The 57,671-nt window shown below is 69.3% G+C and carries 49 protein-coding genes (1 of these 49 running past the window's edge); 24 read left to right on the top strand and 25 right to left on the bottom strand.

Translation table 11 applies throughout. The annotated features are described in order from the left end of the window. Window positions 1-550, bottom strand: partial view of a helix-turn-helix transcriptional regulator gene (locus JWP54_RS03480; RefSeq protein WP_297367290.1) — the 5' portion only. It extends 56 nt beyond the left edge of the window; the window shows 550 of its 606 coding nt (coding positions 1-550); the start codon lies at window positions 548-550; its stop codon lies off the left edge, out of view. A 67-nt stretch (window positions 551-617) separates the two neighbouring features. Between JWP54_RS03480 and JWP54_RS03475 the strand changes: the two genes are divergently transcribed. Then, the gene (locus JWP54_RS03475) at window positions 618-812 is read left to right on the top strand and encodes a helix-turn-helix domain-containing protein (protein WP_297367287.1); all 195 of its coding nucleotides are present in this window, start codon (window positions 618-620) and stop codon (window positions 810-812) included. Window positions 813-918: 106 nt separating this feature from the next. Further along, window positions 919-2,229: a Fic family protein gene (locus JWP54_RS03470; protein ID WP_297367285.1), complete on the top strand. Its 1,311-nt coding sequence runs from the start codon at window positions 919-921 to the stop codon at window positions 2,227-2,229. Window positions 2,230-2,231: 2 nt separating this feature from the next. On the opposite strand, the gene mobF is transcribed toward JWP54_RS03470, so the two are convergent. Next, the gene (gene mobF / locus JWP54_RS03465) at window positions 2,232-5,675 is read right to left on the bottom strand and encodes a MobF family relaxase (protein WP_297367282.1); all 3,444 of its coding nucleotides are present in this window, start codon (window positions 5,673-5,675) and stop codon (window positions 2,232-2,234) included. A gap of 364 nt (window positions 5,676-6,039) precedes the next feature. On the opposite strand from mobF, the gene JWP54_RS03460 reads away from it, so the two are divergent. From JWP54_RS03460 to JWP54_RS03410, 11 genes are all read left to right on the top strand, one after another. Then, on the top strand, window positions 6,040-6,834 hold the full coding sequence (locus tag JWP54_RS03460; protein WP_297367279.1) for a hypothetical protein: 795 nt from the start codon (window positions 6,040-6,042) through the stop codon (window positions 6,832-6,834). Then, entirely contained in the window at window positions 6,803-7,201 is a 399-nt protein-coding gene (locus JWP54_RS03455) for a hypothetical protein (protein WP_297367276.1), read from the top strand. Before JWP54_RS03460 ends, JWP54_RS03455 begins: the two co-directional genes overlap by 32 nt. After that, complete coding sequence (locus JWP54_RS03450; protein ID WP_297367274.1) at window positions 7,198-8,427, top strand: PfkB family carbohydrate kinase; 1,230 nt, start codon at window positions 7,198-7,200, stop codon at window positions 8,425-8,427. Before JWP54_RS03455 ends, JWP54_RS03450 begins: the two co-directional genes overlap by 4 nt. Further along, window positions 8,420-9,067 (top strand): 7-cyano-7-deazaguanine synthase, encoded by a 648-nt coding sequence (locus JWP54_RS03445; RefSeq protein ID WP_297367272.1) that lies wholly within the window; start codon window positions 8,420-8,422, stop codon window positions 9,065-9,067. The genes JWP54_RS03450 and JWP54_RS03445 overlap by 8 nt, the downstream gene beginning before the upstream one ends. Then, entirely contained in the window at window positions 9,064-9,426 is a 363-nt protein-coding gene (locus JWP54_RS03440) for a 6-pyruvoyl tetrahydropterin synthase family protein (protein ID WP_367274176.1), read from the top strand. Before JWP54_RS03445 ends, JWP54_RS03440 begins: the two co-directional genes overlap by 4 nt. Further along, window positions 9,387-10,133 carry a 7-carboxy-7-deazaguanine synthase QueE gene (locus tag JWP54_RS03435; protein ID WP_297367266.1) on the top strand — a complete coding sequence of 249 codons (747 nt, stop codon included), beginning with the start codon at window positions 9,387-9,389 and terminating at the stop codon, window positions 10,131-10,133. Before JWP54_RS03440 ends, JWP54_RS03435 begins: the two co-directional genes overlap by 40 nt. 183 nt (window positions 10,134-10,316) lie before the next feature. Further along, entirely contained in the window at window positions 10,317-12,113 is a 1,797-nt protein-coding gene (locus JWP54_RS03430) for a TOPRIM nucleotidyl transferase/hydrolase domain-containing protein (RefSeq protein WP_297367263.1), read from the top strand. A gap of 869 nt (window positions 12,114-12,982) precedes the next feature. Beyond that, a complete protein-coding gene (locus tag JWP54_RS03425) occupies window positions 12,983-14,401 on the top strand; it encodes an MFS transporter (protein WP_297367260.1) in 1,419 nt (472 codons plus the stop codon). A gap of 188 nt (window positions 14,402-14,589) precedes the next feature. Next, window positions 14,590-14,970: a YciI family protein gene (locus JWP54_RS03420; RefSeq protein ID WP_297367257.1), complete on the top strand. Its 381-nt coding sequence runs from the start codon at window positions 14,590-14,592 to the stop codon at window positions 14,968-14,970. Next, the gene (locus JWP54_RS03415; protein ID WP_297367254.1) at window positions 14,949-16,529 is read left to right on the top strand and encodes a DUF6596 domain-containing protein; all 1,581 of its coding nucleotides are present in this window, start codon (window positions 14,949-14,951) and stop codon (window positions 16,527-16,529) included. Before JWP54_RS03420 ends, JWP54_RS03415 begins: the two co-directional genes overlap by 22 nt. A 288-nt stretch (window positions 16,530-16,817) precedes the next feature. Continuing rightward, window positions 16,818-17,351 carry a hypothetical protein gene (locus JWP54_RS03410; protein WP_297367251.1) on the top strand — a complete coding sequence of 178 codons (534 nt, stop codon included), beginning with the start codon at window positions 16,818-16,820 and terminating at the stop codon, window positions 17,349-17,351. A gap of 56 nt (window positions 17,352-17,407) precedes the next feature. Here the strand turns inward: JWP54_RS03410 and JWP54_RS03405 are convergent, their stop codons facing one another. The 11 genes from JWP54_RS03405 to JWP54_RS03355 form a co-directional block, all read right to left on the bottom strand. Next, entirely contained in the window at window positions 17,408-18,196 is a 789-nt protein-coding gene (locus tag JWP54_RS03405) for a GNAT family N-acetyltransferase (protein ID WP_297367248.1), read from the bottom strand. Window positions 18,197-18,342: 146 nt separating this feature from the next. Then, window positions 18,343-19,590, bottom strand: coding sequence for an FAD-dependent oxidoreductase (locus JWP54_RS03400; RefSeq protein WP_297367245.1), 1,248 nt, complete (start codon window positions 19,588-19,590; stop codon window positions 18,343-18,345). 81 nt (window positions 19,591-19,671) lie between these two features. Beyond that, window positions 19,672-19,815, bottom strand: a complete 144-nt coding sequence (locus JWP54_RS03395; RefSeq protein WP_297367242.1) for a hypothetical protein — start codon at window positions 19,813-19,815, stop codon at window positions 19,672-19,674. 136 nt (window positions 19,816-19,951) lie between these two features. Next, window positions 19,952-20,860 (bottom strand): hypothetical protein, encoded by a 909-nt coding sequence (locus tag JWP54_RS03390; protein WP_297367240.1) that lies wholly within the window; start codon window positions 20,858-20,860, stop codon window positions 19,952-19,954. Window positions 20,861-20,974: 114 nt separating this feature from the next. Continuing rightward, entirely contained in the window at window positions 20,975-22,072 is a 1,098-nt protein-coding gene (locus tag JWP54_RS03385) for a hypothetical protein (protein ID WP_297367237.1), read from the bottom strand. Window positions 22,073-22,104: 32 nt separating this feature from the next. After that, the gene (locus JWP54_RS03380) at window positions 22,105-24,678 is read right to left on the bottom strand and encodes a hypothetical protein (RefSeq protein WP_297367234.1); all 2,574 of its coding nucleotides are present in this window, start codon (window positions 24,676-24,678) and stop codon (window positions 22,105-22,107) included. Further along, entirely contained in the window at window positions 24,675-25,037 is a 363-nt protein-coding gene (locus tag JWP54_RS03375) for a DUF6507 family protein (RefSeq protein WP_297367232.1), read from the bottom strand. The genes JWP54_RS03380 and JWP54_RS03375 overlap by 4 nt, the downstream gene beginning before the upstream one ends. Continuing rightward, complete coding sequence (locus tag JWP54_RS03370; protein ID WP_297367229.1) at window positions 25,030-25,383, bottom strand: hypothetical protein; 354 nt, start codon at window positions 25,381-25,383, stop codon at window positions 25,030-25,032. Before JWP54_RS03370 ends, JWP54_RS03375 begins: the two co-directional genes overlap by 8 nt. Beyond that, window positions 25,373-26,446 carry a DUF6177 family protein gene (locus tag JWP54_RS03365; RefSeq protein WP_297367226.1) on the bottom strand — a complete coding sequence of 358 codons (1,074 nt, stop codon included), beginning with the start codon at window positions 26,444-26,446 and terminating at the stop codon, window positions 25,373-25,375. Before JWP54_RS03365 ends, JWP54_RS03370 begins: the two co-directional genes overlap by 11 nt. Window positions 26,447-26,450: 4 nt before the next feature. Further along, window positions 26,451-26,771 carry a pore-forming ESAT-6 family protein gene (locus JWP54_RS03360; RefSeq protein ID WP_297367224.1) on the bottom strand — a complete coding sequence of 107 codons (321 nt, stop codon included), beginning with the start codon at window positions 26,769-26,771 and terminating at the stop codon, window positions 26,451-26,453. A gap of 91 nt (window positions 26,772-26,862) precedes the next feature. Then, window positions 26,863-27,198, bottom strand: coding sequence for a hypothetical protein (locus JWP54_RS03355; RefSeq protein WP_297367300.1), 336 nt, complete (start codon window positions 27,196-27,198; stop codon window positions 26,863-26,865). Window positions 27,199-27,369: 171 nt separating this feature from the next. On the opposite strand from JWP54_RS03355, the gene JWP54_RS03350 reads away from it, so the two are divergent. From JWP54_RS03350 to JWP54_RS03320, 7 genes are all read left to right on the top strand, one after another. After that, the gene (locus JWP54_RS03350; RefSeq protein WP_297367220.1) at window positions 27,370-28,365 is read left to right on the top strand and encodes an RDD family protein; all 996 of its coding nucleotides are present in this window, start codon (window positions 27,370-27,372) and stop codon (window positions 28,363-28,365) included. After that, window positions 28,355-28,624: a hypothetical protein gene (locus tag JWP54_RS03345; protein WP_297367217.1), complete on the top strand. Its 270-nt coding sequence runs from the start codon at window positions 28,355-28,357 to the stop codon at window positions 28,622-28,624. Before JWP54_RS03350 ends, JWP54_RS03345 begins: the two co-directional genes overlap by 11 nt. Further along, window positions 28,621-29,937: an EsaB/YukD family protein gene (locus JWP54_RS03340; protein ID WP_297367214.1), complete on the top strand. Its 1,317-nt coding sequence runs from the start codon at window positions 28,621-28,623 to the stop codon at window positions 29,935-29,937. The genes JWP54_RS03345 and JWP54_RS03340 overlap by 4 nt, the downstream gene beginning before the upstream one ends. 1 nt (window position 29,938) lies before the next feature. After that, window positions 29,939-30,811: a hypothetical protein gene (locus tag JWP54_RS03335; RefSeq protein WP_297367211.1), complete on the top strand. Its 873-nt coding sequence runs from the start codon at window positions 29,939-29,941 to the stop codon at window positions 30,809-30,811. Further along, a complete protein-coding gene (gene eccCa / locus JWP54_RS03330) occupies window positions 30,808-34,773 on the top strand; it encodes a type VII secretion protein EccCa (protein ID WP_297367208.1) in 3,966 nt (1,321 codons plus the stop codon). Before JWP54_RS03335 ends, eccCa begins: the two co-directional genes overlap by 4 nt. Continuing rightward, window positions 34,770-35,357 (top strand): hypothetical protein, encoded by a 588-nt coding sequence (locus JWP54_RS03325; RefSeq protein ID WP_297367205.1) that lies wholly within the window; start codon window positions 34,770-34,772, stop codon window positions 35,355-35,357. The genes eccCa and JWP54_RS03325 overlap by 4 nt, the downstream gene beginning before the upstream one ends. Window positions 35,358-35,440: 83 nt before the next feature. After that, window positions 35,441-37,081 carry a DUF222 domain-containing protein gene (locus JWP54_RS03320; RefSeq protein WP_297367202.1) on the top strand — a complete coding sequence of 547 codons (1,641 nt, stop codon included), beginning with the start codon at window positions 35,441-35,443 and terminating at the stop codon, window positions 37,079-37,081. 212 nt (window positions 37,082-37,293) lie between these two features. Here JWP54_RS03320 and JWP54_RS03315 read toward each other — a convergent pair whose 3' ends face one another. The 6 genes from JWP54_RS03315 to JWP54_RS03290 all read right to left on the bottom strand — a co-directional run bounded on the left by JWP54_RS03315 (window position 37,294) and on the right by JWP54_RS03290 (window position 43,776). Next, window positions 37,294-38,571, bottom strand: a complete 1,278-nt coding sequence (locus JWP54_RS03315) for a saccharopine dehydrogenase C-terminal domain-containing protein (protein ID WP_297367199.1) — start codon at window positions 38,569-38,571, stop codon at window positions 37,294-37,296. 118 nt (window positions 38,572-38,689) lie between these two features. After that, window positions 38,690-39,460 carry a phosphatase PAP2 family protein gene (locus JWP54_RS03310; RefSeq protein WP_297367196.1) on the bottom strand — a complete coding sequence of 257 codons (771 nt, stop codon included), beginning with the start codon at window positions 39,458-39,460 and terminating at the stop codon, window positions 38,690-38,692. A gap of 93 nt (window positions 39,461-39,553) precedes the next feature. Beyond that, window positions 39,554-40,954 carry a sensor domain-containing diguanylate cyclase gene (locus JWP54_RS03305; RefSeq protein ID WP_297367193.1) on the bottom strand — a complete coding sequence of 467 codons (1,401 nt, stop codon included), beginning with the start codon at window positions 40,952-40,954 and terminating at the stop codon, window positions 39,554-39,556. Continuing rightward, on the bottom strand, window positions 40,951-41,790 hold the full coding sequence (locus JWP54_RS03300; RefSeq protein WP_297367190.1) for an alpha/beta hydrolase: 840 nt from the start codon (window positions 41,788-41,790) through the stop codon (window positions 40,951-40,953). The genes JWP54_RS03305 and JWP54_RS03300 overlap by 4 nt, the downstream gene beginning before the upstream one ends. A 53-nt stretch (window positions 41,791-41,843) precedes the next feature. Continuing rightward, the gene (locus JWP54_RS03295; RefSeq protein WP_297367187.1) at window positions 41,844-43,109 is read right to left on the bottom strand and encodes a multidrug effflux MFS transporter; all 1,266 of its coding nucleotides are present in this window, start codon (window positions 43,107-43,109) and stop codon (window positions 41,844-41,846) included. A gap of 160 nt (window positions 43,110-43,269) precedes the next feature. Further along, the gene (locus JWP54_RS03290; RefSeq protein WP_297367184.1) at window positions 43,270-43,776 is read right to left on the bottom strand and encodes a GNAT family N-acetyltransferase; all 507 of its coding nucleotides are present in this window, start codon (window positions 43,774-43,776) and stop codon (window positions 43,270-43,272) included. Between the two features lie 101 nt (window positions 43,777-43,877). Between JWP54_RS03290 and JWP54_RS03285 the strand changes: the two genes are divergently transcribed. Further along, window positions 43,878-44,804 (top strand): LysR substrate-binding domain-containing protein, encoded by a 927-nt coding sequence (locus JWP54_RS03285; protein WP_297367181.1) that lies wholly within the window; start codon window positions 43,878-43,880, stop codon window positions 44,802-44,804. On the opposite strand, the gene JWP54_RS03280 is transcribed toward JWP54_RS03285, so the two are convergent. Continuing rightward, window positions 44,796-46,019, bottom strand: coding sequence for an ROK family transcriptional regulator (locus JWP54_RS03280; protein WP_297367178.1), 1,224 nt, complete (start codon window positions 46,017-46,019; stop codon window positions 44,796-44,798). The genes JWP54_RS03285 and JWP54_RS03280 overlap by 9 nt on opposite strands. Before the next feature lie 197 nt (window positions 46,020-46,216). On the opposite strand from JWP54_RS03280, the gene JWP54_RS03275 reads away from it, so the two are divergent. Beyond that, complete coding sequence (locus tag JWP54_RS03275) at window positions 46,217-47,062, top strand: NAD(P)-dependent oxidoreductase (RefSeq protein ID WP_297367297.1); 846 nt, start codon at window positions 46,217-46,219, stop codon at window positions 47,060-47,062. A gap of 16 nt (window positions 47,063-47,078) precedes the next feature. Here JWP54_RS03275 and JWP54_RS03270 read toward each other — a convergent pair whose 3' ends face one another. The 4 genes from JWP54_RS03270 to JWP54_RS03255 all read right to left on the bottom strand — a co-directional run bounded on the left by JWP54_RS03270 (window position 47,079) and on the right by JWP54_RS03255 (window position 51,775). Then, a complete protein-coding gene (locus tag JWP54_RS03270) occupies window positions 47,079-48,095 on the bottom strand; it encodes a LacI family DNA-binding transcriptional regulator (protein WP_297367175.1) in 1,017 nt (338 codons plus the stop codon). 93 nt (window positions 48,096-48,188) lie between these two features. After that, a complete protein-coding gene (locus JWP54_RS03265) occupies window positions 48,189-49,121 on the bottom strand; it encodes a carbohydrate ABC transporter permease (protein ID WP_297367172.1) in 933 nt (310 codons plus the stop codon). Beyond that, on the bottom strand, window positions 49,118-50,113 hold the full coding sequence (locus JWP54_RS03260; protein WP_297367168.1) for a sugar ABC transporter permease: 996 nt from the start codon (window positions 50,111-50,113) through the stop codon (window positions 49,118-49,120). Before JWP54_RS03260 ends, JWP54_RS03265 begins: the two co-directional genes overlap by 4 nt. 9 nt (window positions 50,114-50,122) lie before the next feature. After that, complete coding sequence (locus tag JWP54_RS03255) at window positions 50,123-51,775, bottom strand: extracellular solute-binding protein (RefSeq protein ID WP_297367165.1); 1,653 nt, start codon at window positions 51,773-51,775, stop codon at window positions 50,123-50,125. 228 nt (window positions 51,776-52,003) lie between these two features. On the opposite strand from JWP54_RS03255, the gene JWP54_RS03250 reads away from it, so the two are divergent. Beyond that, window positions 52,004-54,901, top strand: coding sequence for a glycoside hydrolase family 3 protein (locus JWP54_RS03250; protein ID WP_297367162.1), 2,898 nt, complete (start codon window positions 52,004-52,006; stop codon window positions 54,899-54,901). A 56-nt stretch (window positions 54,902-54,957) separates the two neighbouring features. Further along, a complete protein-coding gene (locus JWP54_RS03245; RefSeq protein WP_297367159.1) occupies window positions 54,958-55,245 on the top strand; it encodes a twin-arginine translocase TatA/TatE family subunit in 288 nt (95 codons plus the stop codon). A gap of 112 nt (window positions 55,246-55,357) precedes the next feature. Here JWP54_RS03245 and JWP54_RS03240 read toward each other — a convergent pair. Beyond that, the coding region (locus JWP54_RS03240) for a glycoside hydrolase family 95-like protein (RefSeq protein WP_297367157.1) at window positions 55,358-57,671 on the bottom strand (2,314 nt) is incomplete at its 5' end.

The raw sequence follows: 57,671 nt of genomic DNA, 5'->3' as shown, positions 1-57,671 counted from the left end.
ACGCGAGACGCTGCCGCTGTGTGGCGAGCCGTTCCTCATACACTTTCCGCGGAGTGACACCGACATCGCCGCGGTCGTACTGCGCCAACAGATCATCGAAGCGCTTGATATAGGACTGGCAATCGAGCGCCCGCTCATTCCAGTACCGCAGCAGATCTTCTACCGTGAGCTTGAGGCTGCCCTGGAACCATGCCTGGAGTTCCTCGGGCGTGTACTGGCCCTCCGGCACTCCGGACGGGGCTGGGCCGTCTTCGGGTGGGGTGAGCAGGGCGGCCGGGGTGGTCCCCAGAGCGTAGGCGAAGACAGTGAGGTCATCCACGTCCACGCGGCGGTCACCGTTCTCGATCTTGCTCAGCGCCGAAGGCGAGATGACTCGGCCCGTCGCCTTGATCCGTGCCGCTAGCTCCCGCAGGTCGACGCCAGTACTTTGGCGCAACTTGCGGAGGTTCGCCGCGACATGTTCATTTGTGTGTCCCGCGGGATTCCCGCGCTTTCGCTCCTCCATGTAAGAAACATACACCGTCATTCTTGACACATCAAGCGCGATCATGTAAATTCACCTATTATCATTTCTCGCCTGTCCAAGGAACGAGGTGCGCGATATGAGAACCGCAACGGTGACGATCGAGAAGCTGCGCGAGTCACGGAGCGTGGTCATCACGCGAACCGAGGCGGCGCAGGCGCTCGGTGTCGATCCCCGCACCGTCACGGCAGGCGTCGAGAACCATACGATCCCCTCGGTCAGGCTCGGCCGCCGCGTGCTGATTCCGCGCGAGAAGTTCCTGCGCCTGTTCGACCCCGACCCCGAGTGACCCGCAGAGCGCGTCTCGTCGAGTCACGCTAACCGGGAGCGCCGTCCGGCTATTTCTCGGTTAGTTGCTCTAAAGTAGAAGATCGAGACGATATTGGGAGGGTGTGATGGCCGAGTACGTCGAGCGCCTGTGGCACCCTGAGGATGCGGGCGGCCTGAGCCGAAAGGACCGCGCGCCCGGCCGCTACCTGGCGTATGTGCCGGACGAGCTAGGCCGCCGACTCCCAACCCTGGGCGCGGGCGCACAGGCTGCTGCGGAAGACGCGTTGGCGGTGCTCGCACGGGCGGACGAGCGGATCGGGACGCGGGGTCGCTACCTGAACCATCTGCTCATCCGGTCGGAGTCGATCTCGTCGTCGTGGATCGAGGGCAATCGCATCACCCCGAAGAAGCTGGCGATCGCGGAGCTGCTTCACCACGGCCCCCGTACCGCACTGGACGTGGTGGCGAACGTGCGGGCGACCGAGGCGGCGATCGCCGACCTCGCCGATCACGGCCGGCCGATCACGACCTCGGACATCGTGGATCTCCAGCACGTCATCGAGCCGCGCCTTCAGCGCGGGCTGCGAGAGGAGCAGAACTGGGTCGGCGGTGCCGGCTGGAGTCCGCTGCGGTCGGCGTTCGTGCCGCCGCCGGAGGGCGAGGTGCCCCGCCTGATGGTCGACCTCGCCCGGTTCGTCACCGATACGAGCGGGAACCCGGTGGTGCGGGCGGCGATTGTCCACGCGCAATTCGAGACGATTCACCCGTTTATCGACGGCAACGGTCGCACCGGGCGCGCCCTCATCCACACCGTCCTGCGCCGCGCCGACGCATTGCGCAACACGCTTATCCCGATCAGCACCGTCTTCGCCGGCGACACGGACTCATACCTTGCCGGGCTGACCAGCTACCGCGCGGACCCGCCGAGGCTGGACGAATGGGTGATCGGCTTCGCCCAGGCCGCCGAACTCGCCGCCGGCAACGCCGTGCGACTCTCCGAGGACATCGCCGCACTGGACGACCAGGTGCGGGACGAGCTGGTGCGCTTCCGCCGCGACCGTGGCCTGAGCCCGGCGGTTCCGCGCCGGGACGCGGTGGTGCTGCGTATCCTCGATACCCTCGCCTCCGATCCGGTGCTGACGGCAGAGTCCGTTACCACGCGCATGGGTGCATCGCCCGCGGCGGCGCATCGCGCCCTGACCGAGCTGGCGGAGGCTGGCATCCTGGGACGCACGAAGGATGAAAAGGGTCGGCTGATCTGCTGGACCGCCGACCGGCACCTGGCCCTGGTCGCCCTCACGGAGCGCAGCAACCGCGTCGGCGGCGGCGACACCCCGGGACGCAAGTCGAGGCTCGGCCCTGCCCTTCCCGAACCCAGCCGCTTCGGTGCCGCGCGGTCGGGCCCTACTGCACACGGGGACGGGCGCGGCCTGTAGCGCTACAGGCCCCGCCGGCGCTCGGACGGGACCGTTCCGTGGTCGGGCGGGAGGCGCGTGAAGTCGTGGAGGCCGGCGGCGCGGGCCTGATGCTCGGCCACGGCACGCTCGGCGGCTTCGTGCTGCGCGGCCTCCTTCTCGGCGCGAGCGCGGACCAGCTGCGCGGCCTCAGTAATGGGCAGGTCTTCGATCGCCGCGAGGTCATGCCGGGCTGCCTCAGCGTGGTTGCGCCAGCGCCCGGCCTGCGCCGGGGCGTTACTCGGGGCACGGCCGCCGAACACCCGGCGCTGGAGGCGGGCGCGCTCGTGCAGTTGCCGGGTTCTGAGGCGCTGCCGCTCCTCGCGCACCTCGTACGCCTCCGCGCGCGCCTCGACCACGCGCGGGTCCGCGTCGGCCTCCCGGTGCGCCACCGTCGTGGCCCACGGGACGATGCCCTCGGGCGCCTGCGGGAGGGTGCCCCAGCGCCGCCGCGCGGCCGTCTCAACCGTGCGATGCTCGTCCACGGCCGTCGTCAGGGCGCGGGCGGCGGTGCGCCTGTGGAAACCCGTCGCTGTGCGGAGGGCGTCCTCGGCTTCGCCCATTCGGTTCCGGGCGGCGAGGTACACGGCACCGTCGTGGGCGGCGTGGTCGATGAGCGGGGCGGCGACCTTGGCGCGCACCCGCTCGGCGACCGCCTCGGCCGACTCGAGGATCGCCTGCTGCTCCTCGGCCTCGGCTTGGTGCTCCTGCTGCTGCCGGTCCAACGCGATCGCGGCGCGCTCCCATTCTGCGGCCTGCCGGTCGGCACGCTCAATCTGCTGGGCGAGCCGGGCGCGCTCGGCGTTGACGAGCCGCACCGGGCCGTCAGGGACGAGTCCAGCCACGCCCTCTTGTGCGGCGCGGGTCGCCTCGGTCAGTCCCCGGTCGGCGCGGTCGCGCTCGAGCGCGGCGGTGAACTGCTCGCGGGCGTCGTCCAGGTCCGCGGCGACCACGTGCAGCCGGTTGGCCTCCCGCCCGCGCCTCATCCCGACGTACATCCCGGCCGAGTCGAGCGAGTCGGACAGGATCGTGTGCGACTCCGGCATGGTCGCACCCTGCACACCGTAGGCGGTGGTGGCGTAGGCCAGGTGCGTGTGCTCCGCGACGTACTCCGCCGGGAGCCGCACGGTGCGCTCGTGCTTCCGGCTGGTCCCGACTTCCTTCACCGACACCGTGCCGTCCCCTCCGACGCTCTGCACGCTCCAGGTCTGCCGGTTCGCCACCTGCACGTCACTGTCGTTCTGCCGCGTCTGGATCACGTCACCCGTGCCGATGGCGAGCCCGTCGCTGCCGGTCACGGTGCGCTGGTCGTCGACCATACCGTCGCGCACACGCTCCTCACGGATGCGCGCGTTCAGCTCCCGCGCCTCGTCATTCGTCGCCACCGTGATCGCATCCCCGTGGCAGGCGCTACACGCGATCGCCTCCTGTACAACGCCGGTACTCCCGTGCAGCACCACGAGGCCGAGATGGTGCAGGCGGTCGAACAACAGCGCCGCGTGATCGCCCTTCCGGATCTGTACCGTGAGCTCCGCGTACTCCGGGTCGGTAAAGCGGTGCACGGTTGTCATCTCGTAGCTGCGCTCGGAGAGTCGCGCGGCCATGTCGAGCACGCCCCCGCGGCCGACCGCGGGGAGCTGCGCGCGGTCGCCGATGAGCGCGACCGTCGCACCGTGCTCATCCAGGACAGTCAGCAGGGCAAAGGCGGTGTCCTGCTCGAGCATCCCAGCCTCGTCCACCACGATCCGCTCCCCGCGGACCAGGCCCGCCGCTGCGGACGGGCCGCTGTACGTCGCACCCGTTTCCGGGTCGGTGTCACCGGGGGCGAGGCGGGTCCATACGCCGTCGCGGTCCCACCGCCAGCCATGCTCGTGGACGAGCTTCGCCACGGAATCGGTCGGCACGCCGAGTTCGCGAGCGGCAACATCGGCGGCCTTCTTCGTCGGCGTCACGATCCGCGTGGGGCGCCCTTGGTGGGCGGCCGCTTCGATCGCGGCCCCGAGCATTGTGGTCTTGCCCGCGCCGGCCGCGCCCTCGACCACCACGAGCGGATCGGTCGAGGCGACCGCTGCCGCCGCTTGCGCCTGCTCCGGGTAAAGGCCGCGCTCGCGGGCCAGGCGGGTCAGGTTCGGCACATGACGCGCGCCGCCAATCGCACGCGCGGCGAGCATGTCGCGCAGGCGCGTCTCCACGGCGACCACGTGCAGTGTGGTCAGGTGTGCAACATGGTCGGGTTGCACACCGCCGGGTGGCAGCACCGACAGGCAATCCTCTGCGGCGAGTCCGGTCGTGAGCGCAACGAGGTCGTGCAGCTCGGCGGGGGCCGCGTGCACGCCGGCCTCGGTGATGATGCGCGTGACGTGCTCCTGGATCGTGTGCACGGTCCAGGTCGATGCAGCGGCCGCGCAACGGTTCAGAGCGCGCGACGCGACCTGTTGCACGCTCAGGTCATCGAGCGACACTGCCGCACGCACTGGCACGCGCTTCGGGTCCGGCCGGTAGCCGGCTTTCTCCAGCTCGGCGCGCCAGGCGGCCTCGTGTCCGAGCGTCGACGGCATCTTGTGCGGGCGCTCGTGATCCCACGCCATCGCGGTCAACCTGGACGTGACGACCGGACCGGGGTCCTGCCCAGGATGCGTCGCCCGCCACTCGGTCTCGAACCGCGCCAGATTGCGCGCCACCTGCTCACCCCGCTTGCTCATCACCGCGTTGTATGGCACCAGCTCCGCGACCTCCCCGGTGACGGGATCGAGCGTGAGACCGTGCCGGTCGAGGACCGCGGCGAGCTGCGGGTGCGCGGCGATGACTGCCGTCCCCAGTGCTCGGATAGCGCCCTGCTGCCGGAACAGCGCTGCCGTGTCCAACCCACGCCAGGCAGCGGCCGCCCACACCCTCGTCCCGATCTGGAAATGAATGTGCCGGTGTGGGTCGCCGGCCCGGGAGGTTTTGTGCACGACGGAGACGCTCTCGAGCTGTTGGACCGGCACGACCTCCTGCTTCCCGCGCGGGCCGACCCGCGTCACCGAATGCTGGCCGAGCCAGCGCCGGATCTCGCCCACCGCATCCTTCTGCGCGGCATCAAGCGCCTCCGACACATCCGGGTGCAGGGCCGCCGCGATGGACAGGGACTTCGGCGCGTTCACGACCATCTCCGCGAAGCGGGGCGACCCCTGCCGACCCTCGCCCGCTCGTCGGGGTGCTCCCATCGGCTCCCCGGTAAGCGGGTTGATCCAGTCGACCCATTGGGCGTACTCGTCCGGGGTCAACGCGCCCTCGCCGATCACCACGCCTCGGCCGTCAACCACGGAGTACTCGGCCAGGGAGACCCCGCCCTCCAGGTAATACTCGTCGGCGCGCGAGCGGTCGGATTCCAGGTAGCGGCGGGCGGCCGTGCCGGAGCCCCGGAAAAGGATCACACCACCCTTCATGGCTTCTCCATGTTTCTTATAGCGCTCTTGCCGTATCTACCACGGTAGCATACGTGCATTCCAAAGAGAACTGGGTGCATAGCATTCGCGCATTCAAAAGAGAACTGGGTGCATAGCATTCGCGCCGGCGCCGACAATTATCAGTGCCGCGCACACTTGACCGTCTCGTTAATACTGCCCCTCGCGAGGGGGACGCCTGGCTGCACTTGATTGACTTTCGTGACCTGTAAGAGTGCGGCGCAGCTGTCGAACAAGCAGCAGCTGTCGGGTTCAGGCCCCATGTGGCGCCATCTGTCGCTCACGGACGTAGCTATGCTGGCGGCATGCGGAACCGAGAAGTGCAGTGCTTTAAGTGACGCTCGTAATGAGCGCGCCTGCCGAAGATTTCAACGCCTACCGCGTCCCGAATCAGGCCGGACTCCGATCGTCGCTGACCACCGGCTCTCGGCGTGTAGTCATGAGCGTGCTGGATGGGCAGAGCCGAGAGGTTGCTTGGGGCCAACCGTGGCAATTCATGTCGGCCGCCTATTGGATCGGTGTCACCGAGGAGTGGCGTTCCGTGAACCCGGTCAGGGAGCGGCCGCACCGTCTAGGCACGACGTTCGCGGAAGAAGTGGTCGCGTGCATGCTCGGTGGACACGGTGTGACCTTCGAGATGAATGTCGGCGCCTTTCACTCGCTTCGGCAGGCAGGTCTGATAGACGATGCAAATGCATCGACGGAAGAACTTTCTGCTGTTCTTCATCAGCCGCTCATCATCGGCGAACGTCTGATCTCCTACCGGTACCCCAATCAGAAGGCTTCCCGCATCGCCGAGGCGCTGGGACGGCTACGAAATGAGCCTGTGCCGGCCGAGGCTCTTGACGCCCGCGACTGGTTGATGACCTTCCGGGGAATCGGGCCGAAGACGGCTAGCTGGATCGTGCGCAATCACTATGACACCGACGATGTAGCCATAATCGACATCCACATACAACGCGCCGGCGTCCAGGCCGGCGTCTTCGACCCGAGCTGGTCGCCGTTGCGTCACTACTGGACGATGGAGAGAGCCTTCTTGGAATGGGCTCGAATCGGCGACGTGCCGGCCGGGGACCTCGACGCTGTCATCTGGATAAAGCAGGCCGCAAATGCTCGTCTCCGCCGTGGCATATCGGGTTAGCTGGCCAACACTCCACTATGATTTCGGCAACGATGAGGTGGAAATGAGCGGTAGTGAAGGGCCCGACTACACGGGATTCGGCGGTATTGGCGGACTCGGAGATTGTTCCGGACTGCGATCGGTCAAGCCCCTCCAAGCGCCGGATGCCGACGTGGTCAGCGGGCTGTCAGTCGACGACGACTTGAACCTCGTATTGCATGACGGTGACCAGCCGGTCATCGCGGTCATGACGAAAGCGGGCGAAGAAGCTGGCGCCATCATTCCCGAGCTGAAGCTCATAGAGTGCCTGCGACTCGGCGTTGCCTTCCACGCCACGGTGAATTCGATCCACGGCGGCCACGTGCTGCTGTCGGTACACGCCGCGTGATAGTCGCCGGTGGCACATACCGAGAACATGTCGCTACCGGCGAGCACTCTGAAGACCTGGGCGGAAGTGGATTTCGGGCCGCGGCGACCCTGCCGACCCCCGACACCATTCTCGTAACCGCCGTCGAGCCCGAGCTCTCCGGGCTGCTCAGCAGTGCGGCGACAACCCTTCAATTTGAAGTCGTAAATGCGGGACGCGACAAAGGCGTCGGCTTCACCTACTTCGCACCATTCGTCGAGCCGGTAGTCCACGGGTCGAACGCGCGGCTGTCCGCAGCGCAGATGGTCGCGGGTGCCGACATTCTCAGCTTCGGGATCATCGAGGGCGGTGAGCGATCATTCGACGCAGAGTCCTTCGTCTACGATCCGCAGACCACCAACGACCCTCGACTCGGATCGGTGATCGACCTCGCGCCCCGCCGGCTGGCCCTCTGCGCCAACGTTCTAGAGACCATGGCTATCGGCGGAGGCACCAGCATCGAGCAGGCCGCGCTGAGTGCTGCTGACGTGCTCGGTGCCGCTTTCGCCGTGACGAAAGCCGGCGCGAGAGGCTGCCTCGTCACCGACGCTTCGACCCGCGAACAACATTGGGTAGGCGCTGTCCCCACGGACACGGTCCGGAAGCTCGGAAGCGGAGACGTTTTCTCCGCAGCATTCGCACATGCGTGGTTCAACGGGGCTACTGCAATGGAAGCGGCCAGGGTCGCGAGTCACGGCACGGCTTGGTGGTGCGGAAGCCCCGCAGACCGCATCCCCGCAGCGATCCTCGCGGGTACCAGTTTTGAAGTTCCGGGCGGGGCGACAGAGCTCGGAAACAACGGTCACCGGCCACGGGTGTATCTCGCAGGGCCGTTTTTCACGTCCGCGGAACGCTGGCTCATCGACCAGTGCCTGTCGTTCCTCAGCCAGGCAGGTGCGGACGTATTCAGCCCGGTCCATGCCGTGGGGTTCGGCGGCCCCGAAGTGGCTTCCAAAGATCTAGAAGGTCTCCGCGCGTCCGACGTCGTGTTCGCGATCCTCGACGGTTGGGACCCGGGGACCCTCTTCGAGACCGGGTGGGCGGTGAACGCCGGCATTCCCATCGTCGCAGTGGGCGCGAACCTCAACCACGTCGGAACGACAATGCTGGCCGGGACCGGCGCAGAACTTCACTCCGACATCACCACGGCGCTCTACCGGGCCATCTGGGTAGGGCTCGGCGCTCCGATTCGATCCTGGAATGGATGACATGCCCGACCCCTCACAGATGTTGCTCCTCTTCTCAGGTGGCCTCGACAGCACCGCCTTGGCTGCTCTGCTCAGGCCGAAGGTGCTGCTGTACGTCGACTACGGCCAGCGGCCCGCCGAAGCCGAACGGACAGCAGCGACGAACATAGCGGCGGCCCTCGACCTTCCGTTGACCACCGTTGCGCTCGGCATCGGAGAATTCGGCTCCGGACTGCTCCACGATGAAGAGTCAGCAGCGTTGGCGACGGCTCCTAGTCCTGAATGGTGGCCGTACAGGAACCAGTTCCTCGGCACGGCCGGAGCGGCCATCGCCCTCCAGCATGAGTGTTCGACGGTTGCACTCGGCACAGTCAAATCGGACGGGACACGGCACCTGGACGGCACACTCGACTTCTACGAGAAGCTCAACGCGCTCGTCAGCGCACAGGAGGGCGGCATAAACGTCGTAGCGCCCGGCATCGACAAAACCACCGAGGAATTGCTCGTGTCGGCGGGGCTCGATGAATCCGTCCTCGGGTGGACGACCTCGTGCCACCGCTCCAACCTTCCGTGCGGCAACTGTCCCGGCTGCTGGAAGCGACAACGAGTGCTCGCCTCCTTGTCCATACCGGGCTACACCTGGAATGCGGTCGGGGAATGACAATGAAGGCATACAGGGTCTCGGTGACACTGGCGTTCACCTTTCACGCTGCGCACGTGCTTCCTTGGCATCTAGGAAAGTGTTCACGCCTCCACGGCCACAGTTACAGAGTCGAAGTCCAGGTAGAAGGACCATTGAACGACAACGGGATCGTCGTCGATTTCGACCAACTCGAAAGCGTGCTGCAAACCGCCGTGTTCGAACCGCTCGACCACACGCTGTTGAACGACACCCTGCCCAACCCGACTGCCGAGCTGATCGGCATACATCTCATGGACGAGGCGGAGCGGCACGGCGTCGTCTTGAAATCCGTTCAGGTGTGGGAAACGCCGAACGCTTCGGCTCTTGTGACTCGCTGATCCTGTTGCCGTCGCTCATCATCACCGAGGTTTTCACTTCTGTTCAAGGCGAAGGGCCCAGCGTCGGCCAGCCGGCCGTCTTCCTCCGTCTCGCCATGTGCAATCTCGCCTGCTCGTGGTGCGACACCCCGTATTCGTGGGATTGGAAGCGTTACGACCGCGATGCCGAGACAAAGCTGATCGACGTCGAGGGACTCGCCGACCGCCTCACCCTCGATCTCCAGGCGACTCGGCTCCTGATCATCACCGGTGGTGAGCCGCTGATCCAGCAACGAGACCTCGCTGCGCTCCTTGAGATCATCCGCGCACGCGTCCCGGATGTGCGGTTCGAAGTCGAGACGAACGGGACGCTTGCGCCAGCGCCGTCGCTCGCCGCGCTGGTCCAGCTGTTCGTCGTGAGTCCGAAGCTGGGGAACTCCGGCCTGAACAGGCGTGTCCGCGTCAAGAACGAGGCGCTCGTCGAGTTCGAGCAGCGGGGATCAGTTCTGAAATTCGTCATCGCGGCGCCCGAAGATGTGACCGAAGCCTCGGCCATCGCCACGGAGGCAGGATTCAGCCCCGAGCGCGTGTGGCTGATGCCCGAAGGGACCGACACCGCGACGATCCTCGCGGGAATGAACCAACTCGCCCCGGTCTGCATCGATCTCGGCTTCAACCTCTCGACCCGGCTTCATGTCCTCCTTTGGGGCGACACCCGCGGTACGTAGTCCTGCTCGCTCAGGCTCCCCGGCGTTCACCGACTCTCCGGAATTCCGTCCCGTTCGTACAGACTCGGAGTTGTTCGGGTCGTCGCATCCGAGGTGACGTTCCACGGCACGGAAACATCCTTGCCTTGGTTCCGCTACCGAGAAATAGCAAGCTGTAGGGTGACCTTAGACACCGGGGGACGCATGAAACTAAACACCATTTCGATCGCTGGATTTAGATTTATTGCTGATCTAAAAGACCTCATCACTGGCTCGCCAACCCTCCTTACCGGGCACAACGACGCGGGAAAGACCGCGATTCTAGACGCGGTGAGTTTTCTGTTGAATGACTACTCACTCACCGAGCGTGACCCCACATACGCATCCGTCGGGGGGCCCGTACCAGCGGTCGGGACACAAGCTCCGCGAGTGAAATGCACCTCGGTCGAGGGTCTCTTCGAGCTGTCGTACGAGGAGCAAGCGCTTCTTGGTCTTCCGGGGACATTGCGGCTGCGGCGAATTGCCGCAAATGGCTCACCAGCGGCCTACGAGTACTTCAGCATGGCGGCAGATAACGAGAAGCTTCAGGGCTACGCGGGGTTGACGAACCCTCAGCTGGAAGAGCTTATTTCTGACCTCGGGTTGGTCAAGAGCGGCGGGGGCAAACCCGCGCTCCTCGCTGTTCTCGACGCGGCGGCCGCGGCCGCGCCCCAGATTGAGCTGTGGATACCCGCACCGGTTGCAGCAATCAAGTCGCTTCCACGGGTTCAACGGTTCAACCCCAGTGGAACTACCGATGCCCAGGACGCAATCCGGTCTGCTCTCCAAGTCGCCTATAAGAAATTCGCGGAAGCTGACAAGTTCAGCGGAAGCATCGCCACGCTGGAAGCTGAGCTTCAAGTCCTACTTGTTGCCGAAGCAGAGTCAATACGATCCCACATCATGTCGCGGTGTGCCGATATTGGCAGTGTCCAGATTCTCCCGTCCGTAAGTATCGCCTCGGGCACAGGTCTAAAGGCAACGCAGATCAGTGTCACAGGCACAGCGGGCGAGGATGTACATCTTGGAGAGGCCGGTGCTGGGCGAGCGCGCCGCGTTTCTCTCGCCGTTTGGGAGTTCACGACAGGCCTGCTGGAAGATGCCGGTGATGTCGTAATCCTCTACGACGAGCCTGATACGCATCTCGACTACGCGCACCAGCGCGAGTTCATGCATCTGGTCCGAAGTCAGTGCGCATTACCCAACGTCAAAATGATGATCGCCACTCATTCGATGAACCTAATCGACGGCATCGACATCTCTGATGTCGTGCACATCAGACACAACGCGGAAAGCCGCACAGTGGCGGAATATCTTGGCGACCATTCGCAGGTAGGACAACATCTCGGCGCCGTCGCCGCGGCGCTTGGGCTTCGCAACACGGTCTTGCTCAACGAGCGCCTATTTGTCGGCGTCGAAGGCGCCACCGAGATCGCGGCGCTCCCGGTGCTGTTCCGTCTTGCGACGGGCCAGCAACTAGAAGCGTGCGGCATCGCGATATGGGCCTGCAACAACAACGAAGGCGCAGTCTCATTCGCGGAATTCTTGGTGTCTCATGGCCGCAACGTGGCCTTCCTCGTCGACAGAGATTCTAAAACGCTGGCGAAGCACGTTTTCTCTGACGCCAAGCTTCTTAACCGTCAACTCGACCCGAACGTCCACGGCCTCTACATTGGCGACCCCAGCGAGATTGAGGATCTTTTCGGGAATGACCTTTGGGTCGATGTTGCCAATAGCGCCTGGTGTCGGACGGACCGGCCCTGGGTCGAGAGCGACATCGAGGCCCACCGCAGCGGTAAATTCAGCCGCGACATCCTGGAGATGTTTCGGACGAAAAGCGAGACCGGCCCAAGCGGTAAGCCTGACATGGTCGGCACTCTCGCTCTTCACCTCAGTCAAGAAGATCAGGTTCCACCCGATCTTCGCGCGATCTTTGCGGAATTGATTGCACGGGCCACTTAGCTCAGGCGGCGCGGCGGGATCGCATCCGCGCGAGGCGCTGGGCGTTCGTCGGTTGAGACCAATGATGCAGCTTCACCGCACGCGAGTACACCATGCCGTGCGCGCGCTCTAGTGCACCGCACCAGCGACACCCGCTCGGTTCTGGCGCAACCTCGTGGCGAACACGTACCAGCAGGATGCGCTCGCTACCGTCGATCCTTGCCGTGGCCGTCCCGTATCTCTCCATGCCCACATAGAACCATGAGCTACTGACATGTGCCCATTGGCCGTAAGCAACGCGGCGAATGTGCCCGTATGCCGGTCCTTCTGCGGACGCTCCCCCGCGAACACGCGGCTCCGCTGATGTTCGACGCCGAGGGGTGTCGCGTATAGGCCGCCCGACAATAAGCCCGGTGACCGCACGTAAAATGCACAAGGTGGCTGTTTCAGAAAGACACACTGCGTCCGCAAAGGCAACCGACGACCCGACCGGCCGTCAAGATGAGTTTGCAGCAACAAAAACGCGCTAAGCGCTGCCCGTTTCATGTGCTAACTCATGTGCTACCGGCCCTGTAGGTCCGTGAATTTGGATGCTGTTATCAACAGGCCAACCACTCGAGATCGTTGATCTTACGCGCTAGAACGAGCCTCCCGGATCCTGGGCGCCCCCGCGCATTGGACAGTTCGAATCCCCCATTCTCCGCCAGATACTGATAAACCCCGGAAAACCCAGGTTTTCCGGGGTTTTTGGGTTGACCGGTGCACGTAAAGGCGGATTTTCTGGCGACACGCCGGCCGATCCGGCGGCGGAGGCGGCGTGCCCCGACATTCTCCGCCTTTAGGTGTGGACCCGGCCCCGGGGTCGACCGTGAGGTTCTACGATCGCTCTCGTGCCTCCTTCGACTACTCCCACCGCGGCGCCGCGGCGACCGGACTCGATTTTCGGCCGGGACTACGTCTGGGTCACCGTCGGGCTGCTCTCCCTCATCGTGCTCTACGCGTTCGAGACGCTCGCGGTGACCACCGTGATGCCCACCATCAGCGCCGCGCTCGACGGGGAATCCCTCTACGCGGTCGCGTTCTCCGGTCCGCTCGCGGTGGGCGTGGCGGGCATGGTGGCCGCGGGCAACTGGTCGGACCGCTCCGGCCCGTTACCGGTGATGCTCACCGCCGTGGTGCTCTTCGTGGTGGGCCTGGTCATCGCCGGCACCGCCGCATCCATGCCCATCCTCATCACGGGCCGCACCGTGCACGGCCTCGGCGGGGCGGCGCTGATCGTGGCGTTGTACGTGGTCGTCGCGCGGGTGTATCCGCAGCGGATGCATGCGGTCATGTTCGGCGCCTTCGCCGCCGCCTGGGTGGTGCCGTCGATGGTGGGGCCGTTCATCGCCGGCCTGGTCGCCGAGTTCACCAGCTGGCGGTGGGTGTTCCTCGGCGTGGTGGTGCTGGTGCTCGCGGCGATGGGGATTCTCAAGCCGGGGCTGAGCTCCATCGCGGCCGCCGAACGCACCCGGCCCGCGGTGGCCCGCGAACCCTGGCGGATCGCGCGGCTGCTCTGGTCGCTCGGCGCGGCCGCGGCGGTGCTGTGCGCCTCCCTCGCACCGCGGTTGCCGGGGGCGTGGCTCTGGGCCGGCACCATCGCCGCGTTCATCCTGGCCGGGGTCACGCTCCGGCCGCTGTTGCCGGCCGGTACCCTGCGCGCGCGGCGGGGGCTGCCCGTGGTGCTCCTGATTCGCGGGCTGGTGTCGGGCGCGTTCCTGTCGACCGAGGTGTACCTGCCGGCTCTGCTGACCGGAGAGTACCGGCTCTCCCCTCCCCTGGCCGGACTCGCGCTGACCTGCGCCGGCATCACCTGGGCGCTGGCGTCCTGGCTGCAGGGCCGGTACTCGAGCGCGCTCAGCGACCAGGGCAGCATGCGGCTGGGCAGTGCGCTGCTGGTCGTCGCGATCGCCGCATCTGCCGCGACCAGCGGTTTCGCGCTGTCGCCCCTGGTCGCGATCGCCGGCTGGGCCGTCGCCGGCGCCGGGATGGGCACGCTGGTGCCCCGGCAGAGCGGCCGGGTGCTGCGCCTGTCGACGCCGAGCCAGCAGGGCTTCAACTCCTCAGCGCTGCTCATCTCCGATTCGATCGGCGCCGCCCTGGCCCTGGCGGCCACGGCCGTGGTGTTCGTGGCCGTCGCCCCGCTGGGCAACGCGGCCATCTACACGGCGTCGTTCCTCTTCTCCGCGGTGCTCGCGGTCGGCGGGTTGCTGCTGGCGGGCCGGGTCGGCCGCGACGTCCCGGCGAGCGCCGCGACGCATCCGGCCTGAGCCGGCTCGCCGCTGGCCCCCGCCCGCTCAGCGGCTCGGCGGCCCAACTGTTGCCTATGCGGACAAGTGGTCCCGGTGTGCCAGACGCAATTGTCCGCACGGGGAACAGTTCGGGTGCGGGTGTCGATTTGGGGCTGGTTCGCTCGTCATGGAAGTACCAGTATCCGTTAAGCGTGAAAGGACAGATCATGCAATATTCGCTTCTCGTCATCAGCCAGGAGTCCGGCGACGCCGGCATCAGCAAAGAGGACATGGAGTGGGGCCGGAAGGCGTTCGACGCCTACGGCAAGGCCCTCGACGCGGCCGGCGTGCTCGTGTCTGCCGACATCCTGCAGCCGGTGTCCGCGTCGACCACCGTGTCCATGCGCGACGGTGCCCTGCAGGTTCAGGACGGCCCGTTCGCGGACACCAAGGAGCGTCTGAACGGCACCTTCGTGATCGAGGTGCCCGACCTCGATGCCGCGCTGGACTGGGCCGGTAAATGTCCCGCCGCGCAGTACGGCGCGATCGAGGTGCGCCCGTCGGCGATCATCTTCAGCCACGGGGCATGGCGCGAGCCGGCGGCCTGACCGCCCAGGCGCGGGCGGAACAGGCTGCCCGCGCCTCCTATGGGCGCCCGCTCGCCGTGCTGGCCGCGCCCACCGGCGACATCCTGGCGGCCGAGGACGCCCTCGCCGACGCATTCGAGCGGGCGCTCACCACCTGGCCGCGCAGCGGCGTGCCCGACAATCCGGAAGGGTGGTTGCTCACCGTGGCCCGCAACCGGCTCAAGGACCTGTGGAAGTCAGCGGCCGTGCGGCTGCGGGCTCCGTTGGACGACGCCGGCAAGCCGCCCGGGCTCTCCGCCGGCCCGGGCGGGTTGGTCGGCGGCACCGGCCTCGACGCACTCGAGGCCGTCGACGAGCAGGCAATCCCCGACAAACGGATCGAGCTGCTCTGCGTGTGCGCGCACCCGGCCATCGACCCCGCGGTGCGCACCCCGCTGATGCTGCACACCGTGCTCGGGCTGACCGCGGCGGAGATCGCGGCCGCGTACGCCGTGCCGGAGCAGACCATGGCGCAGCGGCTGGTACGGGCCAAGCGGCGCATCCGCACCACCCGCATCCCGTTCGTGGTGCCGTCGCTCGCCGAGCTGCCCCGCCGGCTGCCGGCGGTGCTCGAGGCCGTGTACGGGGCGTACGCCATCGACTGGGCGAGCGCGACGCCGGATGCCCGGGCCGAGCCGGACTCGCTGGCCGGCGAGGCGCTGTACCTGGCCGAGACGCTCGCCGCCCTCCTGCCCGACGAGCCGGAGGTGCTCGGGCTGGCGTCGCTGCTCACCCTCTCGATCGCCCGGTTGCCGGCCCGCACGAGCAGCACCGGCGAGCTGATCGCCCTGGATGACCAGGATCCGGCACTGTGGGACACGGCGCTCATCGCCCGCGGTGAGTACTACCTGCGCCGGGCACGGTCGCTGGGGCGCATCGGCCGGTTCCAGCTCGAGGCGGCCATCCAATCGGTGCACTGCGACCGGGCCCGCTCGGGGACCACCGACTGGGCGGCGCTGAAGGCGCTGCACGGCGCGCTGCTGCGGTTCTCCCCCACCGTGGGCGTACGGGGGCGCTGGCCGCGGTCACCGGCGAGGTGGACGGGCCCGCCGCCGGTCTGCGCGCGCTCGATGACCTCGCCCGCGACCAGCCGGCCGTGTCCGGGTTCCAGCCGTACTGGGCCACACGGGCGCACCTGCTGGTGCGGGCCGGCCTGCGCCCAGAGGCCCGCGTCGCGTTCGAGCGCGCCATCGGGCTGGCCGGCGACGAGCGGCTCCGCGCGGCGCTGCGGCGCCAGGTCGCGGCTCTCGACGACGGCCACGGTTCGGGCTCCGGCTCCGGCTCCGGCTCCGGCTCCGGCTCCGGCTGAGCGGACCTCGGCCGCCCAACTGTTCCCGAATCGGACAATTGTGACCGGCACACTGGGACCACTTGTCCGGACGGGGAACAGTTGGGCGGGTCAGTCGTCGACGCGGCGGCGGGGGCGGGGCGCCGGGGCCGGGGGAACCTCTTTGGCGGCGACAACCTCGGCGAGCAGCAGCGACACCGTGCCCCGCTTGGTTTCCACCGAGCAGTGGGTGTCGTCACAGGAGCGCAAATAGCCGAGGGCATCCGTGTAACCACCGGGGATGCGGGTACGCACCACGACACGGATGCCCAGTTCGGCACCGGTGAGGAATTCGATCGGGGTCACGCTGCCACTCTACGACCCTGCTCCCGACGGCCCGGCGCCGCTTGACGGCCGGGCCGCCGCCGTACCCCCCCGAACGGTGACTACGAGGTAACCCGGACATGGGGCATACTCGTAGTACACCGGCGAGGGGGACACGAGGGTGGGGAAAAAGACGGGCGCTCGTTTTCGTGCGCAGGTGCTGAGGCCGCACGGCCATTTGCTTCGTCAGACGACTCTGTCCATTTTCGCCTTCTTCGCACCGGTCTTCGCGGTGCTGTATTGGCTGACCATTCCGCTCGGCGAGTGGCAATACGTCGCCCACGGCCAGGCGGTGGTGATGATCGGCGCGGCAATCAGCGTCATCGGTTTCCTGCGCACCTGCATCTGGGTCGACGAGACCGGCATCACCGAGCGCGGTTTCTTCGGCCGGGTGACCACCTTCGACCGCGACCAGGTGGCCAGCGTCGTGGCGCTCGAGTTGTACCAGAGCGGTGCGATCGACACGCATCCGCAGCTGTTCGTGACCGGCCATGACGGCCAACTGCTCGTGCGGATGCGCGGCCAGTTCTACTCCCAGGGCGCGATGGACACCGTCGCCGACGAGCTGGGGGTGCCCGTCGTGCGGGTGCCGGACCCGATGACCCTCACCGAGCTCAACCGGCTGCGCCCCGAACTGCTCTACTGGTTCGAACGCCGCGTCACCGGTCGGGTGGCCCGCGACCCCGAAGCGGGCGCGGACCTCGGCGTCTGACCGCTCCCACCCGCGGGCATCCCCCGCCGAAGTACACCGGAGCCGCCGGACAGGAGTCATGCACCCCGGGCGGCGTCTACCGGGTCGGGGGTGAAGACGTAGTCGTTGGCGGCGGTCACCTCGGGCCGCAGACTGTGCTTAAGCGCGGCGGCGAAGACCACCCGGGATTCCTCGCGCCGGCGGGCCGCAGCGGCGGGGTCCTCCGCCCGGAACTGCTCGAAATCGACGTCGAGCGGCCAGCCGGACTCGGCGGTCCATACCGGTGGCGGCCCACCGGAGAGCGCCCGCAGCACCCGCTCGGAGTCCAACCGCCAGCGCACCTCGAATCTGTCGCTCCGGTCGTTGCCCGAGACCACGTCATCGAGCCGGCCGTAGAAGTCGGGCAGGAACGCCGTGACCTCGGCGCCGAGCTTGACCAGGTTGAAGTGGGCGTTGCGGCGGATCAGCGGATCGAACGTCCAGCGCATCTCATCGATGCCGTGCTCGAGGCAGAGCGCCCGCTGGAACAGCTTGAGGGCGAACCCGACGCCGCCGCCGCGGTGCCACGGCACCACCGCGGCCATGTGCGAGTGCAGGTGCAGCCCGTTGTTCCAGCCGATGAAACCGAGGGTGGCGCCGACCGGCTTGCCTCGTTCGGTGGCAAGCAACACGGTGTTGCCGGCGTAGTCGAGGGCGAGCAGCATCGACCGGTCGGGGCTGCGGCCGAGACCCCAGGTGCGTTCGAACAGGCCGATGATGCCGGCCAGGTCGCGCGGTTCGGCCGTCCGAACGCTCACCCCGGCCGCCTCTGCCGCCGCGGTGTAGCGCCGGTACGCCTCCGCCACGGCCTCCGCCTCAACGTTCATGCCCCGAGTACATCACACCGCGGGCAGGATGTCTCGGGTGCGGACCCCGTCGTGTTCGCATAGGCGGAGAATCGGCCGACACGCCGCGTGGCGGGACCGGGATTCCGGCGTGTCCCGAGATTCTCCGCCGATGGCTTCCGGCGGTGTCAGTGGCCGCGACCGGAGACCCGGTCGGCGAGGGTGGCCAGGGGGGAGGTGCCGGTGCGGCGGGTGAGCTCGGCCCGGTCGGCGCGGGTGTACGCCTGGTAGAGGGCGGTGACGGCCAGCCACCGCAACGGTTCCGGTTCCCAGTTGCGCACGCGGTGGTTCACCCACGGCAGCGCCGTCAGCGCGGTCTCCCGCCCCAGGATCAGGTCGGTGAGGGTGCGGCCGGCCAGGTTCGTCGTGGCCACCCCGGTGCCCACGTAGCCGCCGGCCCACGCCAGCCCGGTGCCCCGGTCCAGCCCCACGGTGGCGGCCCAGTCCCGCGGCACGCCCAGCACGCCGCTCCAGGCGTGCGCGATCGGCGCATCCGCCGTGCCCGGAAAGAAGCGGTGCAGGATGCCGCGCAGCGCCTCGATGGTGGCCGCCGGAGTGCGCCCGTCGGTGTCGGTGCGGGAGCCGAACCGGTACGGCACCCCGCGGCCGCCGATGGCGATGCGGTCATCCGCCGTGCGCTGGGCGTACATGTAGGCGTGCGCCATGTCGCCCAGGGTGTCGCGGCCCGCCCAGCCGATGCCGGCCCACACGTGCTCACCCAGGGGTTCGGTGACGATCAGGGACGAGTTCATCGGCAGCCACGCCCGGTGCAGGCCGGCCAGGCCAGCGGTGAATCCCTCCGTGGCGCGCACGATCACGCCAGCCGCCACGGTGCCGTGCGCGGTAAGGGCGGCGTGCGGGGTGATCTCGCTCACCCGGGTGTCCTCGTAGATCTCCACCCCGAGCGCGAGGACCACGCCGGTGAGGCCGGCCACGAGCTTGGCCGGCTGGATGCGCGCACAGTGCGGGTGCCACATCGCTCCGGTGCTGCCGGCGACGTTGATGCGGTCGGTGGCGTCCGCGGCCGAGAGGAGCCGGACATCCGTGTGCGACCAGGCCTGCTCTGCGCGCACCGCGGCCTCGAGCCGCTGCTGCTGCGGCCGGTCGTAGGCGACGGTGAACTCGCCGCCCTTGACGATGTCAGCGTCGATGCCCTCGGCCGCGGCGACCCGGATCACCTCGTCGACGGTGTCGTTCATCGCAGCCTGGAAGTCGGCGGCCGCCTGCCGGCCGTGGCTGGAGACGTACTGCTGCCGGCCGCCGGTGACCGGGGCGAGCGCGCCGAGGCCAGGGATCAGGCCCAGGAAAGCGAACCAGCCGGAGAAGTTCGCGTCGTGGAGCCGACGCACCAGCACGGCGACGGCGGGCAGGGCCACGCCAAGGGGTCGCCGTACATGTTCGTTGGCACGTGCAACCGGCGCGGGCGCCGACGGAGACCTGGCGCCCCCTCGATCAGGCTACTGGAAGAGGACCAGCAGCGACGTGGCGCCGATGGTGATGGCGACCAGCGACAGGATCAGCACCCAGGTGAGACCCTTGATGCCGCCGCGCATCTTGCCCATGAAACCGACCGGGCGGCTGTCGTAGTCGTCGTCATCCATCCGTCAACCCTACCCAAGCCGGTCGAACGGGGGCTGTGTGAGGAGGCCGGGTGAGGGCGGCCGGATTCGACGTGCCGCACGTTGCCCCTTCGGATGCCCCGATGGGGCATTTCGGCGCAACTCGCGGACGCCGGCGTCAGTCCGGCCAGGACGCCTGCGACAGCTGGGTGGTGCGGAAGCCCTCGAGGTCGGCCGTGGGAACGGTGATCTCGTACACCCCGGCATCCACCTTGACCAGCCGGAGTCCCTCGGCGAGATCGGCGTTGTGGCCGACGTAGGATCCGCTGGAGAGTTTCGTGCCATCGGCGTCTACCGACTCGTCGACGATCCGCAACTCCAGGCCGTTCCAGACCGCCTCAATGTCCAGCTCGATCACCTCGGTAGCTTCCTCGAACGGGATCTCGTACTTCCACATGCCCCGGCCGGTTCGCACGAACCGCTGGTCGGTGGGCTGCGAGTGCGTGGCCAGCACGATGCGCCGACCCTGGTCGATCACATCGGCCGTGAGGTACAGGTCGTTCCACTTCGCCAGAGTGCCCACGTGCCGGGAGAACGGCGTCAACCGGCCCGCAGACTCGCCATCCACCATCCAGCCGTCCGCGATGTTCGGGAACACGGCCAGGAGCTTCTCGGTGCCGTCGGCGAAGACCCGCACAAGCTGAGTGTTCGGAACCACCCGGGTGTGCCGCATCCACCAGACCGGCACGATGTGGCCGGCGACCGGCGCGAAACCGGTGCCGGTGAACGGCGGCCGGTCCACGAACGGGCCCCCGGTGAGCGCCCGGCTGGCCTGGTCGACGCCGCCGACCGCGTTCTCCAGGCGCATGGTCGACCGGGCCGGGAACCGGATCACGTCGATGAACGGGTCCTCCGCGGAGAACGGCGAGCCGGGGAAACCCAGCGCATGAACGTCGAAAAGCTGCGCCGGGGTGCTCGCGAACGCAACGGTGGCCGCTTCGACGACGAATCCGGACACCCGGTCCCACCCTGTGGTGAGGTAGGCGTTGCTCAGCTGCGGGGTAATGGCCTTCTGAATGATGCTCATAGGAATCCTTGACTTAGGTACTGGAAACAAAAAACGTCGGATCGGCGGCGCGGGCCGGCCGGGGCCTGATGGCGACCGGCCACAGCCAGTCTGCCCGCCCACCGCACGGCGCGATCACCAGAGGATGTCGACGGTGGGCAGTTCCCCCGGTTCCACCGCGGTCGCTGCATGGACCAGGGGCGAAACCTCTCGCAGGTCAACCGTTTCGCGCTCGAGATAGATCAGGTCTTCACTCTCCTGAATGGCCGCTACCGTGCGGGTTTCGCCCTTCCATTCGGTGGTCGTTTCGATGTGCCGGATGTCGGCGAGGTCGGCGACATCGACGTCCACTCGCCACTCCCAGCCGGAGTCGGCCCGCCCCGTCCACAGGTCGACGCTGAATTCCCCGGTGACGGTCTCGCCCCGGCGTTTCTGCGCGACGACGCCGGTCTCACCCGCCTTCGCGGTGTCGGCGCGCGCCACCAGTACCGTGCGTCCGCGCACCAGTCCGACATTCCCGCCGACACAGCCCGCACCGAGCGGCCGCTCCGTCGACGTCCAGGACCTGAGGCTCAGCTGCTCGACCGGAACCACCGCCGACCAGCCGCCGTGCACATTACTACCGTGCGTGATCTCCGGAATGTAGTCCGGGACTCCGCCGCGCTCGGCGAAAACCAGGGCCTGCTCGCCACTGATGTCAGCGACGAGGACCGTCAGGTCACGCCAGACGGCCGTCCACTCCACCTGGCGAACACTCGTGACGCGATCCCGCGCCACAAACCGGGTCCACTGCCCATAGCCGTCCCGTACCCAATCGGCGCCTTCCGGGGCGCCCTCAGCCAACGAGATGACCTGGAGCTCTGGTATCCCGGCGGCGCTGACCGTGCCACACGTGTCCGTCACACCGTATTCGTCCCCGTCGACGACCGCCAGCACACCCGGTCGCGGCGTGTACTCATCCACCGCGTCGTACGTGGACGTACGGGTCAGCCAAAACCGTTGCAACGAGGAGAAAGCGACATCGCCCGAGGTGAAACCCGACTGGACGTCATCCTGGCGCCACAGGAGGTCCGGCAACGTGATCGGCCCGTAAATCTCCACACTGGGGTTCCTGGGGCTCACCCCTTTGATCCCCACGCGAACGCCCCGGTACGTGGCCCGACCGGTGACGGTGACGCGACCGCCCGTGATGAACCGTTCCTGGAGATCGTCCAGGCCGGTGGGCTGCGTCAATCGATGCGACCCGGCGTCCGTCGGCGGTGTCATCAGTCGGCCACCTCGTCCTGAAGCACCGATCCCACCCCGGCCGTGGGCCGCAGACCCACTCCCTGCGCCTGCGGGACGGCCGAGTCGGACAGGAGCCAGGACGCGGGCGTCGTGCCGGGCTGCTGCTGCAGTACGCCCACGAATTCCCGCTCCCCGCCCGGGAGCGTGCGCCACAGCTCCGCGCCGGGCGGAAGCTTCGAGCCAGGGTAGCCGAGGGAGAATTCAGGCGAATACGCCGGTCCCGTGCCGGAGAACCCCGATCCCCGGAACGGGTTGTCGAAGTCGAGTGCCTTGGGCAAGTCGAATTTCATGGACGGGTACAGTGCCTCCATCTTGGCCCGTTCAGGGCCGACGTAGCCGTTCCACTGGGCCTGGATCGCATCCACTCGGGCAGCCCGGTCGGTGATATCCAACGTGCTGTCGGGGACCTTGTCGTTGATCCAGTTGATCACGGAATCAGGCGCCGCCGGCGTCATCCCGGTCGCGTCGAATCGGATGTCGTAGATGGGCTGGCCGGTGCGCAGGCCGGTCGTGAAGGTGCTCGACGGATAGTTCAGGCCCAGGGTGTCGTGAATCCCACGCGTGTCCAGGCCCAACATGTCCAGTGGCCGTGCCACGAAGCCGGCCACATCCTTCATTGCGTCTTTCGCTCCCTGCAGGATCGAGGTCGCCTGCTCGAACGTGATGACCTTCTGGAGGGCGCCGGTTACGGGAGGCACGTCCGCGCGAACGTCGATCAACACCTGCATCTCGGCCTTGTTGAGATCGAAGACGGGCGTGTCGACCAAACGCTCGAAGTCCGCTCGGGTGACCCCATGATCGTCGAGGATCGTCGGGAGAGCTTCCTGGAAAGTTGGAGACCCACTCGACGCCACGTCAGCGTCCGAGAAGATCGCCGGGTGCGACGAACCGTCCACCATCGTCGCCGGGCTCACGAGCGGGGTCGCTGGGGCAGTTGACGGGTCGGCGGCTGTCGGAGCAGCGCCAGTCGGAGGCGCACCGGAAGCATCAGGCGAACCTGACGTGGCAGGCGTGCTGGAGGTAGCGGGCGTGCCCGAGGTAGCCGGCGTACCCGAGGTGCCGGGCGTGCCAGAGGTGGCCGGCGTGGTGCCGGCATCCACGCGCTCGGCGAGGCGGTGCAACATGCCGCCGCCGCTGCCGGGCTCGCGGATGACGATGCGACCGGGGCCGGGCAGGACGCTGCCGCCGCCGGGCAGGGCGGCGCTGTAGCCCGGCTCGACCCGCACCGACGGCATGTTGTCGCCGAGGGAGTTGAGGGTCTGCGCGAGCGCGCCACGACCGGCGGAGACGCCGGTGGTGAGGCTGCCCTTGAGCGCGGTAGTGAGCGCGGTCAGGCCGCTGCCGGCGTGGATCGCCGTTCCGGTGACGACGCGTGAGGCCACGGCCGCACCGGGGAGGACGAAGTCGACGGCGTGGCCGGCGATGGAGGCGGCGCGCGCGGCAACCGTGCCGGCCTTGAGCCCACCCACCACGGCGCCGCCGGGAATGAAGAAGGTGCCGACGTTCACCAGCGTGGTGCCGAAGGCTTCGGCCGGGTTCTCCGACCACATATCGACGGCGACCAGCGCCTTACCGGCGTTGGCCACGTGATCCATCGCCTCTTCGGCGAAGTCATCGGCGCCCTTGAGCCAGGACGGGATGTGTTCGTCGGGGATCAGCGTGGCGGCCATGCCCAGGTTGCCGAGCAGGGCGACCCCGGCAACGGTCATGCCCATGCCGCGCCAGGCTGCGGCGGCGGTCTCGCCGTCACCCCAGTCGCCGGTCGTGGCGTTGTAGCCGAACAGGGCGCCGCCGCCCTCGACCATGCCGACGAGGGCGGTTTCCATGCCGTCGTTCGTGGACTGGTAGCAGCCCTTGTCGCCTTCCGTCGCCGCACCGTACGGCAGCACGGCGCCGTCGGCGTTGAGATCGTCCTCGGTGAGCGCGACGACGACCTCGGTGGGCCGGTCTTCGTCGGTACGCAACGCGTTGATCGCGTTGATGGCCTCGACCTGGGCGGCGTCGAGCGCCGCCACCTCGGTGTTGATCCGCTCGATGATGTCCTTGTTCTCTGCAACCGTGTCGCGGTGCTGATCCCAGGGGATGGTGGCCGGGGCCATGTCGGCGAAGTCGGTGACCACGAAGCTGAAGATGCCGGCATCCCAGGCCGGGTGGTCCTTGTCGTACCATTCCACGGTGACGCCGTTGATGACGCGGGTCGCGAAGGCGTTCGCCTCGACCTTGAGCGCCATCAGGCGGGTCTTGATGGGGGCGATGGCGTCGGCGAAGTTGGCGATGATGGTCGACAGGCTCGCGAGGGTCGTGCCGATGGCGGCGGTGTCCAGCGTCACGGGGTCCATGATCGCCAGCAGCTCGGCCGATTCCGGCGCCGTGTAGACGCCGCTGAGGCCCTGCCACTGGGTGAGGACGGCGGTGCCCTTTTCGGGGATGGCGGTGCCTGCGGCCGAGTACGCGGTGGCCGCGGTCGCCACGGACTCCGGATAGATGTCGTCGCCGGGGATGTTCTCGAAGTTGACGAGGTCGCCGTAGGCGATGCGGTCGCTGACGCTCACAGCGCGGCCGCCCGCTCGGCGCCGATGGCGGACATGTCGCCGTTGAGGGCGGAGGTGGAGGCGGCCGCCTGCGCGCTCGCCGCCATTTCCTCGTCGCCGTGCACGTAGGCGATCGCGGCGGTGCTCGCGCCCAGGGTGCCCGCGTTGATGCGGCGTCCCACGTTGGTGAGCCGGGTTTTTTCGCTCTCGATGAGCGCCGCAACGGCTGCGGGCACTCCGCCGAGTGAGCCGGCGCCGTAGACCAGGTCGTCCTGGGCGGTCAGAATGCCGTCCAGGGCGGTGGAAAGTTCGGTGGCGGCGGTCTCGACGCTCGTCAAGACCGTCGACACCCCCTGTGGATCAATGCTCCAGCTAGTCATCGTTGCCCTCCCGCACGAATAAGTCGCCCTCGGTCGCTTGGGCGAGTGCCCTGGCGACCTCGAACCCGAGGAGCGCCCCGGGGTCCAGCGGTGAATACAGTTCTGTCCAAAATGCCTGGTTCGCCGACGGCGCGGTGCCGGTGAGGCGCTCGACGTCGTCGGGCACGTCGAAACCCTTGCTGCGCAGTACGGTCAGCAGGACCGTGCCCTCCGGCGACAGCACCTGCGTGGCGCCGCCGTTCCAGATGTGTCGCACCAGCAGGTCCAGGTTCACCGCAACCGCCGCGACCAGGTGGTCGCCCATGTCGACCGGTCGGGCCGACACCACGATCAGTTCATGAGGCACGAGCCACCTCCCGCTTGCTGCCGTTGACGAACGCCCGCGCCACGTCGGCCGGGTCGAACGAGCCGGCCACGTCGAGATACTGCTGCCAGCTGCCCGAACCCTCCCGGGTGAACGGCAGCACGATCGAGGGGATGCGGGGACGCCCGGCCCGGATGGCGCCGAATCGTTCCTCGGCCTCGGCCGGCTCCAGCCCCAGGTCGCGCACGGCCCGTGGGCCAAGCACCATCGCCACGGGCAGCGGCGGCGCACCGAGGCGCGACGACACGGCCAGGTCGGCCGCGCCGCGCAACACGAAGGCGCTGCCGAGCAGCACCGATTCGGTGGCCGCCAGGTCGGCGAAGACGCCGGGCACCGCGCTGATGCTCCGCTGGGCGGCCGCGTCATCGTCGGCGAGGGCCACCAGCAGCTTCGTCTCCTCGACGAGGCCCCGAGCGCTTCGCGTCACCCGCATCAGCGCCGAGGTGGCCAGGCCGCCGTGGCCGGCGACGTGCACCCGACTCTCGCGGGGCATCCGCGCCCGCACGTACCGGTTGAGGTTGTCCCGGTCCCAGACGAGTCCGGCCGGTTCATGAACACCCCAGCCGGTCGGGGCCGCGTTGGCGACCCGGTCGGCGAGGAACGCCAGGGCGCCGCCGACGCGGGTTTCCTCGCGAGCCTGCAGGTGTACCGACACCGTCAGGTGCAGCCAGGAGCGCTGAGCGGCATCCGGCGCGTCAGCGCTCGTCACAGCGTTCGCCTCGGCGGGCGCGGTGTCGCGAGCCACGGCCGGATTCAGGACGTCCTGCACCTCGGCGAGCGGGCGGCCGGCGAGGCCGTCGGTCAGGGCCCCGGAAGCGTCCCTCGCCACCCACTTGCTGCGGGTGGCACCGAGCAGCTGCATCATGCCGAAGGTGAGCCGGGACGACGACGGGGTGAGGAACACCACGCGAAGCCCCGCCCTGGCACTCTCGGCGATCAGGCTGGTCCGGCCCTCACTGGCCTGCACGACGGAGGCAGCGCTGTAGCTGACGACATACCCGTCGCCTACCGAGTCGACGAGCGGATGTTCGACGCTCTCGACCAACGGGTCAGCCGATGGCTTGGACGGCGGAGCGGCCGCGGGCCAGGGTGGCCTGGGCGGTCTCGTCGTTCGAGGACAGCGAGCTGCGCAGGGTGTTGATGATCTGCTTGACCTCACCGGCGACGGTGTTCCAGCGCAGTTCCTTGGCCGCGTAGTCCTCCGACACGCCATCGGCCTGGTAGTCGGCCATCATGGCCTTCACATCGGCGTCACGCTGGTCGATGAGGGATTCGAGCTGGGCTGCCAGCGCGTTGAAGTTGTCCTGGACGTTCTGTGATGCCGCGACGTCGTAGTCGCGACGGTCTGCTGAGTTACCGCCTGAAGCCATGATGTTGCCCTTCGGTTGGGTCGAGTCTGAGAGTGCTGCGGCGCCCGGTCACGAGGTTCGCAGGGTGCCGGCGAGTTCGCCGGCGGAGTGGTCAGGCGCGCGAGCCGAAGCGTGCGGCGTCGAAGCTCGAGCCGGACTGAGCGGTGCTCGTCTGGTCGGCAAGTTCCTGGTCACCCTGCGCGAAGGCGAGGTCCTGACCCTGGATGCCGGTGAGCACGGCGTTCAGCGCGCTGTTGAGTTCGGTGGCGATGCCATCCGTCTCGGTCTTGAACCGGTCGAACGCGGCGCGGCCGGCGCCGTTGAACTTACCCTCGAGCGGCGCGGCCGCTTCGAAAAGCTGCTTGACGAGCGAGCCGAGGTCGTCCGACGAGGTGCTCGTCTTCTTCGTGAGGTGCGACAGAACGTCGGCGCCCATTGCGAATTTCATTCCAGCCATAGTGTCCCCCTAATGCTTTGAAGAGACTTCAGGTTAGGGTATGTCAACACGGTGCGGGGGAAATTCGGCACATTTTCAGATTTGCGGTCTCGCCTGGGGGTTCGGTTCTCGTTGGTCAATGCACTCATCGGCGCCATCAGTTGTGGACGGTGCGGAGCCCCGTTGATTCCAGCCACCGCCTACTGCACCCGCTGCGGCGTGCTGTCGGTCGTGGCGGCTCCGGGAGCGGCGCTCGGACCGTACTCGGGCATGCTCGGTGACGTTGTCACCGCATCCGCGACACGCCGGTACTGGTCGCTCGCGATCGACCTGCTTCCCGTCGCGATCCTCGCCGGCGGCGGCGTGGCCGTCACCGTCTCATCGGGCGAGACGGTGTCGCCGGGGCTCATCGCGGCGGTGCTCGGCACCCTGCTCCTCGTCATCGCGGTGCAGCTCGCGCTGCTGCTGGGCACCGGGCGCACCCTCGGCCGGTGGTTGCTCGGCCTGCGCACAGTGGACGACCTCTCCGGCAGCCCGGTCGGCGCCCGGCGCCTGGCCGGCGCCCTGGTGAATCTGGTCGGCTCCCGCACCACGGTCACCGCCGACCTCCGCCGCGGCCGCGACCCGTACACCCCTGCCCGCTCCCCGCTCGGCACGGCCCAGCTGGCGCAGGCGTCCCCGCACTCCGCGCCGACCCGGCGCGAGGGCCGGCGCCGCATGCTGGCCACGGATGCCGACGACGGCTACGCCCCGCAGGCGAGGATCGCGCCGTTCGTGACCCTGGTGCTCGACGACGACCAGGCCCAGCAGGTGGACACGTCGCTGCTGATCGGCCGCAGGCCCGACAACCGCACGGGGGAAGAGGTGCATCCGCTGTTCGCCTGGACCGACCTCTCCCGCACCCTGTCGAAGTCGCACGCCCTGGTCACCTGGTCGGGCACCCTGCTCTGGGTCACCGACCTGGGCTCGGCCAACGGCACCACCCTGGTCACCGCCACCGGCGAGCGCCGGCCGCTGCTGCCCGGCCAGCCGACCGCCGCTGCCCCCGGCTGGCGGGTGGAACTCGGCGACCGCCACTTCGACATCCTCGCCACCGAAGCCGCCACCGTGACAGGTGACCCTGCCACCTCGACCACCCCGGTGGTCCCCACAGAAAGCCTGCCCGTCGATGTCATCTGATTACGATGTGGTGCTCCTTGAGACCGTCAAGACGCACCGCGCGCGCCTCCAGGCCGCCTTCCTGTTCGGCGAGTTGTCTGAGCGCCGCGCGACGACCGACAACATGCGCCGGTTCCTGGCCGGCGTGATCCTGGCCGCGGTGGCGTGCGCGGCATGCGTGGGCACCTCCTTCGTGATCGACCTGCTGGCGCAGAAGGCCGCGGCGGATGCCGAGAAGACCTCGATGTCGGCCCCGCTCGTACCGGGAAGCGCGCTGTGAGCGGCTTCACCCGGCTGACCATCGTGGGCCGCAGCCGCAAGGCCGAGATCGTGGTGCCGGGCGACGAGACCATCGCCGCGCTGATTCCGCAGTTGATGGACCTGCTCGAGGAGCGCACCGGGTCGGTCGCCCGCCCGCTCACCCTGGTGCGCGCGACCGGGCAGCAGCTGGACACCGCCCTCTCGCTGGCCGAACAGAACGTGTCCGCCGGCGAACTGCTGCGCCTGCTGCGGGTGGACGAGGCCCCCGCCCCGCCCGAGGTCGCCGACGTCACCGACGTCGTCGCCGAGGCCAGGGACGACAAGCGCGGCCTGTGGGCCGCCCGGCACCGCGAGGGCGTCGGCGCCGTCGCGATCGGCACCATGATGGGCGTCGCTGCCCTGTTGTTCACCGGCGGTTTCACCGACACCGGTGGTCTGCTCGCGGCGGTGTTCGCCGGCAGCCTGCTGGTGTCGGTGCTGCTCGGCCGCCTGAACCAGAGGTGGCCGGCCGCCGCGTTCGCCGCCGCCGCCCTCGGCCTGGTACCCGCCACCGCCTTCAGCCTCGCCGACGCCGCCACCGGTGTGCGCGGCGAGCCGCTGGCCGCGAGCGTGGTGTTCGCCCTCGGCCTGGGCTGGCTCGCCATCGGCGTCGCGCTGGGCCTCGGCCTCGGCATCCGCCCGGCGCTGCGGGCCAGCCTCGTCGGCCTCGCGCTGAGCGTGCTGCCGGTGCTGCTGCACCTGCTCGGCCTTGCTCCGCTCGAGGTGGCCGCCATCGTCGGCGTCGCCGCCGCGGTGATCTGCGGCATGCTGCCCTGGTACGCCATGAACAGCTCCGGGCTCACCGGCATCGACGACCTCGTGATCGCCGGCAAACTCACCAACCGGGAGACCGTGCTGGCCACCGTGAACGACGCCTACCGGTCGCTGACCTGGTCGACCGTGGCCGTGGCCCTGCCCCTGCTGGCCACCGCCAGCCTGCTCGCCGCGTCGACGGAGGGCTGGGCCATCGGCCTCGGCGCCGCGCTGATCCTGGTCACCGCGCTGCGCACACGAGCGTTCCCGCTCGCCGGCCAGGCCGTCGTGCTGTGGGGTGCGTCGATCGCCGCCGCCACCGCCGTGGCCGTGGCGCACAGCTCCGAGGTGTACGTGCTCGTGGCCCTCGTGGTCGTGTCGGTGATCGCTCTGCTCGTGGTTGCGATGCACCCGCCGGCGCACACCCGCGCGCGTCTCCGCCGGGCCGGCAACACGCTCGAGATGTTCGCGGTCGTCGCCCTGCTGCCGGTCACCCTCGGCGTGTTCGGCGTCTACCCCGACCTGCTCGGGACGTTCTAGCGTGTCGACCCTCGCGGCCGGGCTGCGTTCGCTCCCCCTTGCCCTGGTGGGCAGCGCCAGCGCGCGGCTGCACGACCTGACCAATGCGGATGCCGCCATCCGGATGCCGTTGACCCTCAACCGCCGGGTCGGCTTCGTGCAGGCCTGCGGCGGCGCAGGCTCCTCGACCGTGGCGGCCGGGGTCGCGAGCATCTTCGCGAACCGTCGCGCGGGCCTGGTGCTCGGCGTGAACGCCTCCGGCGGCGACCGGAACCTGCTCTGGCATGCCGGGGTTCCCGCCCTCGAGGGCGCCCTGCCGCCGGCACGCACCCGGCCGCTCTCGGCCGCGGAGGCCTCGGCCGGGCTGCCCGTTGCCCGTTCCGGGCTGATCGGGCTGGACCTGCGCGACCCCGCGCATCCGACCACTCCGGTGCCCAGCCGCACCTGGTTCGACCGGATCAACCCGGTGTCGCGGTTCTTCGACCTCGCGATCACCGACTGGGGCGTGCGCGGCTGGCAGATCGACCTGGCCCAGGTGGCCATGGCCAGTCACGTGCTCTGCGTGGTCACGCCGTCCCGCCGCCACGAACTCGAAGACGCGGTCGCGGTCATTCCCGCGTTGACCGGTGTGGCCGACGGCCCACAGGTGGTGCTCGTCATCGTCGACGTCAGCGGTTCCAGCCGCGGGCAGACCCCGCAGGGGGTGGGCCCCGACCTGGGGGTGCCGGTTCTCCGGATCCCCCACGACCCGAGCGCCGGCTCCGCCAAGCCCGTGCCCAGCGCGTCCATGAGCGCCCGTACCCGCATCGCCTACGCCCAGCTGGCCGGCACCATCATGACCGAGGCGCAGCTCTCGCTGGGCGCCGAACTCCGACACAGTGAGGCAACCGCATGACCCTGCGACTGGTGCACCGGCCCACCCGGGTCACCCGGCCGCTGCAGCGCACCGACGCCGAAATCATCTCGCCGCCGCCCGCGATGCAGGACGGCGCCCAGGGTGGCGTCCCCATCCAGGCGCTACTGCCGGTGCTCGGCGCCGGCACCAGCGTGATCATGATGGTCACCCTTCGCGGCAACGCCCTGTTCATGGTGATCGGGGCGCTGATCCTCACCGTGGCCATCGTCAGCGGCCTCGCCATGGCGCTCACCCAGCGCGGCGCAGCCGCCCGCACCCGGCGGGTGCAACGCGAACGCTACCTCGACTACCTCGAGGGGTTGCGCACCCGGATGCGCCAGCGCGGCAAGTCGGTGCGTTCCACCGCCGAGCTGCTCAACCCCGACCCGGCCGCATTGATCGAACTGGTGCGCGACCCGGGCCGGCTGTGGGAACGCCGCCGCCACGACGCCGACTTTCTCAGCCCCCGCCTCGGCCTGGGCGACGTGGCCTGGTTCGACCTGGCCATCCCCGCCGAGCAGAACCCCGTGCAGCCGTACGACCCGATCCTGGCCGGCGAGGCCCGGCAGGTCACGGAGCACTACTCCACCGTGCGAGGCATGCCCGTGGACCTCAAGCTCGACGGCGCCGGCGCCGTGGCCATCATCGGCGACCGGAAGAACGCCCTGCAGGTGGCGCGCGCGCTGATCCTGCAGATCGCGGCCCTGCACGCCCCCGACGACGTGCACATGGCCATCGCCTACCCGGATTCCGCCGCCGAGGACTGGCGCGGCGTGGACCTGCTGCCGCACTTCGTCGACGAAGACACCTACGACGGGCCGGTCCCGGCCCGGCGGGTGGCCCGGGACACCCAGGCCCTCCGCCGGGTGCTCGGCCAGGAGCTCGGCGACCGTGCCCAGCTCGCGGCCACCGCCAAACGCAGCGGCGGCAACGCCGGCCCGGCCGAGAACGCCCGGCTGATCGTGTTCGTGGACGACTACGGCCACGTCGCATCCGTCCTGCCGGTGCCCGACGCCGACCTCTCCCCCATCGACCTGCAGATCACCATGGTGCACCTGCTCAGCGACCGGATGCACGAACCGTCGGATGTGACCATCCGCGTCACCGTCGGCGACGACCGGGCCGAGATCTCCGACGCCCGCGACAGCGGCGACGGCCAGGTCGCGGTGCAGGCCGCCACGCTCGACCAGATCTCCGCCGCCCTGTTCGAAACCGTCGCGCGGATGCTCTCGCCGCTGCGGCTGAGCATGACCCGGCAGGACGAGGTGGAATCGGCCAAGGCCGTGGACATCGTGGAACTGCTCGGCATCGGCGACGTCACCGCGTTCGACGCCGCCACCGCCTGGGAGCCGCGCTCTCCCCGGGATTTCCTGCGGGTGCCGGTGGGCCTGGACGACTTCGGCGAACCGGTGCTGCTGGACCTCAAGGAATCCGCCCAGCTGGGCATGGGCCCGCACGGCCTGGCCATCGGCGCCACCGGGTCGGGCAAGAGCGAGATGCTGCGCACCCTGATCCTCGCCCTGGCGCTGTCGCACGGCCCGGACGACGTGAGCATGGTGCTGGTGGACTACAAGGGTGGTGCCGCGTTCGCCCCGTTCGCCGGGCTGCCCCACGTGGCCGGCATCATCGACAACCTCGCCGACGACCCGCAGCTCACCCAGCGGGCCCGCGTCAGCATCGCCGGGGAGGTCGTGCGCCGGCAGCAACTGCTCAAGGACGCCGGCAACTCCCCCTCCATCACGCATTACCGCGAGCTCGCGGCCACCCGCCCCGACCTGCCGGCGCTGCCGCACCTGCTCATCGTCATCGACGAATTCGGCGAGCTGCTCACCGCCGAGCCCGACTTCGTGGACCTGCTGCTCACCATCGGCCGGATCGGCCGGTCCATCGGCGTGCACCTGCTGCTCTCCAGCCAGCGCATCGAGGCCGGCAAGCTGCGCGGCCTGGAGACGTACCTCTCCTACCGGGTGGGCTTGCGCACCTTCTCCGCCTCGGAGAGTGCCATCGTGCTCGACACCCCCGACGCCTTCCACCTGCCGGCCATCCCCGGATACGGATACCTCAAGGTCGACACGTCGATCTACCGCCGGTTCCGGTCCGGGTTCGTGTCCGGTCCCGCGGTGCAGGCGGATGCCGCGCCCGACCGGTCCGCCGACCTCGAGGCGCTCACGGCGTTGCCGCTGCCGCTCTACAACGGGCTGCAGCAGCGCAATGAGAACGAGACCGCCGAGGACGCGCTCGCCAGCCCGTCGACGGGGCGGGCCCTGATCGACGAGGCCGTCGACGGCCTGCGCGGCTCGGCCACGACGGTGCCGCCGATCTGGTTGCTGCCGTTGCCGGAGCGGTTCGCGCTGTCACGCATCCTGACCGACGAGGCGACCCCGGAGCTCAAGGTGCCGATGGGCCTGCTCGACGAGCCGGAGAAGCAACGCCAGGACCCGTGGCTGATCGACCTGACCCGCAGCGGCGGCCATGTCGCCATCTTCGGCGCCCCGCAGACCGGTCGCAGCACGTTCCTGCGCACCATGGCCGCGTCGATCGCGCTCACGCACACGCCCCGCCAGGTGAGCATCTACGGGATGGATTTCACCGGCTCGGGCATGAACCGCATCGAGGGCTTCCCGCATGTGGGTGGCGTCGCCACCCGCGCCAACCGGGACCGGCTGCGCCGGCTCCTCGAGGAACTCGCCGCGATGCTCGCCACTCGGGAGCGCCTGTTCACCGAACGCGGCATCGACTCGCTGCCGACGCTGCGCCGGATGCACGCCGATGGCGGCGTGCCCGAACTCGTCGCGGCCGACATCGTGCTGCTCGTGGACGGCATCGGCGCCCTCCGCAGCGAATTCGAGGAGTTCGAGCAGGCCCTGTTCGACATCCTCGCCCGCGGGTCCAGCTTCGGCATCCACGTGGTGCTCGCGATGACCCGCTGGAACGAGCTGCGGATGGCGCAGCAGCCGCTGATCGGCACCCGGATCGAGCTGCGCCTGAACGACCCGATGGACTCGCAGGTGGGCCGCAAGCTCTCCGGTGCCCTCCGCGCCGACCAGCCCGGCCGGGCGATCACCGACGAGGGCCTGTTCGCGCACATCGCCCTGCCGGTTCTCGACGACACCGCGGACGACCTGATCGGCGACGAGATCGAAGCCCTCGCCTCCCGGTCGGCGCAGAGCTGGCAGGGACCGTCGGCGGCGCCCATCCGGTTGCTGCCCGACAGTTTCTCGCCCGACGAGCTGCCCGATGCCATCGACTCGCCCGACGCGGTGCCGTTCGGCCTGCGGCAGGACACCATGGAGCCGGCCTACCTGGACCTGGCGTCGCGGGACCAGCACGTGCTGGTCTTCGGCGACCACGCCTCCGGCAAGTCCACGTTCGTGCGCGGCATCGTGCAGGGCCTGATCGGCCGGTACACCGCCGACGAACTGGTCATCGCGATCATGGACGTGCGCGGCGAGATCGCGTCGTCCTGCCCGGACGACTACCTGGGCGGGCTCGCTGAATCCAGCGGGCAGGCGCGGGTGCTCACGACCGCGATCGCCAGCGAGCTGGCGCAGCGGCAGAACTCCCCGGACCGCTCCGCCGGGCCGCGGATCGTGGTGATCGCGGACGACTACGACGTGCTCGCCTCCGGCGGCACCGACCCGCTGGCCCCGCTGCTGCCGTTCCTGCCGAGCGCACGCGAGCTGCGGCTCAACGTGATCGTGACGCGGCCGGTGGCCGGCGCATCCCGTGCGTTGTACGACGTGGTGCTGCAATCGCTGCGCGACACCGGCGCGACGACCCTGGTGATGTCCGGTGAACGCACCGAGGGGCAGATCCTGCCCGGGGTGTACGCCGAGCAGATGCCGCCCGGCCGCGGACGCGTCGTGCGGCGCGGCGACCGGCCGCGGATCGTGCAGATCGCGCACACCCCGAACCCGGCCGACGAAACGGCCGACGCCCTGGCGAAGGAGTTGGCACTGTGACCCACGGCAACCTGCGCATCGTCGTCTGCGGCACCGCCGGCGGGGTGGGCACCACCACGCTTACCGCCATCCTGTTCGACCAACTGTCCAAGCTGTCGCCGAGCGTGCCCTCGCTCGCCGACCACTCGTCCGGGTCGGTGGGCGCCCGCCTGCCGCGCGGTGACGACGCGGCGACCATCGACAGCGGCCTGGTGCTGCACGACCTCGGCCCGCACGCCCTCGGTGAGGGCCTTGACCTGCTGGAATCGCCGTCGATCATCGCGGTGATCGCCACGGCGAACACGCCGCTCGGCTTCGCGGCGGCCGACGAACTGCTCAGCGCGGTGCGGGAGCGGTACGGCCAGTCCGGCCTCGCCCGGGTGACCGTCGTCGCGATGGGCACCCGGGGCCGGTTCCGCACCAAGCGGCTCACGGAGGCGCTGCATCTCACCTACGGGCGTGGCATCGCCTCGGTGATCCGGCACGACGTGTCCCTGGCCGGCGGCGGGCGCATCCCCGTGCACCGCCTGGCGAAGCGCACGGTCACGGCCTGCGATCTGCTGGGCCGCCGGGTGCTGGCGTCGGCGGCGCATCACCGCCGCTGACCGGGTCCTGACCGGGCGCAAAAAGTTCTCCACAGCCTGAGTTTTGATACCACAGAACTTCGATACTGAGCTATCCTCATTACATGGCAATCATCGCAGACATGTTCGCACCCGGCACGGCGCTAGCCATCGTGCCGGGGGCGATCGTGCCCGCCGATTCACTGGTCGCCGCGGTCGACGCGGTCGAGCAGCTCGGGGCCTGCAGCACCGACTACGACGCCCTCTCCGATGCGGAGTTGCTCGCCGGGCAGAAGGACCTGGCCCGACTGCGGCGGCTGGTCGAGACCCGGCAGGCCTGGATGGCGAAAACCCTCCAGCACCGGTCCCGGCCCGAGCTCGGCCAGCAGGGTCTGGCCCAGCAGCAGGGCTTCCTCAACCCGGCCGATCTGATTCAGGACTTCACCGGCTCCACCCGCCAGGACGCCCGCAAACTCGTCGATGTGGGCAGGATGCTCGCCGCCACCGAAGCGGCCGAAGCCGCCGCGGCGAAAGAGCAGGCGCGGCGGGTGCTCGACGCGGCCGACGGGGGCGATGACCCGGGCGAAGCGGGCACGCCACCCGGCCTCTTCAGCGAGATCACCGTCGACGCGGAGCCCGCCACCCTGCCCTGGTACGCCCCCATCTCCCGCGCCACCGGCACCGGAGCCCTCTCGGTCGCCGCCGCGCACGCGATCCGCACCGGCCTGGGCGACATCGACACCATCGTCATCGCCGAGAACCTCGCCGACGCCGTACAAACGTTGCTGCTCGAGGCCACCCGGATGACCGTGGACGAGCTGCTCAAGCGCTCCCGCCGGATGCGCGACAGCCTCGACGAGGCCGGCATCGCGGTGCGCGAGAAGAAAGCGTGGGAGGACCGCTACCTGCGGGTCTGGAAGATCGACACAGGCCAGGTCCACGTTCACGGCCTGTTCCCGCCCGAGCAAGGTGAGTACATCCTGTCCGTGCTCGACGGCCTCACCGGCCCCCGCCGCGGCGGCGTCAGGTTCGTCGACCCGGACCGGGCCGCCTGGGCCACAGCCGTGCAGGACGACCCGCGCAGCACCGACCAACTCACGGCCGACGGGTTCCTGGAGCTGCTGAAGGCCGGCAGCACCGTCAACCCCAACCGGTTGCTCGGCGGCCGCACCCCCGCCGTCCGAATCCTGACCACGGCAACCCCGACGGCGTCGGCCGGCCAGCCGGCCGGACCTGGCACCAAGGCGCCGGCACCGGCAGCCGACCCGACCGAGGCCCTGGTGGCCATCCCGGACGGCACCGGCCACGGCTTCCTCGAAGGGAACGCCGTGCCCGTCTCCCAAGAGACCATCGACCGGATCATCTGCACCAGCGGCACCGTCGAGGTCACCTTCGACACCGACGGGCAACCACTCAACCTCGGCCGCGAGGAACGCATCTTCAGTCAAGCCCAACGCATCGCGCTGGCGGCCCGAGATGGCGGTTGCAGGTGGGGTGATTGCGACAAATCGCCTTCCCGCACCGAGGTGCACCACCTGGAACAGTGGCTCCGCGACCACGGCAGAACCGATATCCGCCTGGGTATCCTGCTCTGCCCACCGCACCACCTGCTGTTGCACAACCAGGGCTGGCAGATCTTCGAACACCACGGCACCTACTGGCTCAGGCCTCCAGGCTCGGTCGATCCCGGACAGACGCTCATCCGGCTACGCAGCAAGAGCCCCGCCGCCCACGAACAGCACGCCCAGCAGCCCCACCAGCACTGAGCCCACCTCACGCCACCACCGCCCGAAGCCATGCGCGGCACGCAACCATTGCGTTGGTCGAGCTTGTCGAGACCCGACGAGACCCGACGAGACAACCCTGTCGACCGCGGCAGCGACACACAGACACGTCGCGGGGTCACTTCGACAGGCTCGACCAGCGGGTGGGCGCGACACGCACGCACGACGCTCGACGGGCTCGACCAGCGGGCTGGTCAGGGGGAGGGGGTTCGCTCCTCGTGACCCCAGGGCTGGCCGTAGCCGGTTGGTTCGGGCGCGCTCATGAGGTCGAGGTAGGGCTTGGCGTCGAAGGCCTCCGGGCCGAGCACTCCGGTGCCGGACCAGACTCCGGTGGCGAGCAGCTCCAGCGCGATCGCGGGGTTGAGGGCAGTCTGCCAGACCACGCACTGGGCGTCGTATTCGGCCATCGTCCACTCGTTTTCGCTCACGTGATAGAGGTAGACCTCCCGTGCCGCGCCATCCGTGCCGGTGCCGGTGACCCACACGCCGGCGCAGGTCTTGCCGGTCATCCGCGGGCCGATCGTGGCCGGGTCGGGCAGGCTCGCGGCGACCACGTCGCGGGGCGCGACCATCGCGGGGCCATTCTTGGTGCGCACCCGCACCGGGGCCACGCTGTCGAGGCCGAGCAGGTGCAGGGTCTTCAGCACCCCGATGAACTCCTCGCCGAGGCCGTACTTGAACGTCACCCGCTTCGCGTCCAGCCAGCGCGGCATCAGCAGCACCTCTTCGTGCTCCACATTGACGCACTCCACCGGGCCGATTCCCTCAGGGAAGTCGAACACCTCCGGCTCGCTGAACGGCGGCGTCGTGTACCAGCCGCGGTCCTTTTCGAAGATCACCGGCGGGTTCAGGCATTCCTCGATGGTGGTCCAGATGCTGAACGACGGCGCGAAGATCTCGTTGCCGGCCTCGTCGCGCACGACCAGGTTGGCGCCGTCCCTGGTGCCGAGCTCGTCGATCTCGCTGAACAGGTGATCGGAGGCGTACCGGGCGAACACGTCGGAGAGCCCGGGCTCCACCCCCATGCCCACCAGTGCCAGCCGGCCGCTGGTCTCCCAGTCGGCGGCCTGGTCGAACTGGTCGTCACCGAGTTTGATACCGGTCTCGGTGTGCGGGTCGGTCGGATGCGGCTCCGACAGGCTCATCGCCATATCGAGGTAGTCGGCCCCGGCGGCCAGCGCGCCCGCGAAGATGCTCTGCACGAACTTCGGCTCAACGGCGTTCATCACATGGGTGGCGCCGTGCTCGCGCGCCACGCGGGCCACGACCTCCGGGTCGGAGGCGTCGATCTGCGCGGCGGTGAACCGGGCGGCGACGTCTCTGCCGTACCGGGCCGCGATCGCGGCGATGGTGCGCTCCGCCCGAGCCGGATCGTAGTCGCTCACGACGACGTGCTCGTAGAACGAGCGGCGGGCAATGATCTTCGCGAAGGCGTCACCGACGCCACCCGCCCCAACGAGAAGGATCTTCATGCCCCGACGCTAGCGTGCCGACGCCGCACATAGCAGCCCCCGGCCGACATCCGCGGCGCCTCTGCTGTCCAGAGGCCGTGCTGCGTGTCGCCGGCGCCTGGGCGGAGTTACAGGCGGTTCATCGGCTGCCGGTGCCGCGCGCGGACGGGCGGGGCGTGGCCGCCCGTCGCCTGGCGATGGTGTTCTCGCCGTCGAGCTTGGCCGCCAGGGGCGCCCAGAGCAGCACGGCCACGCCGACGCCGAGCATCAGCCCGCCGACGGTATCGGTGAGCCAGTGCGCGCCGAGGTAGGTGCGGCTGACCATCATGGCCACGGTGTAGACGGCGCCGGCGATCCATACCCAGAGCCAGGGGAAGATGATCGCGAGAGCGACGGCCATGGTGGCCGCGTTGGCGACGTGCCCGGACGGGAAGGAGCCGAAGTCCGAGGTGATGATCATGTCGTCGGGGCGGGCCCGGCCGAAGAGGGTCTTCAGAAGTTGCACCAGGCCGGAGCTGACCAGGGTGGCCGCGAGATAGAACAGGGCCGCCCAGGGCCGTCGAAGGATCAGGAGGGTCACCAGGATCAGCACCGGGATCACGATCACCCCGGCGATGCCGGCCCCCAGGAAGTTCATCAGCAGGGCGGGGACCTCCCACACCGGTGAGCGGTGTTCGAGGATCTCTTCCATCCACTCCGCGTCCGCCTCGATCGGGCGGCCGGCGCCGCGCGCGAGGATCAGGGCGCCGAGCAGGAACGCCAGCAGCACGGCGATGGCGCCGCTGATCAGCGGCCAGCGGCGGGCGATGCGGCGGGAGGGAGCATCCGCCGCCGCCTCGGCCTTCGCGGCAGCGGGCGGCGCGCCCTCGGGTTGGGTGGGCTCGCTGTCGGGCGTGCGCGATGGGTCCATCAACCCATGTTAGGTCGGGCGGCCGCGCAGCGCTCGTTGACCCGCGGTCACCACCGGCGACGCCCAGCCAACCACCCTCCTTGACTGGCGAGGTTAGGCCGTCACCAGGGTGTCCCGGTTCTTGCCGGTGCGCTTGGACGTGAGCATGGCCTCGTCGGCGAGGGCGACCAGGGCGTCGGGGGTGATGGGGGCGGCGCCACGCGGCGCGAACAGGCTGATGCCGATGCTCGCCGACACCGTTGAGCCCTGCGCCAGGCCGACGAGCGGTTCGCGCACGGCCGTGCGGATGCGCCGCGCGACGTCCCGCACCGTGTCCTCGTCGACGCCGGCGCAGGCGATCACGAACTCGTCCCCGCCGAACCGGCTCGGCAGGTCGCCCGCCCGCACGCTGCGCAGCAGCCGCCCGGCCACCTGGTGCAGCACCTGGTCGCCGGCCTCATGGCCGAAGGCGTCGTTGATCGCCTTGAAACCGTCCAGGTCGAGGAACAGGATCCCCACGGTGTGGCCGAGGAGCTCGGCATCGGCGAGCATCTGCCGCAGCCGGCGTTGCAGCGACAGCCGGTTGGGCAGCCCGGTGAGGGAGTCGTGCAGCGACTGGTGTTCGATCTGGCGCTGCAGGTGGATGCGTTCGAGCACCGGCGCAGCCTGCGTGGCCAGGGCCGCGAGCAGGTCGAGCAGGTTCTCGTCCAACTCCCGGGAGCGCTGGAACCAGCAGGCGATGGCGCCGCCCACCGTGCCGTCTTCGATCACCGGAATGATGCACAACGCCTCGACGCCCTCGGCGTCAAGTCCGGCCGCCAGGGTCGGGAAGCTCGCCGCGATCTCGGTGGCGCTGCGGCACACGACCGGCCGGCCGTGGCTCAGGCACTCCTGCACCGGCAACAGGCCGGCCAGCTCGACGATGCCGGTCAGCGGCCGGTCGCCGGAGGCCAGCTCGAGGCGCCCGTCGGGATCGGCCACGATCACGGACACGAGCGCCGCATCCGTGGCCGTCTCGGCGGAGACCCGCAGGGCCGACCCGAACGCGGCCAGCGTCGTCGCCGGGGCGAGTCCGGCGGCGGCCTCCTGGAGGATGCGCACCCGGGCGACCGCGGTCTCGGCCGCGCGGCGGGCGTCGAGCAGGTCTCGTTCGTACTTGAGCCGGATCGCGGCGTCGAAGACGGCGGCATAGACCAGGGTCTCGGCGCCGGAATCGTCCAGGACCGAGCTGACCAGCACATCCCGGGAGCCGCCGGCGCGGGTGGACAGGGTGAGCATCATCTCGTTCAGCGCGCGCTGCGTCTGCAACAGCGGCATGAACCGGGTCTCGAAGAGCAGCTTGCTGCCCCGGGACAGCAAGGACAGGAAGTACCGGCCGACGACGTCCTCCCGGGCGAAGCCCGACCACTCGCAGAAGGTGTCGTTGGCGGAGTGGATGACCCCGTCGGTCGACATCGCGAACAGCCCGGCCGGCGCGCGCTGGAACAGCGCGCGCGAGACGTCGTCCGGCGTCACAGACAGCGCCGGATCTGCCGCTCAATCTCCGCCGGGTCGGACAGGTGGGCGTAGTGCCCCGCCGCGCTCAGCACCACCAGTTCGCTGTCGGCGATGTGCTCGTGCAGGTATTCGCCCACCTCGAGGGGGGCGATGATGTCGTCGGAGGACTGCAGGATCAGCGTGGGCGTGCTGATGTCCTTGAGGTACCGGCGCATGTCCGAGAGGAAGGTGACCCTGGCGAAGTGCTGGGCGACCATCGTGTCGGTGCGGGCCATGCTCTCGGCCAGTTCCTCGGCGAGCTCCGGCCGGTCGGCGTTCTGCATCAGGGTGGGCGCCATCGCCGTTGCCCAGCTGGCATGGTTGACCTCGAGGGCGTCCAGCAGCGCATCGATGTCGGCGCGCTCGAAGCCGCCCAGGTAGCCCTCGTCGTTCAGGTATCGCGGCGAGGGGCCCAGCATGATCAGACGAGCGAAGCGCCGCGGTTCCTGGATCGCGGCCAGGGCCCCGATCATGGCGCTGACCGAGTGCCCGACGAAGACCACGTCGTGCAGGTCGAGCTCACGGATGATCTCGAGCAGGTCGTTCGCATAACCCCGCAGGGAGTCGTACTTGCGGCGGTCGTACGCCGAGACATCCGAGTCGCCGGAGCCGACGTGGTCGAACATGACCACCCGGTGCCCCTCGGCGAACTGCGGTGCCACCAGGCGCCACATGTCCTGGCTGGTGCCGTAGCCGGGCCCGAAGATGATCGGGGGCCGGGTCGGATCGCCGACGACGGAGACTCCGTTGCGCACGAGGACGTCCACCGCCCAGGCCGAGGGTGAAGTCAGGCTGGTAGGCACGGTATTCGTCACAGTCGCGATTCTTCCATATCGGTCGTACCAATGGGGAAGTTCGACCGGTTCGATCAGTGCCCGAGCGCCGCCACGGTGCGGGGCCGCACGATCAGCCACAGGCTGAGGATCGAGACGATCGCTGCGACGCCCATCACCGATGCCATCGGCACCGCGGTGCCGACGCCGAGCAGGCCCACGACGGGCGAGATCACGCCGGCGATGCCGAAGTTGGCCGCGCCGAGAAGCGAGGCGGCGGTGCCGGCCTCGCTGCCGTGCGCGTTCAGGGCGATGACCTGCACGGTCGGGAACGTGAAGCCGCAGGCGGCAATGAAGAACCAGAGCGGGATGAGGGTGCCCCAGAGGCCCGCGCCGAGCAGGTCGAGGGTGAAGATCGCTGCTGACATCACCACGAGCACCGCGATGGCCACGATCAGGATGTTCTGCGGGCCCACATTGTGCCGGTGCATCAGGCGCGAACTGGCCTGAACACCCACCACGATGCCGAGGGAGTTGACGGCGAAGAGCACCCCGTACTCCTGGGCGCTGAACTGGTAGACCTGCTGGAACAGGAACGGTGACGAGGACAGGTAGGAGAACAGACCGGTGAACGTCATCGCCCCGATGATGAGCACGCCGACGAAGGTGCGGTCGCTGAGCACCGCGCGGTAGCGCTGGGCCAGGCTGGAGTGGCCGGGCACGGTGCGGCGCTCCTGGGGCAGGGTCTCGACGATCCAGATGGCGACGGCCACCATGACCACGATGCCGTACGCGGCGAGCACCCAGAAGATGCCGCGCCACGGCATCACGAGCAGCAACTGCGAGCCGATGACCGGGGCCAGTACGGGCGCGAGGCCGCTGACCAGTGCGAGCCGGGAGAGCATCTTGACGAGCGGCTTGCCGCCGAAGAGGTCGCGCACCATGGCCATCGCCACGACCGCGCCGGCCGCGGCGCCGAAGCCCTGCAGCACCCGGAAGATGCCGAGGGACACGATGTCGCTGGAGAGGGCCGCTCCCACGCAAGCCAGCACGTGGAAGCCGGTGGCCAGCAGCAACGGCAGGCGCCGGCCCACCTTGTCGCTCCACGGGCCGACAATCAGCTGGCCGAAGCCGAAGCCGATCATGGTGCCCGTGAGGGTCAGCTGGATGGCGGCGGCGGAGACGCCGAGCTCGCTCTCCAGGGTGGGGAACGCCGGCAGGTACAGGTCGATCGTGAACGGGCCGAGGGCCGTGAGCGCACCGAGGATGATGATGTAGACGACGCGCTGACCCCGGGAAAGAGCATCACCGGGGTGCCGTGCGGTGGAGTGGAGTTGGGCCTCGGTGATCACAGGGATCATTGCGGTAGTCACGAAAAAGAGTCCTCGGTCGGGGTCGAACGGTGTGGAGTGCGGGTGATTACCCATGTGCGCCAAGCGCCTCCGCGCCGGTTCTATTCCGGATCCGGGTCGTTCCGCCAAAGATTGCGCGGATGTCGCCGATCGTGCAAGTTCCCGGCGGCTACCGGGCCGGCAACACGAGTTCCATGAAGACGTCGGCCCTCGCGTAGGGCATCGGCCCGATCCGCTCCGCGGGAACGTGGCTGAAGCCCACCGACTCGTACAGGTGCACGGCGCTGGGCAGTCGGGTGCTGCTGCCCAGGAACAGTGTCGTCGCGCCGAGTGCGGCGGCCATGTCGATGGCGGCCAGGATCAGCCGCCGGCCGGTGCCCCGGTTGCGTTCGGCGGGACTGACCGCCATCTTGGACAGCTCGAAGACACCGTTGCCGGTGGGGACCACCGCCACACAGCCCACCCGATCGGCGCCGGCCCGGGCAATCAACACCTGACCACCCCGGCCCACGATGGCGTCGGCGGGGTTGTCGAGCAGGGCCCGATCGGCAGCTTCGAGGGTGAAGAGGGCGGTGATCCACTCCTCGTTGAGCTCCCGGAACGCCCGCGTGTCCGCCGCGGAAGCCATCGGCTCGATGACGAGGGTACGGTTCGGGGTGGTCTGGCTGGTTGTCATGGTGAGCTCCTTCTTCCCTTCCATGCTCCGAGCGCGCCATCGAGACGTCCAATATCCGTTCTACTTCCATCCAGACGCCGGAGGTCTTGCTAGGGTGGGGCATGGTCGCCCAACTGGAACTGAGGCATCTGCGGTACTTCGTCGCCGTGGCCGAGGAGTTGCACTTCGGCCGCGTCGCCGTCCGGCTGCACATGGCCCAGCCGCCGCTGTCACAGCAGGTGCGCAGGCTCGAGGAGCTGGTGGGCACCGCACTGTTCGACCGCACCTCCCGGCGGGTCGCCCTCACCGCGGCCGGCGAGGCGTTCCTCGATCGCAGCCGCAAACTCCTGGCCCAGGCCGACGCCGACATCGACGAGGCGGCGCGCATCGGCCGGGGTGAGTTGGGTCGGCTCGACATCGGCTTCATCAGCTCGGCGATTCCCTTGGGCATCACCGAGCGCATCCACGCCTACCGCTCGTTGTACCCGGCCGTGCAGCTGCGTCTGCACGAGGGGTACACGGCGCTGATCCTGGAGCGCCTGCTCGCCGGCGAGATCGACATGGGGGTGGTGCGGGACTCCGAACCGCATCCGGCGCTGTCGACCACGACGTTGGCCACCGAACCGTTCGTCGCCGTGCTGCCCGTCGACCACCCGGCTGTCGGCGCCGCCACCCTCGAGGCGGGCCGGCTGCGCGAGGATCCGTTCGTGTTCTATCCGAGGTCAGCCGGCGAGCGCGCCTACCTGCGCAACCTCGACGCGTGCCGGACGGCCCGGTTCGAGCCGCGCATCGTGCAGGAAGCCTCATCCTGGGTGACGATCCTGCACCTGGTGGAGGCGGGACTCGGCGTGAGCATCGCGCCGGCCAGCGCCACCGTGACCACACCGGCCGGTGTGCGGGCGATCCCGCTGGCCGGGGAACACCCGCGCAGCGAGGTGCAGCTGGTGCAGCGCGCCGACGACAACCGGGCGATCCTGGCGAACTTCCTGGCGGTGCCGGGCTCGCTCACCCCCACGCTCACCCCCGGCGCCCGGTCGGTCTCAGGCTGACTCTGCGCCCGAGGCGGTCGGCGCCTCGGCCGGCACGACGGCGGGACGCACCGGCGGCAGCACGGCGGGGTCGTCGAGCAGGCCCTCGAAGGCCAGCTCGGCGGCGCCGATCATCAGCAGGTTGGAGCCCAGTTCCGCGGCACTGAGCCGCACCGAGCCGAACGCGGCGTCCAGCGAGTGCGACGCGACGGCGGTCCGCAACCGTTGCGGATCTACCGCGAGCAGCGCCGCGAGGAACCCGCCGAGCACCACCAGCTGCGGGTTGAGGATGTTGATCGCCCCGGCCAGCGCCACCGCGAGGTGGTCGATCTGCCGGTTCACCTCGGCGCGCACCTCCGGTGCCGTGGCGGCCAGCAGCGCTTGTTCGAGCTCGTCGGCATCCGCCCCGGCCAGGCCGAGCACCTCGAGCAGTTCACGCCGGGTCACCTCGGCCTCGAGGGTGCCGCGCAGGCCCGCCGAGTCGACCCGGTCGCTGGCGCTGACCCGAGTGTGCCCGAATTCGCCCGCGTACCCGGCGATGCCGCCGGCCGGCGCCCCGCCGACGATCATGCCGCCGCCGATGCCGCTCGCGCCGCCGTTGAGGTAGATGAGATCGGTGATGCCCTTGCCCGCGCCGAAGAACCGTTCGGCCATCGCCCCCAGGCTGGCATCGTTCGCGGCGAGCACCGGGTAGCCGGTGGCGGCTTCGAGCATCTCGGCGAGTGGCTCGTCGACCCAGCCCAGGTGCGGCGCGTGCCGCACCAGGCCGTCGTGGGCGCGCACCAGCCCCGGCACGGCCACGCCGATGCCGACGACCCTGAACTTGGCGGTCAGTTCACCGCGCATGCCGTCGATCACGGCGGCGGCGATGTTGACGGCCTCGAGCACGCTCGGGGACTGGTCGGTGGGGTACCGCACCCGGCGGTGCACCTGACCGTCGAGCCCGACGATGCCGATCGTGACGGCGTCGATCTCCGGGTTCACGGCGAGCGCCACGACCTGCTCGCTGACACAGACGATGGGGCTGGGCCGGCCGACCTGGTTGGTTGAGCTCGGTTCGCGCTCGACGACGAGGCCGCGTTCCGCCAGTTCCGCGACCAGGGCGGCGATGGTGGACCGGTTCAGGCCGGTGACCCGGGTGAGCTGGGAACGCGACGCCGCACCGCTGCGGTGCACGAGCCGCAGCACCACCGACAGGTTGTGTCTGCGCACATCGTCATGGCTGCTGCCCTGCACGGTTCCTCCGTCTGGCTGATACCTGCGGCTGTCTCCGATTGACCGGCTGACGCCTGGCAATCCGGCTGTTTCCCCCAGAATACCCGGGTCAGCGCCCGACTGGCCGTGATACGTTGCACAACGCCACAAATCGGTCCGAGCGCCCGGCGGCGCCGGCTCATTCCACCCAGACAAGGATGTCCATGAAGTCTCCCACCATGAAAATCGCCCTCACCGGCGGCAGCGGCAAGCTCGGCCGGACCGTGCTCGCCCGCCTGCGCGCCGAAGGCCACGAGGTACTCAACCTCGACCGGGACGGCGCCCGCGGCGCCGGGTTCCTCCGCATCGACCTCACCGACTACGGCCAGGTGATCGACGCGTTCTCCGGCGTCGACGACCAGGCGACCGGCTTCGACGCCGTGGTGCACCTCGGCGCGATCCCGGCGCCGGGACTGGTGCCCGATGTGGCCACCTTCCACAACAACATGCTCTCCTCGTACAACGTGTTCCAGGCGGCCCGGCGGGCGGGCATCCGCCGCATCGTCTACGCGTCGAGCGAAACGGTCCTCGGCCTGCCGTTCGACACCGACCCGCCCTACATCCCGGTCGACGAGGAGTACCCGGCCCGGCCGGAGAGCACCTACTCGCTGGTGAAGCACCTCGAGGAGCAGATGGCCATCGAACTAGTGCGCTGGGACCCGCTCCTGTCGGTCACCGCGCTGCGCTTCTCCAACGTCATGGATCCGGAGGACTACGCCGGGTTCGAGGCGTTCCAGGACGACCCGACCCTGCGCAAGTGGAACCTCTGGGGCTACATCGACGGACGGGACGGCGCGCAGGCGGTGCTCAAGGCGCTGCAGAGCGCGCCGCCCGGTTTCGAGAGGTTCATCATCGCCGCGGCCGACACCGTCATGCGCCGGCCCAGCGCCGAGCTGGCCGCTGAGGTGTTCCCCAACGTGAGTGTCGCCGCCGGTGTCGCCGGACGCACGACGCTGCTCTCGATCGACAAGGCCCGCCGCCTCCTCGGCTACTCCCCCGAGCACTCCTGGCAGGACCAGCGCTAGCCGACTTGCCCCCGGATCAGGGAGCGGCGGGAGGCGGGGCCGTGGAGCCGCGGGAGACGTAGCGCGGCGGCAGGAGATCGACCAGCGGGGTGCGGTCGCCGGTGATCTGGCGAATGGTGAGCTCGACGGCGCGGGTGCCGGAGTCCTCCGGTGAGAGTGGAATCTCGTCCAGCGGCGGGTTGAACTCCGAGGTGTCGAAAACCGCGCAGGCCGACAGCACCGACAGGTCGCCGGGAATCGAGATGCCCCGGTCAGCGAGGATCTCCAACACCGTCGTCTGCACCGATTCGCCGGCGTGCATCACCAGCGCCGTCAGTCGTGGCAGTGCGGCGAAGAGTTCGTCGAGGCCCCGCCGGATGCTGTCCAGGTCGCTGGCGGGCATCACGAACGCCGTGTCGATACCGCGGTCGGCCGCCGCGGCTTGGAACCCGTCACGGAAGCGCAGGGGGTAGTTCGCGCCCCAGTCGTAGGTGCTGTGCGGGAAGCCGAGCAACCCGATCGAGCGATGCCCGAGGTCCGCCAGGCGGCCGACGGCCAGGCTCGCGGCACCCTCGAAGTCCAGGTCGACGCAGACCAGCCCGTCGGTGTCCGCCGGCACCCCGATCACGGTGGCGGGAATGTTGAGGGCCCGCAGCAGCGGCATCCGCTCGTCGTCGAGCGACACGTCGAGGGCGATGATGCCGTCTGCCAGCCTGCTGGAGGTGACCCTCTCCAGCCCGGTGGAGGAGTCGTCGGCCGTGAGTAGCAGCACGTCGTAGTCGATCTTGCGGGCCGCAGTGGCGACGGCCAGGACGAACGACATCAGCACCCCTGGCTGGGTGTCGGCGCGCACCGGGGCCGTCAACGCGAAGATGTGGGTGCGGGTGCCGGCCAGCATCCGTGCGCCCGCGTTCGGCCGGTAGCCCAGCTCCTGGATGGCGCTGACCACCCGGTTGCGGGTCGGTTCGGCGATGGAGCGGTTGCCGGAGAGGGTGTACGACACCGTGCTGATCGACACCCCAGCGAGACGGGCCACGTCGTGAATAGTTGCCATGCGTCCTCTGTTGCCTGGGTGGAACCGACCGGTGTCCCAACAGGATACCCAGCGCCCGGACCGCTGAAGGTCCGGGCGCTCTGGGTCGGCGGGTCAGCCCTTGACGGCGCCGATCATGACGCCGGAGCTGATGTGCTTCTGCAGGAACGGGTAGACGATCAGAACCGGTACCAGCGCGATGATCACCACGGCCATCTGAACCGCCAGGGTGGCCACCTCACCGCTTCCGACGGCCACCTGACCAGGCACCGAGACGCCCTGCAGCACGTAGGAACGCAGGATCACCTGCAGCGGCAGCTTCTCGCTGTCGTTGATGTACAGGGTGGCGTTGAAGAACGCGTTCCAGTACCCGACCCCGTAGAACAGGCCGATCACGGTGATCACCGATTTCGACATCGGCAGCACCATCCTGGTGAGGATGCGCCAGTCGCCGGCGCCGTCGATCCGCGCGCTGTCGAGGATCGACTGGTCGATGCCCATGAAGAAGCCGCGCATCAGGAAGATGTTGAACACGCTGATACAGCTGGGCAGGATCAGCGACCAGTAGGAGTTGATCAGGCCGAGGTTGCTCACCAGCAGGTAGCTGGGGATCATGCCGGCACCGAAGAACATGGTGATCAGCAGGAAGAACAGGACCGGCCGGTGGGCGAAGGAGCCGGGCCGGGAGAGGCCGTAGGCGGCCATCACCGACACCACCAGGCTGATCACGGTACCGACCGCGGTGATGCCGACGCTGACCAGGACGGCCCGGGTGACGACACCGCCGGAGAGGATCTGCTCGTAGGCGGCGAAGGTGAGCTCCCCCGGCACGATTACCATCCCGCCGGCCACCGTGATGGTGGCCTGCGAGGAGAAACTGGTGAGCACCACGATGTAGAGCGGGACGACGATCAGGGCGGCCATGACGAAGAGCACGATGGCGCGGGCGCCGGCTTCGAGCGGAGCGCGCGGCTCTTCCCAGGCCGGCCGGATGACCTGGGAGGTGCGGGGGTGCGACGTGTCGATTGGTCTGGTGGTGATACTCATGATTTCTGGTAAACCCCGGCCTCTCCGAATAGGTGCGCGAGTTTGTTGGCGCCCAGCACCAGGATCACGCTGATCACGCCCTTGATCAGCCCGGCGGCGGCGGCGTAGCTCCAGTCACCGTTTTGGATGCCCGAGTAGTAGACGAAGGTGTCCAGCACCTCCGCCGCACCGGCCCCGACCGCATCACGTTGCAGCAGCAGCTGTTCGAAGCCCACCGTCAGGGAGTCTCCGAGGCGGAGGATGAGCAGCAGGATGATGATGGGTCGCAGCGCCGGAAGCGTGATGTGCCACATCCGCTTGCGCCGGCCGGCGCCGTCCATCGCCGCGGCCTCATAGAGGCTCGGGTCGATGGCGCTCAGCGCGGCCAGGAATACGATGATTCCCCAGCCGGCGTCCTTCCAGAGCGCCTGCGAGGTGACCAGGACCAGAAAGGTGTCCGGTTGGGTCATCAGGTTGACCGCTTCGATGCCGTTGTCGCGCAGGAACTGGTTGAGCAGCCCTGCCCCGCCGAGGATCTGCTGGAAGATCGAGATCACGATCACCCAGGACAGGAAGTGCGGCAGGTAGACGATCGACTGGAACAGCGAGCGGATGCGGGGGCTGAGCAGCCCCTGCAACAGGATCGCCATCATGATCGGCACCGGGAAGAAGAAGACCAGTTGGAAAGCGGTGATGGTGAGGGTGTTGCGCACGGCGGACCAGAAGGCCTCGTCGGCCAGGACCCGATCGAAGTTGGCGAAGCCGACCCAGGGGTTCTCGAACATGCCCACGTAGGGCGAGTAGTCCTGGAAGGCGATGGCGTTGCCCACGATCGGGACGTAGGCGAACAGCGCCGTGAGCACCAGGGCCGGCAGCACCATGATCAGGATGGTGCGATCCCTCTTGAACAGGGCGCGGCGTTTTCGGCGCCTCCGCTCGGTGGCGGCTTTGTGGATGGCTGGGTCTGCGGGCGGCGCCTCCGGGGCGGGGCGCCGCTCGTCAACTAAGGTCATCGGCCCGGCCTATGCGTCCAGGTACTTCTGGTAGAACTTGCGCAGCTCATCGCCACCTTTGGACTTCCAGGTCTTGATGGCCCCGTCCAGTGCGGACAGGTCCTTGCGCCCGTTGGCCACGTCGGCCTTGAGGTCGTCGAAGGGCGTACCGAGGGAGCCGAACTTGGCCGGTTCCTGGATCTGCACGCCGTACAGCACCGGGTCGGCGGCGAAGGCGCTCATCCGGGCGCTCCAGGTGCAGTAGTCCGTGACGAACTGGGGGTACTCCACGTGCGCCTGCACCACAGGCGGGTGTACCAGGAAGGAATAGGTGGATGTCACCTCGGCCTGGCCTTTTTCGTTCAGCACCGGGGCGCCGTTCGCGTCCAGGTCGTAGTGGGTGCCCTCCACGCCAGAGTTGAGCAGCTGATATTCCGCGGTGCCGAACGGTGCCGCAATGAAGTTCGCGACGGCGAGCATCTCCTTGATGGCGGCCTCGTCGGCCTTCTTGTTGATGAAGCTGAAGATGTTTGTCGGGCTGCCCTTGTACAGGGTGGGGTCGCCGCCGCCGGCTGCGAAGTAGTCCATGGCCTGGGTGTTGTAGCTCGGGTTGGACGGCAGGACCCTGGCGAGGGATTCGGCCCAGCCGCCCACGCCGTCGCTCTTGACCAGGGTGTTGCCGGCCTCGTAGCGGCTGTTGGCCTGCTGGTCGTTGCCGGCCATGGCATCCGGGTGCACGGCGCCGGACTTGTACAGGCGGGTGAGCCAGTCCAGGGCGGCCCGGTACTGCTCGGTCTCGAATTTGTGCACGAGCTTGCCGTCGATCTCCGTCCACTTGTCCGGCACACCGAACATGATCTGGCCGGCGTTCCAGAGGTCATCCGAACCCCACCGGTTCTTGGAGGGGTCGGTCGCTTCGGCGAGGATCTCGATGAAGCTGTCCGCGTCGGTCGGCAACGGCAAGCCGAGTTCGTCGAAGAGGTCCTTGCGGTAGAAGAACGCGTTCTGGATGACCTCGCCCGGGTAGGGAAGCCCGTACAGCTTGCCCTGGAAGACCGAGTACTTCCACGAGTCGGTGGGGATGTTGGCCAGGTTGGGGTAGTCCTTCACCTTGTCGCCGGCGAGGAACGGGCTGAGGTCGGCGAAGAGGGAGCCGACGGCCTGGTCGAACTTGGGCGGCAGGTTCCAGGACGGGATGACGACCATGTCCGGCACATTGTTCGGCGAGGCGAGGACCGCCTGGATCTTCTCGCCGTAGGTGTTGCCGTCGGAGACCTGGAACTTGATGTTCGTGCCCAGTTCCTTGTTGACGGCCGTGAAGTAGGAGTTGTCCGCGCTGGGGATCGTCCACCAGGCCGGGCTCAGCGCGGTGTACGAGCCGCCGGAGCCGGGCACCTTCGCGACGGACTTGCGTAGCGTGGCGGGCAGGGTGAGGTAGCCCGCGGTGGAGCCGGCGACACTGACGAGGTCCGGGACGGCGAAGTCCACCGGGTAGTAGTTGGGGATCACGCCGGCGATGTCGGCGGCGGTGAAGACTGCGCCGGAGGTGGCGGCGGTTCCGGTGCTGCACCCGGCGAGGGTGGCTGCGGCCGCTCCGGCTCCGACGAAGCCCAGGAAGGACCTCCGGTTCAGCGGCTTCTTGGCGAATGTTCTCAGATCAGAACTGGCCGTGTGGATGCTCATTGCTGCCTCACTTCTTCGTAAGTTGCGACTCTCGCCGAGGCCTGGGGAAGCAAGATTTGCCCCCACGTCCGGCTCCCTGCGGAAGCGCTTCGACACTCGGGAGTGTACAGGGATGAATTACGCGGAGGCAACCACAAATCGCGAACTGTGTCCTAGACTCGGTACGTCGACGTAGTTCTCGCGACAGCTGTCGAAACGATTCGACTGGCCCCGATCAGGAAGTCTTTGATGACGAACGGCACCGACGCCGCCACGGCAGCTCACCTACTCGACCAGCTCACGGTGGAGGACAAGCTCAGCCTGTTGCATCAGGCCAATCCCGCCATCGAACGCCTGGGGCTCGCCCCCTTCCACACCGGAACCGAGGGGCTGCACGGCCTGTCCTGGCTTGGCGAGGCCACCCAGTTCCCGCAGGCCGTCGGGCTCGCCGCGTCCTGGGACCTCGACCTGATCCGCCGGGTGGGCGAGGCCGTCGGCACCGAGGTGCGCGGCAAGCACGCCGCCTTCCCGGAGGTGAGCCTGAACGTCTGGGCGCCGGTGGTGAACCCGCTGCGCCATCCGCTTTGGGGCCGCAACGAGGAGGGTTACTCGGAGGACTCCTGGCTCACCGGCCGGATGGGCTGCGCCTACTCCTGGGGCCTCCGCGGCAACGACCCGGTGCGCTGGCGCACGGTGCCCACCCTCAAGCACTTCCTCGGCTACAACAACGAGGTAGACCGCTCCACTACCAACTCGCAGCTGCGCCCCCGGGTGCTGCACGAGTACGAACTGCCGGCCTACCGCCCGGCCATCGAGGAGGGGGCAGCGGGAGCCGCGATGCTCTCCTACAACCTGGTGAACGGCCGCCCGGCGCACGTCTCCGACCTCGTCGAGGCGCACCTGCGCAGCTGGGTGGCCGACAGCGCCGACCTGCTCATCGTGAGCGACGCCGCCGCCCCCACCAACCTGTACGGGTCCGAAGAATTCTTCGACGGCCCGGTGCCCGCGCACGCCGCCGCCCTGGCCGCCGGGGTCGACAGCTTCACCGACAACGGCACCAATTCCGAGCCCACCATCTCCGCGATGCGGCAGGCCCTGGCCGAGGGCCTGATCACCATCGAGCAGGTGGATGCCGCGGTGCTGCGCCTGCTGACGGCGCGCGCCCGCACCGGCGAGTTCGACACCGAACCGCACCCGTATGCCGCCACCCCGTCCGACGTCATCGGCGCTCCGGAGCACATCGCGCTGGCGAGGGAGGCCGCCGCCGCCGGCACCGTGCTGCTGAAGAACGACCCGGTCGGCGCCCTGCCGATCCTGCCGCTGGCGCCCGCGACGCGGGTGGCACTGCTCGGCCCGCTCGCCGACCGGGTGCTCACCGACTGGTACAGCGGCAGCCTGATCGCCCCGGTCAGCCTTCCCGCAGGCCTCGAGGCCGCGCTGGGCGCATCCGGCGGCACGGTCACGACCGCCAGCGGAGCCGATATCGTCGCGCTCCGCGACCCCCGCACAGGCCGGTACCTCACCTCCGGCGGGCCGAACGGCGGGCGGCTGCACGCCACCGGCGACACCGTCGGCGACGCCGAGAGCTTCGAACTCACCGAGTGGGGCCACGGCCACGTCACGCTCCGCAACCTGGCAAGCGACCGCCTGGTCACCCGCGGCCCGCACGGCTACCTCGAAGACACCGCCACCCGGGTGGGTGGCTGGGTGGCGCAGGAATCCCTGCGGCTGCTTTGCAACGACGACGGCAGCGTGTCCGTGCAGCACCGGGGCTCGAGCCTCTGGCTGCACGCCGACCTCGGCAACGGGTCGATCCTGGCTGCGCCGGCCACCGAGGCCACTGCCGGCCGGTTCGGGCTTCGGGTGCTACGCTCGGGCCTGGCGCACGCGGCCGAAATCGCCGCCGCGGCGGACACCGTTATCCTGACCGTGGGCAACGACCCGCACCTCGGCGGCCGGGAAACCGAGGACCGCCCGGCCCTCGCGCTGCCGGGCCACCAGGCCGAACTGGTGCACGCCGCCGCCGACGCGAATGCTCGCGTGGCACTGCTGGTGATCTCCTCCTATCCATTCGCCCTCGGTGCCGCCCTGGAAAAGGCATCCGCCGTCGTGTGGTCGTCGCACGCCGGCGAGCAGCTCGGCTCCGGCCTGGCCGACGTGCTCACCGGCGCGGTGGAACCGACCGGGCGGCTCGCGCAGACCTGGTGGGCCGGCGAGTCCGACCTCGCCGACGTGCTCGACTACGACATCATCACCAGCCGCAGCACCTACCTGTACTCCACCGCGCGGCCCGACTTCGCCTTCGGCCACGGGCTCGGCTACACCCCGGCCACCCTGCCGGCTGCCGCCCTGAGCGCTTCCCGCGCCGAGTGGTCGATCGAGAACGGCTTCGCCGAGCCGGTGACCGCCACGATCAGCGTCGCCGCCGGGTCTGCCCCCGGCGTGACCGACGGCACGGCGCCGGACCGATCCGGGTCCGCGGTCGAGACCGTGCAACTGTACGTCGCTGCCCCCGGCCACCGGCTGCCCTTTCCGCGCCGCCGGCTGGCGGGCTTCGGCCGGGTCACCGTGGTCTCCGGCGACAGTACGGAGCTGACGGTCACCGTGGATGCCGCCGCGTTCTCCGTGTGGGACGTCACCACCGGCCGCCTGGTCGTGGAGACCGGCGACTACGAGGTGCTCGTCGGCCGCTCGGCCGAGGCCATCGACCACCGGCTGCCCCTGCACATCGAGGGCGTCACCGTCGCCCCGCGGGATGCCCAGGCCGGCTTCGCCGCCGACAGCTTCGACGAGACCGAGCACAGCGACACCGGCCGCAGCGAACTGGTCGCCTACACGCCGCTGACCGGCACCGCCGTGGCCGTGGCCGCTGTCGCGCGCCACGCGCGGCTGGTCTACCTCGACGTGGCCGGCCTGCGCGGAGAGCTGCGGGTCGAGGCCCGCGGCGCCGGCCGGATCGCGCTCGAGGCCCGCCGGGGCGGCCTGTGGTCGCCGCTCGGCAGCGCCGAGGTCACCGCCCCAACCTGGACCGGCATCCCCCTCCAGTTGGCCGCCGGCCCGAACTACCCGACCGACCTTTCGACGGACCTTCGGGTGACGTTGTCGCGGAATGTGCAGGTGGCGTTCCTCGGCGGCGCCGACGCCTGAGCGACATCCGCCACCGGTATCCTTAGCCACCCGTACCACCGACCAGACAGGACAACATGCTCAGCAACTTGACCGGATGGCACTTCGTCATCATTCTTTTCGTCGTTCTGCTCCTCTTCGGCGCACCCAAGCTCCCGGCCCTGGCCCGCAGCCTCGGCCAGTCGGCGAAGATCCTCAAGACCGAGTTGCGGCCCGGAGACGACGACACCGTTCCGCCGGCAGCAGCAACGGTCCCCGCTGCGGTCCCGACTTCCGCGCCGACGGCCCCGTCTGCGGCGACCCCGGCAGCGACGCCACCGATCCCAGTCCCTGCCCCCGCGCCCGCGCCCGCGCCGCCGGCCTAACGAACCATTCCCATCCCGCGAGAGCGGTCGTGGTTCCCGCGAGAGCGGCCATGGTGCTGCCCCAGCACCGCTGAAGCAACCACAGCACCGCTTTCGCGGAATCGGGGGTGGGTTATCGGGCGGGCCAGGACAGGGTGGCGGAGCGGCCGGGTCCGACCTGGATGGTGTCGATTCGGGGCGCCTGGCCGGGCCGGGGCGTGCGCACGCGGTGGCTGCCGGCTGGGGCGCCGGGCCGGGTCGTGAAGACGGCGGAGAGGAGAGCGCCCGCCGCCCAGTCGAGGTCGACCAGCAGGCCGCCGCGCACCCCAAGCCCACTCACCCGGCCGGTCTCCAGCCCGCGCGGCAGGGCCGGCAGCAGGTCGATCACGCTGGTGTGGGACTGCACGAGGCATTCGGTGAGTGCTGCGACGAAGCCCAGGTTTCCGTCGATCTGAAACGGCGGATGCGCCGCGAAGAAGTTGCGGTAGAGCCCGCCCTCGTGCGGGCCGGCGTCGTCGCGGGCGGGCCGGAGGACCAGCTCGAGCAGGTCGTCGACCTTGCCGGCCTGACCCAGCCGGGCGCGCAAAGCCATCTTCCAGACCAGTGACCAGCCAGTGGAGTCGTCGCCGCGGGCGTCCAGGCTGCGGCTCGCCGCCGCCCGGTCTGCCGCGCTCATGCCGTCGCCCGGGTACAGCCCCGCCAGGTGCGACACGTGCCGGTGCTGCCGGTCCTGCTCGGGACGGTCGGTGTCCCATTCCAGCAGACGCCCGGATTCCCCGGTGCGGTGCGACTCGATGCGGTCCCGAGCGGCGCGCGCCTCAGCGATGATCGGGTGGTCGGCGTGCCCGGCGGCACGGCCGAGCGGCTCGAGCAGGGCGAACAGTTCCCTGATCAGGGTGCGGTCCATCGCCGAGGAGTCGGCGACCGCGGCCGGACCGGCCGGGGTGAGGAACTGGTTCTCCGGCGACGTCGACGGGCGGGTGTGCAGCCGTCCGGCCGGGCCCTCGACCAGGTAGTCCAGGCAGAACCGGGCCGAGCCTGCCGCCAACCGCCAGAGCCGGTCCGTGTCCGCGGCGGTGGCGGCGCCGAACCGGCGGCGCTCGTCGAGCAGCCGCACCAGCCACGGTCCGGCCATCGGCCAGAGCGCCCAGGAGGCGTCCCCGGTGGACGGCGTGCCACAGGCCCAGGCATCCGAGTTGTGGTGCGCCACCCAGCCGCGGCAGCCGTAGAGCCGCGCCGCGGTCTGGGCGCCGGTCCCGGCGAGCGCCTCGACGAAGTCCAGCAGCGGGTCGGCGCACTCCCGCAGCTGCACCGGCTCGGCCGCCCAGTAGTTCATCTCGGTGTTCACGTTCAACGTGTAGTTGCTGCCCCAGGGCGGGTTCGGGCTGTCGTTCCAGAGCCCCTGCAGGGTGGCCGGCAGCCCGCCGGGCCGGGACGATGCGATGAGCAGGTAGCGGCCGTAGTCGAACAGGAGCGCCACCAGGCCGGGGTCGGCCTGTGCAACGGGCAATGGCGAAGCGACGGCGGTCTGCAGGCGCAGGTCGGCCGGGTCGGCGACCCTGGCGTCCCCGCCGGCGAGGGTGAGGGTGCACCGGCCGAACAGGGCGCCGTGGTCGGTGCGGTGTTCTGCGGTGAGCTCCGCCGTCGGCCGGGCCGCGGCCGCCGTGCCCGCGGCGAGGGCCCGCCGTGCGGTATCGGCGAGGGTGCCTTCGGCCGGGCGGCCGGCGGCTACGAAGGTGGTGGCGGTGGCGAGCACCAGCGTGATGACCGAGGCATCCAGGATGCGCAGTTCATGCGCAGGAGCGTCGGGGTCGAGCCGGCCGTTGTGCATCACAGAGAGCACGGCGGACCCCCGCAGCGGGGTGATGCCGGGCGTCGGCACGGTGCCGGGCCGGGCCGGTGCCTCGACGTCGATCACGAGGGTGGCCGGGCGGCTCGGCTCGGCCTCGGCCGGGTCGATGGTGTTGGCGAAGTCGGCCGCGTCGGCGGGCTCGACCGTGGGGTCGCGGCGGCGGCCCAGGTCGATCAGCCGGGTGGAGAGCGAGATCCCGACGGCGCCGGTCCCGGTCCCGAACTCCAGCCGATGCACGAGCACGCCGGCCGGCGCGCTCACAAAGGTGGTCTGCACCAGTTCGGTCGGTGCCGCGGTGGATGGGTCGTCGTGCGGGTCGGTGGGACCGACCGGCGACGGGGTACCGGCGATGCGCCCGCGCACCCGGTGCACCGCGTCATCGAGGTTCAGCCGGCGCTCCAGCACGGTGTGGCCGGGCGGCAGGTCCAGGTGCACGGTGACGAAGGGCAGGTAGGCGGCGCTGTCGGTGGTGCCGAAGCCCGCCAGCGCCTGTTCGGCGTCGGTGAACCGGTCGGCCTCGATCAGGGCGCGCGCCTCGGCCAGGGCCGCGGCCGCGTCGGCCGCGCTCAGCCGGCCGGTGCCGGGCGCGATCGTC

Origin of the sequence: Cryobacterium sp. (assembly GCF_025463825.1) — a bacterium.
Taxonomy (GTDB): domain Bacteria; phylum Actinomycetota; class Actinomycetes; order Actinomycetales; family Microbacteriaceae; genus Cryobacterium.
The sequence above is the reverse complement of the archived record's forward strand: the minus strand, read 5'-3'. Positions and strand labels throughout refer to the sequence as shown.

Coding starts and splice junctions, on each gene's coding strand:
- JWP54_RS03470 (WP_297367285.1), top strand. CDS start 919: ATGGCCGAGTACGTCGAGCGCCTGTGGCACCCTGAGGATGCGGGCGGC.
- mobF (WP_297367282.1), bottom strand. CDS start 5,675: ATGAAGGGTGGTGTGATCCTTTTCCGGGGCTCCGGCACGGCCGCCCGC.
- JWP54_RS03460 (WP_297367279.1), top strand. CDS start 6,040: ATGAGCGCGCCTGCCGAAGATTTCAACGCCTACCGCGTCCCGAATCAG.
- JWP54_RS03455 (WP_297367276.1), top strand. CDS start 6,803: ATGCTCGTCTCCGCCGTGGCATATCGGGTTAGCTGGCCAACACTCCAC.
- JWP54_RS03445 (WP_297367272.1), top strand. CDS start 8,420: ATGGATGACATGCCCGACCCCTCACAGATGTTGCTCCTCTTCTCAGGT.
- JWP54_RS03440 (WP_367274176.1), top strand. CDS start 9,064: ATGACAATGAAGGCATACAGGGTCTCGGTGACACTGGCGTTCACCTTT.
- JWP54_RS03430 (WP_297367263.1), top strand. CDS start 10,317: ATGAAACTAAACACCATTTCGATCGCTGGATTTAGATTTATTGCTGAT.
- JWP54_RS03420 (WP_297367257.1), top strand. CDS start 14,590: ATGCAATATTCGCTTCTCGTCATCAGCCAGGAGTCCGGCGACGCCGGC.
- JWP54_RS03415 (WP_297367254.1), top strand. CDS start 14,949: ATGGCGCGAGCCGGCGGCCTGACCGCCCAGGCGCGGGCGGAACAGGCT.
- JWP54_RS03405 (WP_297367248.1), bottom strand. CDS start 18,196: ATGAACGTTGAGGCGGAGGCCGTGGCGGAGGCGTACCGGCGCTACACC.
- JWP54_RS03395 (WP_297367242.1), bottom strand. CDS start 19,815: ATGGATGACGACGACTACGACAGCCGCCCGGTCGGTTTCATGGGCAAG.
- JWP54_RS03390 (WP_297367240.1), bottom strand. CDS start 20,860: ATGAGCATCATTCAGAAGGCCATTACCCCGCAGCTGAGCAACGCCTAC.
- JWP54_RS03375 (WP_297367232.1), bottom strand. CDS start 25,037: ATGACTAGCTGGAGCATTGATCCACAGGGGGTGTCGACGGTCTTGACG.
- JWP54_RS03360 (WP_297367224.1), bottom strand. CDS start 26,771: ATGGCTTCAGGCGGTAACTCAGCAGACCGTCGCGACTACGACGTCGCG.
- JWP54_RS03355 (WP_297367300.1), bottom strand. CDS start 27,198: ATGAAATTCGCAATGGGCGCCGACGTTCTGTCGCACCTCACGAAGAAG.
- JWP54_RS03345 (WP_297367217.1), top strand. CDS start 28,355: ATGTCATCTGATTACGATGTGGTGCTCCTTGAGACCGTCAAGACGCAC.
- eccCa (WP_297367208.1), top strand. CDS start 30,808: ATGACCCTGCGACTGGTGCACCGGCCCACCCGGGTCACCCGGCCGCTG.
- JWP54_RS03320 (WP_297367202.1), top strand. CDS start 35,441: ATGGCAATCATCGCAGACATGTTCGCACCCGGCACGGCGCTAGCCATC.
- JWP54_RS03315 (WP_297367199.1), bottom strand. CDS start 38,571: ATGAAGATCCTTCTCGTTGGGGCGGGTGGCGTCGGTGACGCCTTCGCG.
- JWP54_RS03310 (WP_297367196.1), bottom strand. CDS start 39,460: ATGGACCCATCGCGCACGCCCGACAGCGAGCCCACCCAACCCGAGGGC.
- JWP54_RS03295 (WP_297367187.1), bottom strand. CDS start 43,109: ATGATCCCTGTGATCACCGAGGCCCAACTCCACTCCACCGCACGGCAC.
- JWP54_RS03290 (WP_297367184.1), bottom strand. CDS start 43,776: ATGACAACCAGCCAGACCACCCCGAACCGTACCCTCGTCATCGAGCCG.
- JWP54_RS03285 (WP_297367181.1), top strand. CDS start 43,878: ATGGTCGCCCAACTGGAACTGAGGCATCTGCGGTACTTCGTCGCCGTG.
- JWP54_RS03275 (WP_297367297.1), top strand. CDS start 46,217: ATGAAAATCGCCCTCACCGGCGGCAGCGGCAAGCTCGGCCGGACCGTG.
- JWP54_RS03270 (WP_297367175.1), bottom strand. CDS start 48,095: ATGGCAACTATTCACGACGTGGCCCGTCTCGCTGGGGTGTCGATCAGC.
- JWP54_RS03265 (WP_297367172.1), bottom strand. CDS start 49,121: ATGAGTATCACCACCAGACCAATCGACACGTCGCACCCCCGCACCTCC.
- JWP54_RS03260 (WP_297367168.1), bottom strand. CDS start 50,113: ATGACCTTAGTTGACGAGCGGCGCCCCGCCCCGGAGGCGCCGCCCGCA.
- JWP54_RS03255 (WP_297367165.1), bottom strand. CDS start 51,775: ATGAGCATCCACACGGCCAGTTCTGATCTGAGAACATTCGCCAAGAAG.
- JWP54_RS03250 (WP_297367162.1), top strand. CDS start 52,004: ATGACGAACGGCACCGACGCCGCCACGGCAGCTCACCTACTCGACCAG.
- JWP54_RS03245 (WP_297367159.1), top strand. CDS start 54,958: ATGCTCAGCAACTTGACCGGATGGCACTTCGTCATCATTCTTTTCGTC.